This is a genomic window from Immundisolibacter sp., from assembly GCF_050250495.1.
Classification (GTDB): domain Bacteria; phylum Pseudomonadota; class Gammaproteobacteria; order Immundisolibacterales; family Immundisolibacteraceae; genus Immundisolibacter.
The window spans coordinates 57,672-98,266 of the sequence record NZ_JBFWOM010000010.1 but is presented as its reverse complement, the minus strand read 5'-3'; the positions used below and the strand labels follow the sequence as shown (position 1 = coordinate 98,266).

The window sequence follows — 40,595 nt, the reverse complement described above, 5'->3', positions numbered from 1 at the left end:
AAAGTGCCCGACGCCGACCGCGGCGGCCTCCTGCAGCAGCGCGTCGACGCGCTCCAGGCTCGGGTCGATCAGGTCAAGATGGCAGTGCGAGTCGACCAGCATGCTCACATGGTGTGCGTGTGGCGCTCGCTGTTCAACGTGCCGGCGAGATAGGTCTCGATCTTGTTGCGAGCCACGCGGCTGCTGTCGTCGTCCACGAACTGCACGCCGACGCCCGCCACCTTGCCGTTCTGCGACCCGCGCGGGGTGATCCACACCACCTTGCCGGCAACCGGCAGCTTTTCCGTCTCGTCCATCAGCGTGAGCAGCAGGATCAGTTCGTCGCCGAGGTGCACCTGACGGCTGGTGGGGATGAACAGCCCGCCGCCGGCCACGAACGACATGTACGACGCATACAGCGCGTTCTTGTCGCGTATGGACACGGCGAGCACGCCGGTCGGGACTTCTGGCGCGGAGTTGTCGGCCATGGCGGACTCCTTCGACAGTCGGCCGGCGCGTCAGGCGCCGGTCCAAAGGGGGTACAGCAGGCGTTGCAGGGCGAGATCCTTGACCAGCGGATGCTCGCGCAGGCGCGTGAAATCCTCCAGCTCGGCCGCGAACGCCTGCAGGCGTTTGAGCGGCGCGGTATCCGCGACGCGGGCCTGCACATCACCGCCGGCGCGCCGCAGCGCATGGCGTAACCAGCCGTACAGCGCGGCATCCAGCGCCTCTTGCGGCAGCTTCAGCCAGTCGCGCGCCAACCGCAGCGGGTCGGCACTGCCGGCCAGCAGCCCGGCGAGTCCGCCGGTGACCTCGCGCCACACACTCGCGATGTCCATACCGAGCAAGTCCCGTGCCCGCAGCGGCGCCCCGCCGGCGAGATCAAGCGCAAGCTCCGCGTCGCCGCCGGTCGCGGACATCACCGCGCGGGCCTGCGCCGGCGACGGCGCATGCAAGCGCAGCGCCTGACAGCGACTGCGCACCGTCGCCGGCAAGCGCGCCGCACGCTGCGACAGCAGCAGGAACAGCGTGTTATCGGGTGGCTCTTCCAGCAGCTTGAGCAGCGCATTGGCAGCGGCGGTGTTCAGCGCATCCGCCGGCAGCAGCACGGCCAGCTTGTAACCGCCGTAGTGCGCGCTGGCGTGCAGGCGATCGTGCAGCTCGCGCACCTGCGCGACGTTGATGACGGTCGATGCCGTCTTGCGCGAGCTGTCGTACTGGCTGCGCTGGCCGGGGTAACGCGCCAGCGCCGGGCGCTGCTCATGATCGGGGCTCAGCACCACGCAGTCGGGGTGGCTGCCGGCGGCGTGCTGCTGGCAGCCGCGGCACTCGCCACACACGGCGTCACCACGCGGCTGTTCGCACAGCAGCCAGCCGGCCAGCGCCTCGATGAAAACGGCCTTGCCGATCCCGGGCGGCCCCGCCACCAGCAGCGCATGGTGCAAACGCCCGGCGGCGCGCGCCGCGCACACCGTCTGCCAGGGTTCCGCCAGCCACGGGAAGGGCGCGCTCACAGCAGCGCCCCCGCGGCGCGCTCGATGTCGGCCTGCACGGCGGCGGGATCGGCCGCGGCATCGACCACGCAGTAGCGCTGCGGCGCCTGCTGGGCGCGGTCGAGGTAAGCCGCGCGCACGCGCGCGTGGAACTCGACCGTCTCCCGCTCGAAGCGGTCTGCCGCGCCGCGCTTGCTGGCTCGGGCAAGGCCGGTCTCGACCGGCAGATCGAGCAGCACTGTCAGGTCCGGGCGGGCGCGGGGCGGCAGCAGCGCTTCGAGCGCCGCCACCGGCGCGGCCCCGAGCCCGCGCCCGCCGCCCTGATAGGCGTAGCTCGCGTCGACGTACCGATCACACACGACCCACTGACCGGCGTCGAGCGCCGGCAGGATGACGCGCGTCACGTGCTCGCTGCGGGCGGCGAACATCAGCAGCAGCTCGGTCAGGGGCGCCATCGGGGTGTCCGCTGGGGTCAGCAGCAACTCACGCAGGCGCTCGCCCAGCGGCGTGCCGCCCGGCTCGCGCGTCAACAGCACGGGCTTGCCGTGCCGCTCCAGAAAGGCCTTGAGTTCGACCGCCCGGCTGCTCTTGCCGGCGCCTTCGAGGCCCTCCAGCGTGATGAAGCGCCCGCCGTTCACGACCGGCACCGCGCGGCTTGCTGGCGCTGATAGCAGTCCACCGCCCGGTTGTGCTCGGCGAGCGTGCGCGAGAACACGTGGCTGCCGTCGCCGCGGGCGACGAAGTACAGATAGTCGACCGGCGCCGGGTGCAGCACGGACACCAGCGAGGCCTCGCTCGGCAGCGCGATCGGCGTCGCCGGCAGGCCGCGCCGGGTATAGGTGTTGTGCGGCGTGGCGGTTTGCAGATGGCGCCGCGTCAGATTGCCGTCAAAACTGCCGCCGAGGCCATAGATGACGGTCGAGTCGATCTGTAACGGCATGCCCTGGCGCAGGCGGTTCAGCAACACGGCCGCGACCAGTGCGCGCTCGTCGGCACGACCGGTTTCCTTCTCCACCAGCGAGGCCAGCGTCACGGCATCCTCGGCACTGGAGGGCGCATTCGCGCCGCGCGCCGCCCACAGCGCGTCAAGTCGCGCCCGCATGGCGGCGTGACTGCGCCGCAGCAGCGCAAGATCGGTCTCGCCGCGGGTCACGAAATAGGTGTCCGGCAGGAACCAGCCTTCGGCCGGAAGGGCCGGCGAGCCCAGCGCCGACATGATGTCGGCATCGCTTCGCCCACGCAGCGTGGCCGTCACCGCGGGCGCAGCCCAGATGGCGCCGAGCGCGGCGCGAAAGGTCGCGCCCTCCGGCAGGCGCACGGCGTGCCGCAACACGCGACCGGCGGCAAAGTCAGCGAGCAGACGGGCGGGCGTGGTGCCGGGCCTGATCGCATACTCGCCAGCGATGATGCGATCGCCCCGCCCGGTCAGGCGCGCCCAGGCGCGCAGCGCCCGTGGATGGTCAAGCTGGCCCGCGCCGGCCAACGCGTCCAGCACCGCGGCCAGGGTCTGCCCGGGCGCCACAACGACAGTGCCGCCGGTCGATATCGGCGACCCGGCGAGGTGGCCGAGCCACGCCAGGGTTGCCGCCACGAGGCACAGCAGCAGCGCCGCCGCGGTCGCAGCGCCGCGCCAGGAAAGTCGAGCGTGGCGAAGGTCAACGCGCGCCATGGGCGCCGGGGTGCGGCACGGGCTCAGAGTTTGCGAAGAAATGCACGTCCTGTGCATTTCTTGCGTCGCAAGTCCGGTACAGGCCCGGACTTGCTCCCCCGAATCAAGCCCTTGCGTGCTTGATTCTGGTCCGGCCATCCCTGACCGGCCTGAGAGCTTGAAAAATTCACAAGCTCTCAGCCCAGCCGGCCGAACACCAGCGAGGCGTTGGTGCCGCCGAAGCCGAACGAGTTGCTGATCACGTGCTCAAGTCGCATCGGCCGCGCGGTGTGCGGCACGTAATCGAGGTCGCAGCCCTCGCCCGGGCGGTCGAGGTTGATGGTCGGCGGCGCGACCTGATCGCGCAGCGCGAGCACGCTGAAAATCGCCTCGACGCCACCGGCCGCGCCAAGCAGGTGCCCCGTCATCGACTTGGTGGAGCTGACCGCGAGCCGGTCCGCATGGGCGGCGAAGGCGCGCCGGATGGCCACCGTCTCCGCCACATCGCCGGCCGGCGTGGAGGTGCCGTGCGCATTCACGTACTGCACGTCCTGCGGGTCGAGGCGCGCGTTGTGCAACGCCTGGCGCATGCAGCGGTACGCGCCGTCGCCGCTGCTGTCCGGCTGGGTCATGTGGTGGGCGTCACCGCTCATGCCGTAGCCGAGCACTTCCGCGTAAATCGTGGCGCCGCGCTGACGGGCGTGCTCGAGCTCTTCCAGCACCAGGATGCCGGCGCCATCGGCCAGCACGAAGCCATCGCGGTCGGCATCCCAGGGCCGGCTGGCGCGTTCGGGATCGTCGTTGCGGGTGGACAGCGCCCGTGCGGCCGCAAAGCCACCCAAGCCCATGGGCGAGGTGGCCATCTCGGCGCCGCCCGCCAGCATCACGTCGGCGTCGCCGTATTCGATCAGCCGCGCCGAGTCGCCGATGCTGTGCGTCGCGGACGCGCAGGCGGTGACCACCGACAGGTTCGGCCCCTTGAGACCGAACTGAATCGACACGTTGCCGGCCACCATGTTGATGATGTTGCCCGGCACGTAGAACGGCGAAATCCGCCGCGGCCCGCCATTGATGTAATCAAGGTGCCCGGCCTCGATGCCGGGCAGGCCGCCGATGCCGGAGCCGATGGCAACACCAATACGCTCGGCGTTGGCGTCGGTCACCTCAAGCCCGGCGTCGCGCAGGGCTTCCTGCGCGGCCGCGATGCCGTAATGGATGAAGGTGTCCATCTTGCGGGCTTCTTTCGGGGCGAGGTAATTCCCCACCTCGAAGCCCTTGACCGCCCCACCGATGCGCACGCTGAAGGCGCTCGTATCGAAGCCGGTAATCAGCCCGATCCCGCTGCGCCCGGCGAGGATGCCGGCCCACGAAGTTGGCACATCGAGGCCAAGCGGACTGACCATCCCCAGCCCGGTAATGACGACGCGTCGCTTACTCAAGTGGCAGCGGTCCCTCGTGGCGGCGGCCGGACGGCCTTACTTGCGGGAGGCCAGTTCCTTCTCGACGTAGTCGATGGCTTCCTGCACGGTGGTGATCTTCTCGGCGGCCTCGTCGGCGATCTCGCACTCGAACTCCTCTTCGAGCGCCATCACCAGTTCGACCGTGTCCAGCGAATCGGCGCCGAGGTCATCCACGAACGAGGAGTCATTGCTGACCTCGTCCTCTTTGACGCCGAGCTGTTCGACGACGATTTTCTTGACACGCTCTTCAATGCTGCTCATGGCTCACCAACCTCCCAGGGAAACAAAAAGGATTGCTGCGGGCTCGCAGCCGACGGCCCGGTCATCTCAGGCCAGGTACATGCCGCCGTTGATATGCAGTGTCTGGCCGGTGATGTAGCCGGCCAGCGGCGAGGCGAGATACGCGACCAGCGCCGCCACTTCACCCGCGTCGCCGAAGCGTCCGAGCGGTACCGATTGCAGCAGCGCCGTGCGCTGGTCGTCGGTCAGGGCGGCGGTCATGTCGGTGTCGATAAAACCCGGTGCTACCGTGTTCACGGTGATGCTGCGGCTGGCGAGCTCGCGTGCCAGGGCGCGCGTGAAACCGGCCAGACCCGCTTTCGCGGCGGCGTAGTTTACCTGTCCTGCGTTGCCCATGGCACCGACCACCGAGCCGATGTTGATGATGCGGCCGCGGCGGGCACGCGTCATGCCGCGCGCACAGGCCCGCGCCAGGCGAAACGCGGCGCCAAGGTTGGTGTCGAGCACCGTATCCCAATCGTCGTCCTTGAGCAGCAGCAGCAGATTGTCGCGGGTGATGCCGGCGTTGTTGACCAGGATCGAGACCGCGCCGTGCGCGCTCTTGACGGCCTCGACCAAGGCCACGGTGCCTTCGCGGTCGGCGGCGTTGAACACCATGCCGGCGCCCTTCAGCCCGGCGGCGGCAAGTTCGTCACCGATGCGCTGCGCGCCGGCCTCGCTGGTGGCGGTGCCGATCACGGTGGCGCCGGCCCTGGCCAGTTCAAGCGCGATTGCCTGACCGATGCCGCGGCTGGCGCCGGTCACGAGCGCGATTTCACCGTCGAGACGAATATCCATGCGGATCCTGTGTAGGTGCGGTCAGGTCAGCGCGGCGAGTGCCTGGCGCAGGCTGGCCGGGTCCTGCACGGCGAGGCTGTCGAGCTCGCCGCAGATGCGTTTGGTGAGGCCCGCCAGCACCTTGCCGGGACCGCATTCGACCACGTGCGTGACGCCGCGTGCGGCCATGGCCTCGATCACCTCCACCCAGCGCACTGGCGAATAAATCTGCCGGATCAGCGCGTCGCGGATGGCCGCGGGCTCGCTCACCTTGGCCACGTCGACGTTGTTGATCACCGGAACGGCGGGCGCCACGATCCTCGCCGCTTCGAGTGGCGGGGTCAGCGCCGCCGCCGCCGGGCGCATCAGCGCGCAGTGGAAGGGCGCGCTCACCGGCAGCGGCACCACGCGCTTGGCGCCGGCCGCCTGGGCCGCCGCCGACGCGCGCTGCACGGCCGCCGTGTGGCCGGCGATCACACTTTGCGGCGGCGCGTTGTAGTTGGCGACGGCGACGATCTCGTCGGCCGTCGCGGCGCTCGCACAGGCGGCCTCGACCGCCGAACGATCGAGCCCCAGCACCGCCGCCATGGCACCGGCGCCGACCGGCACCGCCTGCTGCATGAACTCGCCACGCTGCCGGACCAACTGCACCGCCTGCGCGAAGGGCAGCGCCCCCGCGCACACCAGCGCGCTGTACTCGCCGAGGCTGTGCCCCGCCATCACGGCCGGTGCAGGGCCGCCGGCGGCGAGCCACGCGCGCCACACGGCGACGCCCGCGGTCAGCATGGCCGGCTGCGTGACGGCGGTGAGTTGCAGTTCGCTTTCCGGGCCGTTCTGCACCCGGTGCCACAGGTCATAGCCGAGTGCGGTGCTCGCCTCGGCGAAAGTCTGCTCGACCTGCGGGAACTCGCCCGCCAGATCGGCCAGCATGCCGACCGACTGCGAGCCCTGACCCGGGAAAACCAATGCCAGTGTCATGCGGGAAATCCGGACGAAATGTCGAGGCAGGCCGCGGACTCAGAAGCGCAGCAGCGCCGAGCCCCAGGCGAAGCCGCCACCGAACGCCTCCAGCAGCAGCGTCTGGCCGGGCTTGACGCGCCCGTCGCGCACGGCGACGTCGAGCGCCAGCGGCACCGATGCGGCAGACGTGTTGCCGTGCTCGGCGATGGTGAGCACCACCTGCTCCATCGGCAGACGAAGGCGCTTGGCAATGGCGGCGATGATGCGAAGGTTGGCCTGGTGCGGGATCAGCCAGTCGATGGCGCCCTTGTCGAGGCCGTTGGCGGCGAGCGCCTCTTCCACCGACTCGCCGAGCTTCTCGACCGCGACGCGGAACACGTCGGAGCCCTCCATCACCATGTGCGGCGGGTTGTCGGCGAGCGTCGCATAGTCGTCCGACACCCAGCCCGGCACCCACAGCAGGTCCTTGTACTTGCCGTCAGCATGCAGGTGCGTCGAGAGAATGCCGGGCGTCGGCTCGCGCCGCAGCACCAGCGCGCCCGCACCGTCGGCAAACAGGATGCAGGTGCGCCGATCCTGCCAGTCGATGATGCGCGACATGGTCTCGGTGCCGATCACGAGCGCCGTGTCGGCGGCGCCGCTGCGCAGCAGGCTGTCGGCGACCGACAGCGCGTAGATGAAGCCGGCGCAGGCGGCCACCACGTCGAAGGCCGGGCCGCCGCCGATGCCGAGGCGGTTCTGCAGCAGGCAGGCGGTGCTCGGGAACACCTTCTCGGGCGTACAGGTGGCGACCACCACAAGACCGATCTCGGACGGCGCGATACCGGCCATGGCGAGCGCCTCGCGGGCAGCCTTCTCGCCCAGGTCGGTCGTGGTCTCGCCCGGCGCGGCGATACGCCGCTCGCGGATGCCGGTGCGCTCGAAGATCCACTTGTCGCTGGTCTCGACCACGCTTTCGAGATCGGCGTTGGTGACCACGCGCTCCGGCAGCGCGCTGCCGGTGCCGATGATGCGCGAGTACATCACGCCGTCAGCGCCTGCGGCTGGAAGTCGGCGAGACGCTCGCCGATGCGCCGCGGCACGTCGGCGCTGGCCTGCGCCGCGGCCTCGGCGATGGCCTGGGCGAAGCCGACCGCGTCTGCGCCGCCGTGGCTCTTGATCACGGGCGCCGGCAGGCCGAGCAGGCTCGCGCCGTTGTAGGCGCGCGGGTCGAGGCGCTTGCGCAGCGCGCGCAGCGCCGGCAGCGAGGCGAGCGCGCCGAGGCGCCGCCACGGCGAGCGCGTGAATTCCTCGCGCAGGAACTCGTTGATCATGCGCGCCAGTCCCTCGCTGGTCTTGAGCGCCACGTTGCCGACGAAGCCGTCGCACACCACCACGTCGGTGGTGCCGGCGTAGATGTCGTCACCTTCGACGTAGCCGTGGAAATTGAGGCCGCTGTCGCGGATCAGTTCGGCGGCGCGCTGCACGGTGTCGGTGCCCTTGGTCGCCTCGCTGCCGATGTTGAGCAGGCCGACGCTCGGATTGCGCCGCTTGCCAAGCGCCTCGACCAGCACCGCGCCCATCACGGCGAACTCGCACAACTGCTCGGCGCTGCACTCGGTGTTGGCGCCAAGGTCCAGCACGTAGGTTTCGCCGCGCAGCGTCGGCAGTGCGCGCACGATGGCCGGCCGCTCGATGCCCGGCAGCATGTGCAGCACGAAACGCGCCGTGGCCATGAGCGCCCCGGTGTTGCCCGCGCTGACGCAGGCCTGCGCCCGCCCGGCGGCGACCAGATCGATTGCCACGCGCATGGACGAATCTTTCTTGTTGCGCAGCGCCTTGGCCGGCGCCTCGTCCATGTCGACCACCTGGCTGGCGTGCTGGACGTCCAGCGGCAGCCTGGCCGCATCGGCCGGCAGCAGCGCGCGCACGGTTGCCTCGTCGCCGACCAGCACCAGACGCACGTCCGGGTGCCCGCGCACGAAGTCGATTGCCGCGGGAATCACCACGGTGGGGCCGTGATCGCCCCCCATGGCATCCACCGCAACCACCAGACCCAATGCTTACTCGCCCTTGCCGGTGTCGATGACCTTGCGGCCGCGGTAGTAGCCGCTCGGGCTCACGTGGTGGCGGCGGTGGATTTCGCCCGTGGTCGGTTCGACCGACAGCGTGGGCGGCTTCAGCGCGTCGTGCGAGCGACGCATGCCGCGCTTGGAGCGGCTCTTGTGGTCTTGTGCAACGGCCATGGTGGGTCCTGTCAGTCGTGATGCCCGCCGGGCGGGTCGTTTTTACGGAGGGAGGCGAGCGCCGCGAACGGCTGCCGCTTCCCCGCCTGCTGTGCCGGCACTGCCGAGGGTCCGCACGCGCCGTCGGCGTGGTGCGGATGGTCGGGCAGGGCCAACAACAATTCGTCTTCTACTAATTGAGTAAGGGATAGTTCCTGGTCTACGGGGCAGATCAGCGGTTCGTAGCCGTCCGGCAGGCGGGCAAGCTCGGCGTCGTCCCGCAACACACCTAACCGGATCGGCGCCTCAAGGCGCAAGGTGAACGGTTCAAGACAGCGCCGGCAGCGCACCGCCACCTCACAGCTCGCGCTGCCGGTCAGCACCGGCCGACCACCGGCCAACACCTGCCCGGCAAGCGTAACCTCTACCTCGCCCGCGCCGCTTTCAAGGAGTTCGCGAAGGCGCTCCATGCCTGCCAGCGGCAGCGTGCCGTGGGTCTGTCGGCCAGTCCTGGCCCACTCGTGCGGGTCGATCGCGTCCAAGGTGAGCCCCGTCATGAGGGCGCGAAGTGTAGTGGCGGCCTGACTTGGGTGTCAAAAATCCGGCCAGCCGGGGAGGCTGGCGCGCCTGGCTAGAATGATCACCCCGACTTCACTGGTTTATGGAGCCGCATGTCCGCCCCGCACTTGCCGCTGGTGCTCGCCTCCACCTCGCCCACCCGACGCGAGCTGCTCACTCGCCTGGGCCTGCCGTTCGAGTGCCGCGCGCCGCACGTGGACGAGACTGCCCTGCCGAACGAAACACCGGCCGCCTTGGCGCAGCGCCTTGCCCGCGCCAAGGCGGCCGCGGTCGCACGGGACTGCCCGCGCCACCTCATCATCGGCTCCGACCAGGTGGCGGTGGTTGGCGATCGGGTACTCGGCAAGCCCGGCGACCGCGCCCGTGCCGCCGCGCAGCTGGCGCTGGCGGCCGGCCGGGTGATGGTGTTCCAGACCGCGCTTTGCCTGCTCGACAGCGCAACCGGTCGGGCAGCGACGCGTCTGGTGCCGTTCGAGGTGGCGCTGCGGCCGCTCACCGCGGCCGACATCGACCGCTATCTCGACCGTGAGCAGCCGTTTGGCTGCGCCGGGTCGCTGCGCTCGGAAGGGCTTGGCGTCACGCTGTGTGAACGCATGAGCGGGGACGATCCGACCGCGCTGCTCGGCCTGCCGATGATTGCGCTCTGCGAGCTGCTGCGCGCCCAGGGCGTGCCGTTGCCGTAGCGATCCTCAGCGCCAGCGCAGCGTCGTCGAGAGCGACTTCACGAGCGCGCTCGCCGCCTCGCCGCCGGCGCTGCGGATCAGTTTTTCGAAATACGCCGGCTGCACCGTGTAGTCGACCAGCTTGTCGGCCTTGAATACCTCGCGCGCCACCGAATCGGCGTCGCCAAGCGCGTCCACGAGACCCAGCTCGATGCCCTGCGCGCCGGTCCAAACGAGGCCGCTGAACAGACGCGGATCGTCCTTCAGGCGCTCGCCGCGGCCCTGTTTGACCACCTCGATGAACTGGCCGTGGATGCTGGCGAGCAGCGCCCGGGCGTGGGCGACGTCCTCGGGATGTTGTGGCGAGAACGGATCGAGAAAGCCCTTGTGCGCGCCGGCGGTCAGCAGGCGCCGCTCGACGCCGAGTTTGTCGAGCGCCTCGACGAAGCCGAAGCCGTTCATCAGCACGCCGATCGAACCCACCACGCTCGCCTTGTCGGCATAGATGCGCTCGGCCGCGACCGCCACGTAGTAGCCGCCGGACGCGCAGATGTCGTCGATGACCGCGTGCAGCGGCACGTTCGGGTGCAGCTTGCGCAGGCGCTGGATTTCGTCGTTGATGCGCCCGGCCTGCACCGGGCTGCCACCGGGGCTGTCGATGCGCAGCACCACGCCGGCCACGTGCGTGTTGTCGTAAGCCGCGCGCAGGGACTCGATCACCAGGTCCGCGTCGGCGTCGGTGCCGGGCGCGATGATGCCGTTCAGTTGCACCAGCGCCGTGTGGCGGCTGGTGACCTGCGGCACGGTGACGTCGGTGCTCAGCAGGCCAAGCACCGCCAGTACCAGAATCACCGTCAACAGACGCGAAAAAATCCGCCAGCGGCGGGCGCGCCGCTGTTCGATGAGCGTGTCGCGCAGCAGGCGTTCGAGCACGCCGCGTTCCCAGGCGGTCGGGTGGCCGTCGTCGTTCATGCAGTCCTCGCAGGGGTGGGGATGTCTCGCAGGCGTTGCAGCACGGCGTCAAGCGCCGCCGGCAATGGCGCCTCGAAGCGGCGCGGCGTGTCGTCGTCGAGCGGGCCGATGTCGAGCCGCGCCGCGTGCAGGAACAGCCGCCTGAGGCCAAGTTCCCGCAGCGCCGCGTCGGCGACCGGATCGCCGTACTTCGGATCGCCCGCCACCGGGTGGCCGATGTGCTGCGCGTGCACGCGAATCTGGTGCGTGCGCCCGGACAGCAGTTCCGCCTCCACCAGCGTTGCCGTGGCGAAACGCTCGCGGACGTGAAACACGGTGACGGACGGCTTGCCGTCGTCGCTCACCCGCACCAGGCGCTCGCCGCCGCGCTCGTAGCGGTGGAGCGCCGCATCCACGCGCAGGCGCCGCCCGGCCACCGTGCCGATCAGCAACGCCGTGTAGCGTTTGTCAATGGCACCGGTGCGCAGTTGCTCGTGCAGCGCACGCAGCGCGCTGCGCTTCTTGGCGATCAGGAGGCACCCCGACGTGTCGCGATCGAGCCGGTGCACCAGCTCCAGAGACGGCTGATTCGGGCGAAGTTGCCGCAGCGCCTCGATGACGCCGAAGTCGACCCCGCTGCCGCCGTGGCAGGCAAGGCCGGCCGGCTTGTCGAGCACGAGCAGGCGGTCGTTCTCGAACAGGATGGCGCCTTCGAGCTGGCGCAGGCGAAAGTCGGGCGCCGCCGCAGCCGGGCGTGGCGGCGGCAAATCGACCGGCGGCAGGCGTACGCGATCACCGGCCTGCAGGCGGTGCTCGGGGCCGATGCGACCGCCGTTCACGCGCACCTCGCCGCGGCGCAGCAGCCGGTACACGCGCGTACGCGGCAGGCCGCGAAAGCGCGCCATGATGAAGTTGTCGACCCGCTGGCCGGCCTGGTCGGCGGCCACGTCCACGTACGCCACGGCGCGCGTCCCGGCCGCCCGGTTATCGGTATTAAGCCCATTCATCGCGTGGTAATGTTGCCGGCGCAGTGGACATCATGACGACCCAAAACCTCACGGCAACCCTCCGGCGCCTCGGGCCAACCGCCCCGGGCCTGCTGGCGTTGACCGCGCTTTTCGTGCTGACGCGTCGCGTCGGCGCCGCTGCCACCGATTTTGTGCGCGCCATTCTATTCCTCCTGCGCCCGTCCCCGCGGACGGCACGCGCCGGAGGCCCTGTATCTGCTCCCCACGTCGCGCCACGCCGCGCCGCACCGGCTTACCTGCCCCCACCCATCGGGGCATTGCCGTCCGGCCTGCGCAGCGTCGCCCGGCGATTGTTACGAGAACCCCCTGATGAAACGCATCCTGTTCAACGCCCGCCAGTCGGAAGAGCTGCGCGTGGCGATCGTCGACGGCCAATACCTGTTTGACCTCGACATCGAGTCGCCGAACCGCAACCAGAAGAAAGGCAACATCTACCGCGGCATCGTCCGCCGCGTCGAACCGAGCCTCGAAGCCGCCTTTGTCGATTACGGCGGTGCCCGCCACGGCTTCCTGCCGCTGAAGGAAGTCGCCGCCGCCTCTCTTGGTGAGTCCGGCCGCGCCCTGCGCGAGGGCCAGGAAGTCACCATCCAGGTCGAGAAGGAAGAGCGCGGCACCAAGGGCGCGGCGCTGACCACGCACGTGAGCCTCGCCGGCCGGTATCTGGTGCTCATGCCATGCAGCCCGGACGCGGGCGGCGTGTCGCGCAAGATCGAGGGCGAGGACCGGGCGGAGCTGAAGGACCTGATCGGCCAGTTGCAGCTGCCGGCCAACATGGGCGTCATCGTGCGCACCGTGGCCGCCGAGCGCTCGCTCGCCGAGTTGCAATGGGACCTTGACCACCTGGTCGAGCTGTGGAACGCCATCGATGCCGCCAGCACCGGCCGCGCGGCGCCGTTTCTGATCTACCAGGAAAACAACGTCGTGGCGCGGGTGATCCGCGACTACTTCCGCGACGACATCAGCGAGATCCTGATCGACGACGAGGCCACCTTCGAGGAAGCCCGCTCGCTGATGCAGCAGCTGATGCCGCAGAGCCTGCCGCGTCTGAAGCTGTACCAGGACAAGGTGCCGCTGTTCACGCGCTACCAGATCGAAAACCAGATCGAGACCGCGCACCGGCGCGAGGTGCCGCTGCGTTCCGGCGGGGCGCTCGTTATCGACCACACCGAGGCGCTGACCGCCATCGACATCAACTCGGCGCGCGCCACGCATGGCAGCGACATCGAGGAGACGGCCACCCACACCAACCTTGAAGCCTGCGACGAGATCGGCCGCCAGCTGCGCCTGCGCGATCTCGGCGGCCTGATCGTGATCGACTTCATCGACATGATGAAGGCCGGCAACCAGCGCGCGGTGGAAGACCGCCTGCGCGACGCCGTCAAGCACGACCGGGCGCGCATCCAGCTCGGCAAGCTGTCGCGCTTTGGCCTGCTGGAGATGTCGCGCCAGCGCCTTCGCCCGTCGCTGAAGGAGACGAGCCACATCACCTGCCCCCGCTGCGAGGGCCAGGGCACCATCCGCAGCGTGGAATCGACCGCGCTGCACGTGCTGCGGCTGCTGGAGGACGAGGCGCTCAAGGAGCGCACCGGCCGACTCGAGGTTCAGGTTCCGGTCGCCGTGGCGACGTACCTGTTCAACGAAAAGCGCGATGCCGTGGCGGCCCTCGGCCAGCGTCTTGGCGTGAACCCCATCATCCTGCCGAACCCGGCGCTCGAAACCCCGCACTACGAGCTCGAACGCACGCGCGTGCAGGATCTCAACAAGCGCCTGCTCGACACGCCGAGTCACGAACTGGCCCTGACGGTGCCACCGCCCGAGGCCGCCGCCGCGCCGGCAGCGCCGGCAGCGCCGGCCGCCGCCGTGCAGCGCATGGTGCGCACCGCGCCGCCGCCGGGCGCGCCCGAGCCGGCGGCGCCCGCGCCCGTGGCAGCCCCGCAGGCCGGCCTGTTCACACGCCTGTGGCGCGCCCTGGTGGGTGAGCCGCAGCCGGTACCCACTGCGGAACCGGAGCGGCCACGCCACCGCCCGCCGCGCAGCCCGAGCGCGCCAGCGCCGCGGCAGGAACCGCGCACCGAGCGCGGACGACCGAACGCGCCGCAGCGCCCCCAGGGCCAGGCAGCGGGCCGCCAGCCGCAACCCGGCACGCGCGACTCCGCCGCCGCGCCGCGCGGACCCAGTCAGGCGCGCGATGGCGCTGGGCGCGAGACCCCCGGCGAGGGACAACCGCGCGAGGGGCAACCGCGAGAAGGCCAACGAGAAGGCCAGCGCGAGGGCCGCTCCCGACGCGGCCGGCGCGGTGGTCGCGGTGGCGCCGGCGGTGAGCGTAATACGGCCGGCGCCGCGAGCCCGCCGCAGGCCGGCGCCAACCCGACGCCGACCGAAGCCACCCGCAGCGAGGCCCTCCCCGACGAGGTGGCGGTGACGGCGCTCGCTGGCGCGGCGCTGACGGCAACGGCGCTGCCGGAGCCGAGCCAGGCCGCACCCGCACAGCCCATCGAGCCGCTGCAGGCGCCCGTCTGGGCCGCTGCGCGCGAGGAGCCCGTCCCTGCGCCGGCCGAGACTGCGGTTGCGGCAAGCGCACCGCCGCTGCCGGTGGCAATCGAGGCCCCCCCCGACGTCGCGCCGTACCCCAGCGCGCCGATCGAGCCCACCGTCGAACCGTGGCTCGTAGCTCCCGCCGCGCCGTTGGACCCCGTCCCGGAGCAGGTTGCCGAAACCCCGGCTCCGCCCCCCGCCTGGACCGCGGCGCCCGTAGCGAACCCGTGGGTGCAAGTGGAAACCGTCCCCGACGAGCCGGACGAGGCGACCCCCGACAAGGACACCCAGACCGGATAGCCTTGTCCCGACCGGCGGTTCGCGCCGCCGGTCGCGCGCCGCCCCAGCGAGGACTGCCATGCCTTCATTCGACGTCGTCTCCAAGGCCGACCTGCACGAGGTGGCCAACGCGGTGGACCAAACCAACCGCGAGCTTGGCACGCGCTTCGATTTCAAGGACACCGGCGCCAAGGTCGAGCTGAAGGAAGCGGTGATGACCGCCGAGGCGCCAAGCCGCTTCCAGATCGAGCAACTGCTGGACGTGCTGCGCACGCGGCTTGCCAAACGCGGCATCGACATGAAGGCGCTCGACTACGGCAAGGTGGTGGAGGCCGGCCAGCGCGCCACGCAGACCATCACGGTGCGCCAGGGCATCGACTCGGACCACGCCCGCAAGCTCGTCAAGCACATCAAGGACAGCAAGCTGAAGGTGCAGGCCGCCATCCAGGGCGACGAGCTGCGCGTGTCCGGCAAGAACCGGGATGATCTGCAGGCGGCCATCGCGCTGCTGCGCAAGCTGGAAGACTTCGACCTGCCGCTGCAGTACGTGAACTTCCGCGACTGACACGCCAGCGGCCCGGTTCTTGCTGACGTGCCGCTGATGGCTTGCCGACCTTTCGCCGGCGGTGCCGCGTCGATCGCCTGCGGTGAGCGTGCATGACCCCATCCAGTCCGCCCCGCGTGTGGCCCGGCGCGCCGTATCCGCTCGGCGCCCACTGGGACGGCAGCGGTGTCAACTTCGCGCTGTTCTCGGTGCACGCCGAGCGGGTCGAGCTGTGCCTGTTCGATGCGAGCGGCCGGCGCGAGACGGCGCGTGTGCCGTTGCCCGAGTACACGGACGAGGTCTGGCACGGCTACCTGCCGGACCTGCGCCCAGGCCAGCTGTACGGCTACCGCGTCTACGGGCCCTATGAACCCGAGCGCGGCCACCGGTTCAACCATCACAAGCTGCTGATCGACCCGTACGCGCGGCTGCTGCAGGGCAGCGTGCACTGGCACGACGCGCTTTACGGCTACCGCGTCGGAGACGCGCGCGGCGATCTGTCGTTCGACAGCCGCGACAGCGCCCGCTACATGCCCAAATCCGTGGTGGTGGAAGACGCCCCGGGCGCCGACCTGCCGCCGCCACGCCAGCCGTGGCGGCGCAGCGTGATCTGCGAGCTGCACGCCGGCGGCTACACACGCCGGCACCCGGCGGTGCCCGAGCCGCTGCGCGGCAGTTTTCGCGGTCTCGCCGAGCCCGCCGTGGTGGCGTATCTGGCCGATCTTGGCGTGACCGCGATAGAACTGCTGCCGGTGCACGCGCACGTCGACGAGCGGCGTCTGGCGGACGCGGGTCTGGTCAACTACTGGGGTTACAACTCGATCGGCTTCTTCGCGCCGGACAACCGCTTCCTCACCGCTGCGGATGCCGGCGAGTTCCGCCTGCTGACGCGCGCGTTTCGCGAGGCCGGCATCGAGGTGCTGCTGGACGTGGTCTACAACCACACCGCCGAGGGCGGCGAGAGCGGCCCCACACTCAGCTTTCGGGGCATCGACAACGCCGTCTACTACCACCTTGACCCGGCCGACCGGCGCCGCACGCGCGATTTCACCGGCTGCGGCAACAGCCTGAACCTCGCCCAGCCGCGCGTGCTGCAACTGGTGCTGGACTCCCTGCGCTACTGGGTGCAGCAGATGGGCGTCGACGGGTTCCGGTTCGACCTGGCCTCCACGCTCGCGCGCGACGGCGCGGAGGCCGGCTTCGACCCCGGCAGCGGCTTTTTCGACGCCGTGCGGCAGGACCCGGTGCTGGCCGGCGTGAAGCTGATCGCCGAACCGTGGGATGTAGGGGCCGGCGGCTACCGTCTGGGCGGCTTCCCACCCGGCTGGGGCGAGTGGAATGACCAGTACCGCGACACGGTGCGCCGCTTCTGGCGGGGCGATGCGGGCCAGGTGGCGCTGCTGGCGTCGCGCCTGACCGGTTCCAGCGACATCTTCCCCAACCACGGCCGCCGGCCGACGGCGAGCGTCAACTTCATCACCGCCCACGACGGCTTCACGCTGCGCGACCTCGTGTCCTACGAGCACAAGCACAACGCCGCCAACGGCGAGGACAACCGCGACGGCACCGACAGCAACCTCGGCTGGAACGGCGGCGTGGAAGGGCCGACCGAGGACCCCGACATCACCGCCACGCGCCTGCGGCAGATGCGCAACCTGCTGGCCACGCTGCTGCTGTCGCAAGGCACGCCGATGCTGCTGGCCGGCGACGAGTTCGGCCACACCCAGCTCGGCAACAACAACGCGTACTGTCAGGACAACCCAATCGGCTGGCCGGACTGGGCGCGGCTTGAGGCCCAGGACGGCGCCGCCCTGCACCGTTACTTGCGCCGCCTGCTGCGGCTGCGCAAGCGCCACGGCGTGTTCCGGCGTGACCGCTTCTTCACGGGGCGGGCGAGCACGCCCACCGGCCGACCGGACATCGTGTGGCTCAACGCCGACGGCAGCGACAAGCAGGGTGCCGACTGGCAGGCCGAGCCGCACCTGCTCGCCTTCGTGCTCGACGGCGCGGCCGGCGCCGAACACCTCGGCCCACAGGGGCAGTCGCGACAGGACGACAGCTACCTGGTCGTGTTGCACGCCGGGGCGACCGAAACGTCGCTGTGCGCCCCACGCGCCGCACTCGGCCTGGCCTGGAAGCGGGTGTTCGATACCCGCGCCAGCGATGGCCACGGCGACGGCCTGATCCTGCCGGCCGGATCCGTGTGCAGCCTGCCGGCCCGCTGCGTGCAGGTGTTCCAGCGCCTGGATGCGCTGCCGTGAACGCGCCGGACGCGCAGTTGCACTTCAATGTCGACGGCCGCTCGATGACCTGTCGGGTTCTGCGCGCGGCGCGACGCACCTACGCGCTGCGCCTGGCGCCGGACGGCGTGCTCGAACTGCGCGTACCCAGGCGCCTGCCGGCACGCCTGTGGCCGGACATCCTGCACCGCCACCGGCGCTGGATTGCCGGCCAACTCGGCCGCAGCGCCGCGCACGGCCCGAGCATTGCGGACTTCGGCCACGGCAGCGCGCAGCGCTACCTCGGCGAGACCTATCCGCTGCAAGTCGCGGCCGGGCGCACGCACGCGCAGCTGCACGATGGCCGGCTGCACGTCGCGGTGCCGGCACCGGACGACGCGGTGCAGGTCAGTCAGGCGCTCGACAGCTGGTACGGTCGCCAGGCACAGGCCCTGTTGCCGGCCCGCCTGACGATCCTCGCAGCCGACCTGCACTGGCTGGCCGGCCGCACGCTGCCGCCGCCGCGCGTGGTGCGCCTGCGCAGCCGCTGGGGCAGCTGCGCGGCGAGCGGCCGCATCACGCTGAATGTCGGATTGGTGCTGCTGGCGCCGGCGCTGATCGACTACGTGCTGCTGCACGAGCTGTGCCACCTGCGCGAGTTGAACCACGGCCCCCGGTTCTACGCCGTACTGGCGGCGGCGCTGCCGGACCACCGACAGCGGCAGCAGGCACTGCGCGGCGAGCGGCCGTGGCGTCCGCTATTGCCCTGACCATCACTAACCGTTCGGTCAGTGATGGTCGGGGGCTGTGCTATAAAACACGCCGCCAGCGCGCCCCCCGGCCACCGACGGTGCGGACGATCGTTGCAGCGTCACCCCCGGCAGGATGCCGACGCGAAGGGGATCCCACCCAAGCCGGCGTGCGCCCGCGAGCGCAGCAGGTGACGGCGCGGGATGTCGACCGCCTTGCCGCGCGTCCCCCGGGCGGGCGGCGCTCTTCACAGCCCCAAGCCAGTCGAGACTCCATGTCAGCCTTGCGCCCGTTGCTTCGGTCCGTGTCCGTCGTCCTTGTGCTTGTCGGCGCTGTGGCCTGTGGCCAGCAGGAACAAGCCGCCGTCAGGCCGCCCGGGATTCTGATCACCACCGCCGAGGTCGCCACCGCCTCGGTCGAGACGATCGAATCCAGCGTCGGCCAGATCGAGAGCCTGGTCGAGCCGGAAGTGGCCGCCGAGGTGGCCGGGCGCGTGCTGAGCCTGCCGGTCGAAGTGGGCGATACGGTGCGCAAGGGGCAGCTGCTGGCTGAAATCGACGCCGAGGATTACCGCCTGCGCCAGGGCCGGACGCAGGCCGAGATTTCCCGCCTGGCGGCGCTGATCAGTCAGCAGGAGCGCCTGGTCGAGCGCTACGAGACCCTGGCAAAAAGCGACTTCTTCGCCAGGAACGCGCTCGACGATGCCCAGGCGCAGCTGAAGGCGCTGCGCAGCCAGCTCACGGCCGCCGATGCCCAGTCGGCCGAAGCCTCGCGCAACCTGGCGCGCGCCGGCGTGCTGGCGCCGGTCGACGGCAAGGTGTCGGCGCGCATGGCCAACGTCGGCGATTACCTCGGCGTCGGGGCACCCATCGTGCGCCTGAGCACCGATCGCCTGTTGCGGGTGACCCTGCCGTATCCCGAGGCGCTGGCCGAGGTGCTGAAGGTGGGGCTGCCGGTGCGCCTGCGCTCGCCGGCGGCGCCCGAGACCGTGATCGAGGCCACCATCACCGAAATTCGGCCGACCGTGGGCGAGCAGAACCGCGCCCTGCTGACGCTGATCGACCTGCCGAACCCGGGCGGCTGGAAGGCCGGGGCCAGCGTCGACGGCGAGGTGATTCTCGGCCGCCGCGAGCAGGCGCTGTCGGTACCGGAAACCGCCGTCGTGCTGCGCCCGGCCGGCCCGACCGTGTACGTGATAGACGGCGACAAGGCGCGCGCCGCCGTTGTCGAGCCCGGCGTGTACCGCGATGGCAAGGTCGAAATCCGCTCCGGTCTTGTCGCCGGTGCGCGGGTGGCCGTGGATGGCGCCGGGTTCCTCAGCGACGGCGCCGCGGTGCGCGTACAGGAGGGTGGTGCATGAGCCTGCCTGAGCTTTCCATCAACCGGCATGTGCTCGCGTACATGCTCAGCGCCGTGATCGTGCTGTTCGGTCTGGTCGGCTTTCGTACGATGGGCGTCGACCGCTTCCCGCACGTCGACTTCCCGATCGTGTCGGTCACCACCAACCAGCGCGGCGCAAACCCCGAGGTGATCGACGCCAGCATCACCAACCTCATCGAGCGCAAGGTCAACAGCGTGCCCGGCATCGACTACATCCAGTCGAGTTCCACGCCCGGCGTGTCGCAGGTGATCATCACCTTCAAGCTGCAAAAGAATATCGACGTCGCCTTCCAGGAAGTGCAGTCGAAAATCAGCCAGGTGGTCGCCGAGTTGCCGGACGATGCCGACCCGCCGGTGGTGGCCAAGGTTGAGGCGGACGCGACGCCGATCCTGTGGCTGCACATCCTGGGTGACCGCACCCTGCAGCAGCTCAACACTTACGTGACCAACACGCTGCGCCGGCAGCTTGAGACCATCGACGGCGTCGGCGACATCCGCATCGGCGGCCTGCGCAACCGCAACATCCGCATCGAGGTGCACCCGGAGCGCCTGAGCGCCCACGGCTTCACGGTGCAGGACCTGCTGCGCGCGCTCAGCAACGAGCATGTCCTGCTGCCCGGTGGCTTCGTCACCTCGCGCACGCAGGAGCGGCTGCTGAAACTCGACATCGAGTACCACAACCCGCGCGCGCTACAGAACATGGTGATCGGCTACAAGGACGGCGCCGAGATTCGCCTGTCGCAGGTCGCCGACGTCGTCGACGGCATGGCCGATTACCGCAGCCTGGCCCGGCGCGATGGCAAGTCGGTGGTCGGCATGGGCATCGTCAAGGTGACCGGCGCCAACACGGTGGCCATCGTCGACGAGGTCAAGCACCGCCTGGAGACGGAGATCAAGCCGGCGGCGCCGGCCGGCATCGAGATCAGACAGGGCACCGACAACTCCCTGTTCATCGTCGAGATGGTCGAGGCGTTGCAGGAACACCTCATCGCCGGCACGCTGCTGGCAGGCGCCGTGGTGCTGCTGTTCCTGCGCAGCTTCCGCGCCACGCTGATCATCGCCGCGGCCATTCCGGTGTCGCTGCTCGGCGCCATCGCGGTGATGTATTTCTTCGACTACACGTTCAATTCGATGACGCTGCTGGCGCTGCTGCTGCTGATCGGCGTGGTGGTGGACGACGCCATCGTGGTACTGGAGAACATCCACCGCCACCGCGAGCACATCGACCCCGACCCGCGCAGCGCCGCCATCGAAGGCACCAAGCAGGTCATGTTCGCGGTGCTCGCCGCCACGCTGTCGCTGGTCGCCATCTTCGTGCCGGTGGTGTTCATGAGCGGCATGATGGGGCGCTTTTTCAGCGCCTTCTCGGTGGTGGTGGTGTTCGGCGTGCTGGTGTCGTGGTTCGTGTCGCTCACGCTGACGCCGGCGCTGTGCTCGCGGTATCTGGACGTCAGTGCCCGGCACGGCCGCCTGTACACAGCCTTCGGGCGTTTTTTCGATGGCATGGATCGCCTCTACCGGCGCACTCTGAATGGCGGCCTGCGTTACCGCTGGGCGGTGGTGGCGATTACCGTGCTGGTGGTCGCCAGCAGCGCGTTCTTCTCTAGCGCCATCGGCAAGGAATTCGTGCCCGACGAGGACGAGAGTCGCTTCATGGTGCTCTTCAAGACCCCGCTCGGGTCGAGCGTCGAGTACACCAACTCGCGCATGAAGCTGATCGAGGACGTGCTGCAACGGGATTCAACCGTGCTGTACACGTTCGGTGCCATCGGTCTTTTCGCCACCGCGCAGGCCAACGAGGGCATGGTGTTCGTCACCATCAAGCCGCAACACGAGCGCGACGTGAGTCAGCACGACGTCATCGCGCGCCTGCGCCCGCAGCTCGGCGCGCTGCCGGGCGTACGCGCGTTCGCGGTGCCGACGCCGGCCATCGGCGGTCAGCGCGGCGAGAAGCTCCAGTACGCCGTGCGCGGCCCGAACCTGCAGAAAGTCGGCCAGTACGCGGTGCAGATACGCGAACGGCTGATGCAGACGCCCGGCATCGGCTTCATCGATCTTGACCTGCTGCTCGACATGCCGCAGCTGCGCCTGGAGGTGGACCGCACGCGCGCCGCGGCGCTCGGCCTGTCGAGCCGCGACGTCGCGATGGCCGCCAACGTGCTGGCGGGCGGCATGGACGTCGCCAAGTGGAACGACGACCCCGGCGACGGCGAGCGCTACGACGTGCGTCTGAAGGCTGCGGACGGCAGCTTCGAGACGCCGGATGACCTGCGCAAGATCTTCCTGCGCGCCGGCAACGGCGAGCTGGTGCGTCTGGACACCGTGGCCCGCTTCATCGAGAAACCCGGCCCGGCGCGCATCGACCGGTTCGACCTGCAATACGCCGCGCGGTCCTACAACAACCCGGAACTGCCGCTCAGCGTGGCGGTCGACAAGGTGCAGGCGGTCGCCGCCGAGGTGCTGCCGCCGGGGTACTCCATCAAGCTGCTGGGGTCCGCGCGGGAGTTCTCGAACACCATGGGCTACATCGTCACCGCCTTCGTGCTGGCGATCGTGATGCTGTACATGGTGCTGGCGAGCCAGTTCGACTCGTTCCTGCAGCCGCTCATCATCATGGTGGCGCAGCCGCTGGCCATGGTCGGCGGCCTTGCCGGGTTGTGGCTGGCGGGCGACACGCTGAACATCTACTCGATGATTGGCCTGATCCTGCTGGTGGGTCTGGTCGCCAAGAACTCAATCCTGCTGGTGGACCTCACCAACCAGCTGCGCGCCGAGGGCAAGAGCATCGAGGTGGCGCTGCGCGAGGCCTGCCCGGTGCGCCTGCGCCCGGTGCTGATGACCTCGCTCACGGTCATTCTCGCCATGCTGCCGGCGGCCTTCGGCGTCGGCGCCGGGTCCGACACCAACGGCCCGCTCGCGGTGACGGTGATCGGCGGCATGATCAGCTCCACGCTGCTCACGCTGGTGGTGGTACCGGCCGTCTACTCGCTGGTCGAGAACGGCCTGCTGTGGCTGCGTGCCCGCCGCGCGAGGCGGCATCCGGCGGTGGCGTGAGCGGCGATCAACGCGTACCGCCACCCCCGCCGGGTGAGCGGGAACGGCCACTGCCCGAACAGCAGCCGAAGTCCGCCACCGAGGATCCGGACGCCCCGCGGCGCGTGCTCGAGATTCTGGACAGCCCAAGCTACCGCGTGGCCGATCAGGACCCGGAGTTTCTCGGTCTGGACAACACGCGCGGCCTGCGCCTGCACGTCGACTACCTCAAGCCCGAACTGCTGCTGCGCGAGCACGGCATCCGGCACGCCATCGTCGTGTTCGGCGGCACGCGCATACACGAGCCGGTGGCCGCGGCGCGCGATGTCGAGGCCTGCCGGGCAGCGCTGGCGGCGGATCCCGCCAACACGGACCTTGCACGGCAGCTCGCGATCGCCGAGCGGCGCGCCGCCAAGGCGCACTACTACGACGTGGCGCGCGAGTTCGGTGCGCTGGTCGGGCGGTCGGGCGACGGCCCGCAGGACTGCCGCGTGGTGGTGATGACCGGCGGCGGCCCCGGCATCATGGAGGCCGCCAACCGCGGCGCGTTCGACGTCGGCGCCAAGTCGGTCGGGCTCAACATCACGCTCCCGCGCGAGCAGTTCCCGAACCCGTACATCACGCCGCAGCTGTGTTTCCGGTTCCACTACTTCGCACTGCGCAAGCTGCATTTCCTGCAGCGCGCGCGGGCGCTGGTCGCGTTTCCGGGCGGCTACGGCACGCTCGACGAACTGTTCGAGACGCTCACGCTGGTGCAGACGCGCAAGATTCGCCCGGTGCCGGTGGTGCTGGTCGGCGAGAGCTACTGGCGCCGCGCCATCGATTTCGATTTTCTGGTCGACGAGGGCGTCATCGACCCCGAGGACCGGGAGCTGTTCTGGTACGCCGAGACCGCCGACGACATCTGGACCGGCATCCAGCGCTGGCACGCGGAAAACGGCGGCAGCCTGTTTCCGTGCGACTGAGCGTCTCGCCGATTAGCCGGTCCAGCCGCCGCCGAGCGCCTTGAACAGCGTCGCGGCGCCCAGGCGCGCGTCGCGCATCGCGGCGGTGTGATCGATCTGCGCCGCGAACAGGCTGCGCTGCGCCACCAGCACGTCCAGATACAGCCCGCGCCCGCCACGGTATTGCAGCTGCGCCAACGCGAGCGTGCGTTCGAGTGCCCGCACCGCGTCGGCCTGGGCCTGGGCGCGCGCCTGTGACTCGCGCAGCGCCGTGAGCGCATCGCGCACCTCGGCAAACGCCGTCTGCACCGTCTGCCGATACAGAATTTCGGCCTGATCGCGTCGCGCCAGGGCGCCTGCCACCTGCGCCTCGGCACGTCCGAAGTCGAGCAGCGGCGCCACCAGCGCGCTGCCTAGCGACCAGCCCTGCGCCGGCCCCGAGAACAGGTCACCCACACGCAGCGCATCGCTGCCGACGAGCGCCGTCAGGCTGATGCGCGGGAACCACTGCGCGCGCGCCGTGCCGATGTCGGCGTTGCTCGCGCGCAGCGCCGCCTCGGCAGCGCGCACGTCCGGTCGGCGCGCGAGCAGTTCGCTCGGCAGCACGCGCGGCAGCGCGGCCGGCAGGGCCAGTCCGTCGATCGCGCCAGGGGGCGTGCTCGTGTCGATGATCTGTCGCGGCGTGGCGCCGGTGAGCAGCGCCAGCGCCGTTTCGCTGCGCCGCGCCGTGTCGCGCAGGGTCGCCGCCACGGCGCGTGTGCTGGCCAGTTCCGCCTCGGCCTGACGCAGCGTGAGCTCGGTGCCGGCGCCCAGGCGCAGGCGCGCTTGCTCCAGGCGCAGCGCCGCTTGACGCGCACCGATCGTGTCCTCGGTGATGGCGAGCTGGCGCTCGGCGGTGCGCAGGTCGAGGTACGCGGCAATCACGTCCGTGATGACCGTCAGGCGCAGCGCCTCGGTGGAATACACCGACTCGGACAGCCGCGCGCGGTCGGCCTCGCTCGCGCTGCGCAGGCGCCCGAACAGGTCGAGCTCGTAGCCGAGCACGGCCGCCACGCTGTACAGGTTGCGCACCTGCCCGGTGCCAGCGGCAGCGGCGCCGTGCTGGCGCGAGGCATTGACCTGCGCGTCGAGCGTCGGCCAAAGCTCGGCGCGGCTGCCGGCCAGCAGCGCCCGGGCCTCTTCGACGCGCGCCGCGGCGAACGCGAGGTCGAGATTTTCGCCGAGCGCCTGGTCGATCAACTGGTCGAGCGCCGGGTCGCCGAACTGGCGCCACCAGTCCGCTGCCGGCTCACCGGTCGCCGTGTCGAGGGCGGCGTCGTTCCAGCCGGCCGGCAGTTCCGGGACAGGGGGATCGTGCCGGGGCGCGAGCGAACAGGCCCCCAACGTGAGCGCCAGCAAGCCCGCAGCGGCGCCGGCCCACACTCGCGACAACACCCGCCGCCGGCTCAGGCCTGAGCCAGCACGCTGTGGCGGCGCGCGTAAACGAAATAGAGCGCGATGCCGATCACCATCCAGATCACGAAACGCCACAGGGTGATGGCCTCCAGGCTCGCGATCAGGTAACCGCAGGACAGGATGGCGAGGATCGGCGTCCACGGCACGAACGGCGTGCGGAATGGCCGGTGCAGGTTCGGCTGCGCGCGGCGCAGGTACAGCACCGCGATGGACACCATCACGAACGCCGCGAGCGTGCCGACGTTGACCAGCGACGCCACCTCGTGGATGGGCAGCACGCCGGCGGCGATGGCGATCAGCAGGCCGGTCAGGAGCGTGGTGCGCGCCGGCGTGCGAAAGCGCGGGTGCACCTCGCTGAACACCGCCGGCAGCAGGCCGTCGCGGGACATGGCGTAGAACACGCGCGTCTGGCCGTACATCATGACCAGCAGCACCGAGGTCAGGCCCGCCACGGCGCCGATGGCGGTGGCGCCGGCTGCGAAATGCTCGCCGATCTGCGCCAGCGCAAAGGCGATCGGATCCGCCACGTTCAGCGTCAGATACGGTGCGATGCCAGTCAGCACCACGGTGACGGCGATGTAGATCAGCGTGCACAGCACGAGCGAGACGATGATGCCGATCGGCATGTCCCGCTGCGGATTCTTCGCTTCCTCGGCGGCGGTGGAAACGGCATCGAAGCCGATGTACGCAAAGAAGATCAGCCCGGCGCCCGCCATCACGCCGGACCAGCCGAACGGCATGAACGGCTCCCAGTTGGCGGGCTGCACGTGCGGCACGGCGGCCAGCAGAAAAATGCCGATCACGGCGAGCTTCAGGATCACGATGACGGCGTTGGCGACGCTCGTCTGCCGCACACCGATGGCCAGCACCACGCTGATCAGCAGCATCACCGAAAACGCCGGCAGGTTGATCAGGCCGCCATCGCCCGGCGCGTGCGTCAGCGCCGGTGGCAGGTCGATGCCGAGCCCCGCCAGCAGGCGAATGAAATAGCCCGACCAGCCGATCGCCACCGTGGCGCAGGCAAGCGCGTATTCGAGAATCAGATCCCAGCCGATGATCCACGCCGGCAGCTCGCCGAGCGTGACGTAGGTGTAGGTGTAGGCGCTGCCGGACAGCGGCACCGCGGAGGCGAACTCGGCGTACACCAGCGCCGCGAAGCCGCAGGCGAACGCGCCCACGACGAACGACAGTGACAGCGCCGGCCCGGCCTTGGTGGCCGCCGCCACGCCCGTCAGCACGAAGATGCCGGCGCCGATGATGGCGCCGATGCCGAGCAGCGTCAGATCCATAGCCGACAGGCTGCGCGCGAGGCCACGGTCCGCACCGTCGACGGCCTGCGCGATCGATTTCTTCTTGAACAAGCTCTGCTGCATGGATGCTGTTCCTTGTGGCTGACGGCATGGGCGAAACCTAGGGAAACGCCGATTTATTCAGCGTTTCCCGTCCCGGGCAGGATGCCCGGGCCTGAATCGATGACGCAGATCATTGATTCAGGGAGCGCGGCGCGGGCGTGTACCGCGCCGCAGCGAGCTGAAAAATTCCTGGGACGGAATTTTTCAGCATTTCCCAGAGCGGCGGGAAGTATGGCGGTGCCCCGCCATATCCCCAACTGCACGCAAAGCAACTGACATGCCCGGAGCCGCCCGGGCTCGCCGGCGCGGGCCGCTCAGTCCACCAGCCGGGCGAACACCTCGCCGACCCCGCCGAGGTGCTCCAGCGCCAGCACCTCCATCCCCGGGATGGGCTTGCGCGGTGCGTTCAGTTTGCCGACCACGGCGTGCCTGAAGCCGAGCTTGGCGGCCTCGTGCAGGCGCTCCTGCCCGCCGCGCACCGGGCGCACCTCGCCGGCAAGGCCGACTTCACCGAACGCCAGCACATCGGCCGGCAGCGGCCGGTCGCGCAGGCTGGACAGCGCCGCGAGCAGCACCGGCAGGTCCGTGGCGGTCTCGGTCACCTTGAGCCCACCGACCAGGTTCACGTACACGTCCTGGTCGAACAGCGCCACGCCCGCGTGCCGGTGCAGCACGGCGAGCAGCATGGCCAGCCGCGAGCCGTCCATGCCGAGCGCGAGCCGGCGCGGGTTGCCGAGCGGGCTCGATTCCACCAGCGCCTGCACTTCGAGCAGCAGCGGGCGTGTGCCTTCCAGCGTCGCCATGGTGATGCTGCCGGCCACCGGGCGCGCGTGGCGGGTGAGGAAAATCGCCGACGGGTTGCTGACTTCCTTCAGGCCCGCCTCGGTCATGGCGAACACGCCAAGCTCGTTCACCGAGCCGAAGCGGTTCTTGAAGGCGCGCACTACGCGATAGGTGCTCGCGCTGTCGCCCTCGAAGTACAGCACCGTGTCGACGATGTGCTCCAGCACGCGCGGACCGGCGAGCGCGCCTTCCTTGGTGACGTGGCCGGCGATCAGCACGCTCGTTCCCGACGTTTTGGCAAGCCGCGTCAGGCGCGCCGCGCACTCGCGCACCTGCGCCACCGAGCCGGCGGCCGAGGCGACGGATTCCGCGACCAGTGTCTGGATGGAATCGACCACCAGCACCTCGCAGCCGGCGGCCGCATCCAGGATCGCTTCGAGCCGCGCGTCGATCAGCAGCGGCAGGTCGGCGTCGCCCAGTTGCAGGCGTTGCGCGCGGGCAGCGATCTGCGCGGCGGATTCCTCGCCGCTGGCGTACAGCACGCGCGTCGACTGCGCGAGGCGGGCGAGCGTTTGCAGCAGCAGCGTCGACTTGCCGATGCCGGGGTCGCCGCCCAGCAGCACCACCGAGCCCGGTACGAGGCCGCCGCCGAGCACGCGGTCGAGTTCCGCGGAACCGGTGGCCAGGCGCGGCGGCGCGCTCGCCGTGGCCTCGCGCAGGTGCGTGACAGCACGCTCGCCGGTCCAGCCGGCGCTCGCCGGGCGTTCGGCGCGCGGCGGTGGCGCGGCATGTTCGGCGAGGCTGTTCCAGGCGCCGCAGGTGGTGCACTGGCCAGCCCACTGCGAGAACACCGCGCCGCACTCGGCGCAGCGGTACTGGGCGCGGTCGCGGGCCACGGATCAGGCGCCTGGCGCGGCCGGGCGCGGCGGCTCAATCACCATAACCGCCGTAGTCCTGCGCCAGATCCTCGAAGCGCGTGTAGGCGCCGAGGAAGGCGAGATACAGGTGACCGATCGGACCGTTGCGCTGCTTGGCGATGATGATCTCGGCCTTGCCCTTGTCCGGGCTGTCCTCGTTGTAGACCTCGTCGCGGTAGATGAACAGGATCACGTCGGCGTCCTGCTCGATGGCGCCCGACTCGCGCAGGTCCGACATCACCGGGCGCTTGTTGGGGCGGCTTTCGAGCGAGCGGTTCAGCTGCGACAGCGCGATCACCGGCACCGACAGTTCCTTCGCGAGCGCCTTCAGCGAGCGCGAAATCTCGGAAATTTCGAGCGCGCGGTTCTCCCTGGCGCCGGGCGACTGCATGAGCTGCAGGTAATCGACCACGACCAGGCCGAGGCCATGCTGGCGCTTCAGGCGCCGGGCACGCGCCCGCACTTCGAGCGGCGACAGCGCCGGCGTGTCGTCGATGAAGATGCTCGATTCCTGCAACAGATGCATGGCCGACGTGATGCGCGGCCAGTCCTCGTCGTGCAGTTGACCGGTGCGCACGCGGTGCGCGTCCACGCGGCCGAGCGAGGACAGCATGCGCAGCGCGAGCTGCTCGGCCGGCATTTCCATGCTGAAGACGGCCACTGGCTGGCGGGCGCGGATGGCGACGCTCTCGACCATGTTCATGGCGAACGAGGTTTTGCCCATCGACGGCCGGCCGGCGACGATGATCATCTCGGCCGCGTGCAGGCCGGCGGTCATGCGGTCGAGGTCGGAAAAGCCCGACGACACGCCGGTCAGCGCCGTGCCGGAGCGGTACAGCGCATCGAGCCGTTCCAGCACCTTCGGCATCAGCTCGCGGATGCCGGCGAAGCCCGAGCGGGCCCGCGCGCCGCGCTCGGCGATCTCGAACACCTGGCTCTCGGCGGCGTCGAGCAGCTCCGCGACGCTTCGGCCGGCCGGGTGAAAGCCGCTGTCGGCGATGTTGCTGCCGACGCCGATCAGGTGCCGGGCGATGGCCCGTTCGCGCACGATGTCGGCGTACGCGCCGACGTTGGTGGCGCTCACCACGCCGCTCGCGATGAGGCCGAGGTACGCCATGCCGCCGGCGCGGTCGAGCTCGCCGGTCTGCTCCAGATCCTCGGCGACCGTGATCAGGTCGCACGGCCGGCCCTGCTCGTACACACGCCGGATCGCCTGGTAGATCAGGCGGTGGTCCTGGCGGTAGAAGTCGTCCTCGATCAGCCGGTCCGAGACCAGATCCCAGGCCGTGCTCTCCAGCAGCAGCCCACCCAGGACCGACTGCTCGGCCTCGATGGAATGCGGTGGCAGCTTGAGCGCGGCCGGGTCGGCCATGGGCGGGTTCCGGGAGCGCTTACTCCGCGGTGACCTCGACCGTCACCTGCACGGTGAGGTCGGCGTGCAGGTTCACGTCGAGCGGGAAGCTGCCGAGCGTGCGGATGGCGCCCTCCGGCAGGTTCAGCTCGTGGCGATCCACGGCGTGGCCGGCGGCGGTCAGCGCCTGCGCGATCTCGCGCGTGGTGACCGAGCCGAACAGGCGCCCGCCTTCGCCGGCCTTGTGGGCCAGGCTCACTGTCACGCCTTCGAGCGCCGTGGCGCGCGCCTGTGCCTTGGCCAGCGCGTCAGCGGCGGTCTTTTCGATGTCCGCGCGCTGCTGCTCGAAGCGGGCGATGTTGTCCGGGGACGCGAATACCGCCTTGCCGGTTGGCAGCAGGTAGTTGCGGCCATAGCCGCCCTTGACCTCGACCCGGTCACCCACGTTGCCGAGGTACCGAATCTTTTCCATCAGAATCACTTGCATGACCGCAGCTCCACGCTGTTGTTAGAACTTGTTGCCGGCCCCACCGGTTTGGCGGGCGCCGTGCCGACCCGCGCTCAGCGCAGCGGACGGCTCCTGAAATCGACCCAATTATCCATCAGGCCCAGCAGCACCAGCGCCGAGCCGAGCTGCGGCGTCGCCACCACCAGCAGGGCATAGACCACCCACGGCAGGCGTGGCCACCAGCCGCGCCGCGCCGTCTCGCCGTGCACCAGCGCCAGGCCCTGCAGCAAGGCCGGCACCGCCAGCACCAGCGCCAGCTCCACCGCAAGACCATCCGCGGCGAGCCGCCACGCAAACGCTGCCACCAGCACGGGCAGCAGCAGCACCGCGTACACCCGCCCGAAGCGCAGCGCCCGGAATTCCTGCGCAAACGCGCCGGGGCGGTGCAGCCGCGCCTGCAGGCTGCGCGCCAGACACAGGCCGCCGCTCCACGCCGACAGCAGCACCAGCGCCAGCAGGCCGCCGGCGAGCTGCAACATCACGCCGAGTGCGGCGTCGAGCTCGGCGGCCGGCAACTGCGGGTTGAAGCGGCGCAGGTTCTCGACCAGCGCGGCGCGAACGTCCGGCTGGCCCGCGGGCAGGCCGGTCCGCTGCACCATCACCACGACCAGCGCCGCAAGCGCCGTCAGCGTGAGCAACGCCAGCGGCAGGCTGCGCGACGCCCGCAGCGCCGCGCCGGCCGCGAGCCCCGGCAGCCAGGCGAACAACAACGCCGGCCCCAGCAGCCCCACGCCCACCAGCAGCAGCGGCGCCAGCAGCACAGCGCCCATCAACAGGCTGCGCAGCGTTGCCGCCAGGCCCGACTCGACCGCGAGAAACCCGGCCGTGGCGAGGTTGCACACCAGCGCCAGCGGCAACAGCAACACCGCGCCCGGCAGCAGCAGCGACGCCAGCAAGCCGACCGCCGCCACCGCCAGCACACCCGCCGCCGGCCAACCACCGCCGGCCAGCCAGGCCGCCAGCGTCGCCAGGCGATCGCCGGCCGCGGGCGCGCCGGTCACCGGCTCAGTGCGCGTCGCTGTACGGCAGCAGCGACAGGAAGCGGGCGCGCTTGATGGCGCGCGTCAGCTGACGCTGGTAGCGCGCGCTGGTGCCGGTGATGCGGGTCGGGATGATCTTGCCGGTCTCGGAGACGTACTGCTTCAGCGTGTCGAGATCCTTGTAGTCGATCTCGACCACCTTCTCGGCGGTGAAGCGGCAGAACTTCTTGCGGCGCAGGTAACGGGCCATGGTGCGTGTCTCGGGTGTCGGGTTCAGGCGTCGGTATCGGCAGCGGCTTCTTCGCCGTCCGCATCACCGTCGGCGGCAACGGCCTCCTCGCGCTCGTCGCGGCGCGGACGCCGGTCACGACGCTCCTCGCTCTCGCGGGCAAGCGCGATGGCGGACGGCTCGGTCACCGCCGCGTCGCGCTTGATCACCAGATTGCGCAGCACCGCGTCGCTGAAGCGGAATGCCGAGGCCAGCTCGCGCATCGCCTCGTCGTTGGCTTCAAGATTGAACAGCAGGTAGTGCGCCTTGTGGACCTTGGCGATCGGGTAGGCGAGCTGACGGCGACCCCAGTCTTCCTGGCGGTGGATGGCGCCGCCGCGCGTCTCGACGATGTTGCGATAACGCTCGATCATCGCCGGCACTTGCTCGCTCTGATCCGGGTGGATCAGCAGCACGATTTCGTAATGACGCATGAACACTCCTTGTGGCTATAAGCCCGAATTTGCCAATCCGGGCAAGGAGACCGCTGTGTGGTTGTTATCGCGGCCGAAAAAGGGCGGGCATTCTACTCAGGCGGGCGGGGCCGGACAAGCGCCGCGCTGGCGCACGGCCTCGAACAGGCACACGGCCGCCGCCACCGACACGTTGAGGCTGCCGACGGCGCCGGTCATCGGGATGCTGACGAGCTGGTCGCACAACTCGCGCGTGAGCCGCCGCAGGCCCTGGCCCTCGCCGCCGAGCAGCAGCGCGCACGGGCCAGTGAGGTCGGTTTGATAGATCGGCGCCGTGGCACTGGCATCGGCCCCGAACAGCGTGATGCCGGCACCGTGCAGAAAACGCAGCATGCGCGCGAGGTTGCCCACCTGCACGAACGGCACCGTGCTGGCGGCGCCGGCGGCGGTCTTGATGGCGGCCGGCGTGAGGCCCGCCGCGTTTCGGCGCGGGGCGATCACGGCGTGCGCGCCGGCGGCGTCGGCGCTGCGCAGGCACGCGCCCAGATTGCGCGGGTCCTGCACCTCGTCCAACACCAGCAGCAACGGGCGCGTGGCCTGGGCGAGGATACCTTCGAGCGCGTTCTCGTCGAGCGCGGTGGGCGCGGCGGTCAGCAGCGCGATCGCGCCCTGGTGCGTGGCCCCGCCGCACAGGCGATCGAGCGCGGCGGCGGGGCGCTGGTCGACGGCGATGCCGGTTTGCGCGGCGAGCGTGGCGAGTTCCGCGAGCGCCGGCCGCTCGCGTTCGGCGAGCAGCAGCCGGGCGACGGTGCCGGGCTCGCGTTGCAACAGGGTCCGCACCGGGTGCAGGCCATAGGCAATCGGGCGCGCGCTCATCGTTTTTTCTTTCGCTTGTCAGTCCTGGCGGACTTCGGCTTGTCCGGCGTGCCGGCGGCCGGCGTGTGCTCGCCGTCGCGGCCCGCGTAGTCGAGGTCGATCTTGCGGTCGTCGAGGTTTACCCGCACTACGCGCACGCTGAGCCTGTCACCCAGGCGAAAGCTGCGCCGCCGCCGCTCGCCGACCAGGCGGTGGTGAATCGGGTCGAAGTGGTAGTAGTCCTCCGGCAGCGCCGTGATGTGCACCAGACCCTCGGTGTAGGCGCCATCGAGCGTCACAAACAGGCCGAATGCCGCGACGCCGCTGACCTGCCCGCCCATCACCTCGCCGACGCGGTCCTGCAGGAACTCGCACTTCAGCCACGCCACCACCTCGCGCGTTGCCTCGTCGGCGCGCCGCTCGGTCAGCGAGCAGTGCGCGCCGAGCGCCGTCATCTGCTCGCCGGTGTACAGATACGACTCCGCCTTGCGCTTGCGCAGTGCGTGCCCGATGGCGCGGTGCACCAGCAGATCCGGGTAGCGGCGGATGGGCGAGGTGAAGTGCGCGTAGGCGTCGAGCGCGAGGCCGAAGTGGCCGCGGCACTCGGCGTCGTACACCGCCTGCTTGAAGCTGCGCAGGATCGGCGTCTGCAGCAGCTGCCGGTCGTCGCGCTGCGCGACCACCTCGGTGAGCGCGCGGTAGTCGCCCGGCGCGGGTTCCTCACCGCCGCCGAGCAGCAGCCCGAATTCGGCCAGAAAACTGCGCAGCGCCGTCACCTTCTCGGCCGCCGGGCGGTCGTGCACGCGGTACAGCGCCGGCAGGGCACGCTCGCTCAGGTACTCCGCCGCGCAGCGGTTGGCGGCGATCATGCACTCCTCGATGATGCAGTGCGCCACCGTGCGCGTCACCGGCTCGATGCGGTCGATCTTGCGATCCTCGCCGTAGATGATGCGCGCCTCGGCGGACTCGAACTCCACCGCGCCGCGGCGCTGGCGCTCGCCGTCGAGCGCCCGGTACAGGCGGTGCAGCGTGTCGATGTGCGGCAGGAGCTTTTCGTAGCGGGCGCGCTCGGCGGCATCGCCGGCGATCACGGCGGCGATCTGCGTGTACGTGGTGCGCGCGTGCGAGCGGATCACGCCGCGCGCGAAGCGGTATTTCCTGATCGCCCCGCGCGGGCCGATCGACATCTCGCACACCAGCGCCAGGCGCTTGACCTCGGGCTTGAGCGAGCACAGCTCGTTCGACAGCACCTCCGGCAGCATCGGGATCACGCGCTGTGGGAAGTACACCGACGTGCCGCGCTCGTGTGCCTCGACGTCGATGGCGCTGCCGGGGCGCACGTAATGGCTCACGTCCGCAATCGCCACCAGCAGGCGCCAGCCGCGGCCGTCGGGTTCGGCGTACACGGCATCGTCGAAATCGCGCGCGTCCTCGCCGTCGATGGTGATCAGCGGCAGGTGCGTGAAGTCCTCGCGCCCGCGCGCGTCGGCCGCCGTCACCTCGGCCTTGTAGCCCACCGCCTCGGCCTCGACCTCGGCCGGCCACTGCCAGGGCAGGTCGTGCTTGCGCAGCGCAATGTCGATCTCCATGCCGGGCGCGAGGTGCTCGCCCAGCACCTCCACCAGCAGGCCGCGCGCCGGCTGCTGGCGGTCGGCGTAGTGGGCGATCTCGACCACCGCGATCTGCCCGTCGCGCACCTTGGCGCGCACCACGTAACCTGTGATGACGATCTCACTGCCCAGGCGCCGGTCGTCCGGCACCAGCCAGGCGAACTTGCCGTCGCGCCGGAAGCGGCCGACCACGCGCCGGTGGCGGCGCTCCAGCACCTCGACGATGCTGCCCTCGTGCCGACCGCGGCTGTCGACGCCGGTCACGCTCGCCACCGCCCGATCGCCATCCATCACCGCGCGCATCTCGCGCGGCGAAAGGTACAGGTCCGGGTGCTCGCCGTCCGGGATGAAAAAGCCGTAACCGTCGCGGTGCGCGCTCACCCGCCCGCGCAGCAGGTCCATCTGCTGCACCGGCCCGTAGCGGCCGCGCCGGTCGAGCAGCAACTGGCCGTCGCGCACCATGGCGGCCAGGCGCTTGGCCAGCGCCTCGCGCGCCCAGTCGGCGCGTAGCGCAAGGTGTTCGGCGATGGCGTCCGCGGCCAGCGGCTGGCCGGCCTTGGCGAGCACATCGAGGATAAGTTCGCGGCTCGCGATCGGGCGCTCGTAGCGGGCGGCCTCGCGGCGGCGGTGGGGGTCTTTCTGTGGACGGCGAGAATTCATGATGTTTCGTTGACAGTCAGGCGGCGGCCAGTACAATGCCGCGCTCGCTTCGGCGCCCAGCCGCCGAACGAGCCGAGATGGCGAAATTGGTAGACGCGCTAGCTTCAGGTGCTAGTGGGGGAAACCCCGTGGAGGTTCAAGTCCTCTTCTCGGCACCATCACCCCTTCCGCAAAGGTCCGCACTTACGTTCTAAGTGCGCGATTTTGCGAGCATAACACGGGGGCGATGGATCGCACTTCGCCGCCACTTCACGCACGCACGTCGTCCTCGCAGCCGCGTCGGCGGGCGGCATGACGCTGCGCTGAACTGACGCGCGGCGATTTCCTTAAGAGCACCCGGGCAGGCCCAAGCCCCGCTTGCCACCCGCCGCCGCGAGCGCTAAATAGACGACCGTTTGGCTGATCGTCGGGGAAGCGCACCATGGACAACACGCCCTTCGAGCCGCGCCTGATCGACGCGCTGGTGCGCGAGGACCGCGTGCACCGCCGCCTATTCACGGACCCGGCGATCTTCGAGCTTGAAATCGACAAGGTGTTCCACAGCACCTGGGTGTACGTGGGCCACGAGGCGGAAATCCCGAACGCGGGCGACTTCCGCCTGTCGCGCATCGGCCGCCAGCCGGTGATCGTGGTGCGCGACCAGACCGGCGCGGTGCAGGTGCACTTCAACGCCTGCCGGCACCGCGGCGTCACCGTGTGCCAGGACGAGCGCGGCCATGCCCGGCATTTTCTGTGCGCCTACCACGGCTGGACGTATGGTCTCGATGGCCAGCTCGTCGCCGTGCCGTACGCGGAGGGCCATCCGGCATCCTTCAAGCGCGAGGACTACGGGCTGCACCCGGTGTCGCGGGTGGCGACGCACGCCGGCTTCATCTTCGCGAGCGTGAATGCGGACGTGCCGCCACTCGCCGAGCATCTCGGCGCCGCGGCGCAGTTCCTCACCGACTTCGTCGACCTGTCGCCGACCGGCCGGCTTGCCATGCACAGCGGCGTGCACAAGTTTCGCTACACCGGCAACTGGAAGTCGCAGATCGAGAACTCGGTCGACGGCTATCACGCCATGGCGGCGCACGGCTCCTTCCTCGGCTACGTGCTGCGCGAGCGGCTGGGGCGCGACGTGAGCGGCATGGTGGACGGCAACTCGCCGACGCGCTCGGTGGCGCTCGACGGCGACCACGGCCTGCTCGACTTCCGCATGGTGAACCGCACCGAGATTCTGGGCGTGAAGGAGGCCGACCTGCCGCAGCACCTGCAAACCTACCGCCGCCAGCTGCGCGAGCGCCTGGGCGAGGAACGCGCCGCCGAGGTGCTGCGCCGCAACGGCGGCGACGGCTACAACCTGCTGGTGTATCCGAACCTGTTCCTGATCGGCGTGCAGATTCGCACCATCCAGCCGATCAGCGTCGACACCACCGAGGTGTACTGCGCGCCGACGCTGCTCGACGGCGCGCCGGAGCAGATCAACGAGGCGCGCATCCGCTCGCACGAGGATTTCTACGGCCCGGCGAGCTTCGGCCAGCCGGACGACATGGAGATGTTCGTGCGCCAGTGGGATGGCCTCAAGTGCGAGGCGCTGGAGTGGCTGATGTACGACCGCGGCCTCGAACGCGAGTCGCCGACGCCGGACGGCCCGGCCTCGCAGCTCACGGACGAATCCGCCCACCGCGCGCTGTGGCGCCACTACCGCCGCCTGATGCTGGCCTGAGGCAAGCGCGATGACGACGACCATCGACCTTGATCTGCGCGCCCGCGTGGAGGCCTTCCTGATCCACGAGACGGCGCTGCTCGACGAGCGCCGCTACCCGGAGTGGATCGATCTGTTCACGCCGGACGGCGTGTACTGGGTGCCGGCCAACCGCGACGACACGGATCCGAAGACCCACGTGTCGCTGATCTACGACAACGTGGCGCGCCTGAAGGAGCGCCTGGTGCGCGCCGACAGCGGCATGTTCTGGGCGCAGGATCCGCCTACGCGGGCGACGCGCGTGATCGGCAATCTCGGCGTGGCGCCGGACGGCGCTGACCTCCTCGCCACCTGCAAGCTGGTGCTCGTCACGCAGCGGCGCGGGCAGTCGCAGACGCTGTCCGGTACCTGCGCCTACCAGCTCGCGCCGACTGGCGATGATTTCCGCATTCGCCGCAAGACCGTGCTGCTGATCCAGAACGACGAGCCGCAGCTGAACCTCACGTTCCTGCCCTGAGGCCGCGTCACGGGACGGCCGCCCCCCGCTGCTAGAATGGCCGCCCCTCGAAGGTCTCAACGGAACTGTCGCAAGTCATGGCCGACGTCAAACGCGTGGTGCTCGCCTACTCGGGCGGCCTGGACACCTCGATCATCCTCAAGTGGTTGCAGGAGAACTACCACTGCGAGGTGGTGACGTTCACCGCCGACATCGGCCAGGGCGACGCGGAGCTCGAACCGGCCCGGCGCAAGGCCGAGACCATGGGCGCCACCGCCATGTACGTGGACGACCTGACCGAGGAGTTCGCGCGCGACTTCGTGTTCCCCATGTTCCGGGCCAATGCGCTCTACGAAGGCGAGTACCTGCTCGGCACGTCCATCGCCCGGCCGCTGATTGCCAAGCGGCTGATCGAGATCGCCCGCGAGACCGGGGCGGACGCCATCGCCCACGGCGCCACCGGCAAGGGCAACGACCAGGTGCGCTTCGAGCTCGGCGCCTACGCGCTGATGCCGGAGGTGCGCGTGATTGCGCCGTGGCGCGAGTGGGACCTGACCTCCCGCGAGAAGCTGCTGGCGTACGCCGAGCAGCACCGGATTCCGGTCGAGTTCAAGCGCGCCGGGCAGGCCGCGCCCTACTCCATGGACGCCAACCTGCTGCATATCTCCTACGAAGGCGGCGTGCTGGAAGACCCTTGGGAAGAACCGGAAGCATCCATGTGGCGCTGGACGGTGAGCCCGGAACAGGCGCCGGCCGCCCCGCAGTACGTGGAGCTCGAATACCGCCACGGCGACATCGTGGCCGTGGACGGCGAGCAGCTCACCCCGGCCGGCGTGATGCGTCGGCTGAATGAAATCGGCGGCCGCCACGGCGTGGGCCGCGTCGACATCGTCGAGAACCGCTACGTGGGCATGAAGTCCCGCGGCTGCTACGAGACCCCGGCCGGCACCATCATGCTGCGCGCGCACCGCGCCATCGAGTCGCTCACGCTGGACCGCGAGGCGGCGCACCTGAAAGATGACCTCATGCCGCGCTACGCGAGCCTGGTCTACAACGGCTACTGGTGGAGCCCGGAGCGGCAGTTGCTGCAAGGGCTGATCGACGACAGCCAGCGGCGCGTCAACGGCACCGTGCGCGTGAAGCTTTACAAGGGCAACGTGCTGATCGCCGGCCGCCGGAGCCCCGATTCGCTGTTCGACCCGGCCATCGCCACCTTCGAGGACGACGCCGGCGCCTACAACCAAGCCGATGCCACGGGCTTCATCCGCCTGAACGCGCTGCGCCTGCGCAGCGCCGCGCGCCTTCGCGGCGGCGGCTGACGACGCTTGGCCGTGCCAACCGCCCCCACCGCGCCGGACTCGGTGGGGCTGGTCGAGCCGCGCAGCTTCCGCTGCGAGACGCCGCTGGCGCTCGACTGCGGGCGCGAGCTGCCGGGCTTCGAGCTGAAGTACGAGACCTACGGCACGCTGAACGCCGCGCGCAGCAACGCCATCCTCGTCTGCCACGCGCTGTCCGGCGACCACCACGCGGCCGGCTGGCACAGCCCGGACGACAAGCGCCCCGGCTGGTGGGACCACTGCATCGGCCCCGGCAAGCCGATCGACACCGACCGGTTTTTCGTGGTCGCCTGCAACAACCTCGGTGGCTGCGCGGGCTCGACCGGCCCGACCACCATCAACCCGGCGACGGGCCGCCTGTGGGGCCCGGACTTCCCGATCGTGACCGTACGCGACTGGGTGCGCAGTCAGGCGTTGCTGGCGGACCACCTCGGTATCGAGCGCTTCGCCGCCGTCGCCGGCGGCAGCCTTGGCGGCATGCAGGCGCTGCAGTGGGCCATCGAGTACCCGGGCCGGGTGCGCAGCGCGCTGCTGATCGCCGCCGCGCCCAGGCTGTCCGCGCAGAACATCGCCTTCAACGAGGTGGCGCGCAAGGCCATCATGTCCGACCCGGACTTTCACGAGGGTCGCTATGCCGAGCAGGGCGTGCTGCCGCGCCGCGGCCTGATGCTGGCGCGCATGCTCGGCCACATCACCTATTTGTCCGATGGCCTCATGCGACAGAAATTCGGCCGCGAGCTGCGCGAGGGCAAGATCAGCTTCGGCTTCGACGTCGAGTTCCAGATCGAGTCCTACCTGCGCCACCAGGGGGAGACCTTCGTCGACCGCTTCGACGCCAACACCTACCTGCTGATGACCAAGGCGCTCGACTACTTCGACCCGGCCGCCGAGCACGACGGCGACCTTGCCCGCGCGCTGGCCCGGGCGCAGGCGCGGTTTCTGGTGGTGGCGTTCTCGAGCGACTGGCGCTTCGCGCCCGAGCGCTCGCGCGAGATCGTGAAGGCGCTGCACACCGGCGGCAGCGCGGTCAGCTACGCGGCCATCGAATCGCCGGACGGCCACGACGCGTTCCTGCTGCCGAACGACCACTACTTTGGCGTGCTGCGGGCGTTCCTGAACCGCATCCACGCCGAGCTGGAGGTGCCCGCGTGAGCACCTTCACCGATCGTCGCCGCGACGCGATTGGCGAGCCGCACCTCGGTCGCCGTACCGCCGACCGCCACCACGCCGTGAACCACCTGCGCGGCGATCACGCGCTGATCGCGCAATGGATACGCCCCGGCAGCCGGGTGCTGGATCTCGGCTGCGGCGACGGCGCGCTGCTGGATCACCTGCGGCGCGAGCGGGCCGTGACCGGCTACGGCGTCGAGATCGAAATCGACAAGGTGGTGCGCTGCATCGAGCGCGGCGTGAGCGTCATCCAGGGCGACCTCGACGCGGGTCTGGCCGACTTCGACAACGGCTCGTTCGATTACGTGATCATGAGCCTGACGCTGCAGGCGGTGTATTTTCCGGCGCGCGTGCTGGACGAAATGCTGCGCGTCGGGCGCGAGGCCATCGTGGCGTTTCCGAACTTCGGCCACCTCAGCTGCCGCCTGCAGCTGGGTCTTGGCGGCCACATGCCGGTGTCGGCGGCGCTGCCGGAGACCTGGTACGAGACCGACAACATCCACCTGTGCACCATCCGCGACTTCGAGTCCCTGTGCCGGCAGCGCGGCATCCGCGTGCTTCAGCGCACGGTGGTGAACCACCAGCATCGCCGCTCGCTCGGCGCGCGACTGCTGCCGAACCTGCTGGGCGAAGTTGCGCTGTATCGTTTCGAGCGCCGTCCCAACCCCCACCCCACGGAGCGCCGCCATGAAGTTCGCCCTGCGTAATCTCGGCCTCGCGCTGCTGCTGGCGCCGCTGCCGCTGTTGGCGCGCAGCCCGGCGCCGGAAGGCACAGAGCTGTATTTCATCTCACCCAGGGACGGCGAGACCGTGGCAAGCCCGGTGACGGTGCGCTTTGGCCTCAAGGGCATGGGCGTGGCGCCGGCCGGCTTCCAGAAGGACGCCACCGGTCACCACCACCTGCTGATCGACACCGCCGCCCCGCCGCTCGACCAGCCGGTGCCGACAGACGAGCACCACAAACACTTCGGCGCCGGCCAGACAGAGACCGTCATCACGCTGCCGCCCGGCAAGCACACCCTGCAACTGCTGCTCGGCGATTTCGCGCACAT

At 70.1% G+C, this 40,595-nt stretch carries 38 protein-coding genes, 1 tRNA gene and 1 pseudogene (1 of these 40 only partly in view); 15 read left to right on the top strand and 25 right to left on the bottom strand.

The annotated features are described in order from the left end of the window. The 13 genes and pseudogenes from AB7F93_RS08900 to AB7F93_RS08840 all read right to left on the bottom strand — a co-directional run. A pseudogene (locus AB7F93_RS08900) lies at positions 1–102 on the bottom strand (hydrolase TatD); the annotation flags it as partial. 2 nt (positions 103–104) lie between these two features. Further along, entirely contained in the window at positions 105–467 is a 363-nt protein-coding gene (locus tag AB7F93_RS08895; RefSeq protein ID WP_428302544.1) for a PilZ domain-containing protein, read from the bottom strand. A 30-nt stretch (positions 468–497) separates the two neighbouring features. Then, on the bottom strand, positions 498–1,493 hold the full coding sequence (gene holB, locus AB7F93_RS08890; protein ID WP_428302543.1) for a DNA polymerase III subunit delta': 996 nt from the start codon (positions 1,491–1,493) through the stop codon (positions 498–500). Beyond that, complete coding sequence (gene tmk / locus AB7F93_RS08885) at positions 1,490–2,110, bottom strand: dTMP kinase (RefSeq protein ID WP_428302542.1); 621 nt, start codon at positions 2,108–2,110, stop codon at positions 1,490–1,492. The genes holB and tmk overlap by 4 nt, the downstream gene beginning before the upstream one ends. Next, positions 2,107–3,141 carry an endolytic transglycosylase MltG gene (mltG, locus tag AB7F93_RS08880; protein ID WP_428302541.1) on the bottom strand — a complete coding sequence of 345 codons (1,035 nt, stop codon included), beginning with the start codon at positions 3,139–3,141 and terminating at the stop codon, positions 2,107–2,109. The genes tmk and mltG overlap by 4 nt, the downstream gene beginning before the upstream one ends. Before the next feature lie 176 nt (positions 3,142–3,317). Then, a complete protein-coding gene (gene fabF, locus AB7F93_RS08875) occupies positions 3,318–4,559 on the bottom strand; it encodes a beta-ketoacyl-ACP synthase II (RefSeq protein WP_428302540.1) in 1,242 nt (413 codons plus the stop codon). A gap of 36 nt (positions 4,560–4,595) precedes the next feature. Continuing rightward, positions 4,596–4,841, bottom strand: a complete 246-nt coding sequence (gene acpP / locus AB7F93_RS08870) for an acyl carrier protein (RefSeq protein WP_068803058.1) — start codon at positions 4,839–4,841, stop codon at positions 4,596–4,598. Positions 4,842–4,907: 66 nt separating this feature from the next. Then, entirely contained in the window at positions 4,908–5,657 is a 750-nt protein-coding gene (gene fabG, locus AB7F93_RS08865; protein ID WP_428302539.1) for a 3-oxoacyl-ACP reductase FabG, read from the bottom strand. 21 nt (positions 5,658–5,678) lie between these two features. Continuing rightward, positions 5,679–6,614 (bottom strand): ACP S-malonyltransferase, encoded by a 936-nt coding sequence (gene fabD, locus AB7F93_RS08860; protein ID WP_428302538.1) that lies wholly within the window; start codon positions 6,612–6,614, stop codon positions 5,679–5,681. A gap of 39 nt (positions 6,615–6,653) precedes the next feature. Then, positions 6,654–7,622, bottom strand: a complete 969-nt coding sequence (locus tag AB7F93_RS08855; RefSeq protein WP_428302537.1) for a beta-ketoacyl-ACP synthase III — start codon at positions 7,620–7,622, stop codon at positions 6,654–6,656. Next, on the bottom strand, positions 7,619–8,635 hold the full coding sequence (plsX, locus tag AB7F93_RS08850; protein WP_428302536.1) for a phosphate acyltransferase PlsX: 1,017 nt from the start codon (positions 8,633–8,635) through the stop codon (positions 7,619–7,621). Before plsX ends, AB7F93_RS08855 begins: the two co-directional genes overlap by 4 nt. A gap of 3 nt (positions 8,636–8,638) precedes the next feature. Continuing rightward, the gene (rpmF, locus tag AB7F93_RS08845) at positions 8,639–8,821 is read right to left on the bottom strand and encodes a 50S ribosomal protein L32 (protein WP_428302535.1); all 183 of its coding nucleotides are present in this window, start codon (positions 8,819–8,821) and stop codon (positions 8,639–8,641) included. An 11-nt stretch (positions 8,822–8,832) separates the two neighbouring features. Next, on the bottom strand, positions 8,833–9,342 hold the full coding sequence (locus AB7F93_RS08840) for a YceD family protein (protein ID WP_428302534.1): 510 nt from the start codon (positions 9,340–9,342) through the stop codon (positions 8,833–8,835). A gap of 129 nt (positions 9,343–9,471) precedes the next feature. Here AB7F93_RS08840 and AB7F93_RS08835 point away from each other — a divergent pair, with 129 nt between their 5' ends. Continuing rightward, entirely contained in the window at positions 9,472–10,062 is a 591-nt protein-coding gene (locus AB7F93_RS08835; RefSeq protein WP_428302533.1) for a Maf family protein, read from the top strand. A 6-nt stretch (positions 10,063–10,068) separates the two neighbouring features. On the opposite strand, the gene AB7F93_RS08830 is transcribed toward AB7F93_RS08835, so the two are convergent. Together AB7F93_RS08830 and AB7F93_RS08825 are read right to left on the bottom strand one after the other, a co-directional pair. Next, positions 10,069–11,013 (bottom strand): S49 family peptidase, encoded by a 945-nt coding sequence (locus AB7F93_RS08830; protein ID WP_428302532.1) that lies wholly within the window; start codon positions 11,011–11,013, stop codon positions 10,069–10,071. Further along, positions 11,010–11,999 carry an RluA family pseudouridine synthase gene (locus AB7F93_RS08825; RefSeq protein ID WP_428302531.1) on the bottom strand — a complete coding sequence of 330 codons (990 nt, stop codon included), beginning with the start codon at positions 11,997–11,999 and terminating at the stop codon, positions 11,010–11,012. Before AB7F93_RS08825 ends, AB7F93_RS08830 begins: the two co-directional genes overlap by 4 nt. A 330-nt stretch (positions 12,000–12,329) precedes the next feature. Between AB7F93_RS08825 and AB7F93_RS08820 the strand changes: the two genes are divergently transcribed. The 7 genes from AB7F93_RS08820 (at position 12,330) to AB7F93_RS08790 (ending at position 23,725) form a co-directional block, all read left to right on the top strand. Further along, entirely contained in the window at positions 12,330–14,855 is a 2,526-nt protein-coding gene (locus AB7F93_RS08820; protein ID WP_428302530.1) for an Rne/Rng family ribonuclease, read from the top strand. A 58-nt stretch (positions 14,856–14,913) separates the two neighbouring features. Then, positions 14,914–15,399, top strand: coding sequence for a YajQ family cyclic di-GMP-binding protein (locus AB7F93_RS08815; RefSeq protein ID WP_428302529.1), 486 nt, complete (start codon positions 14,914–14,916; stop codon positions 15,397–15,399). Between the two features lie 92 nt (positions 15,400–15,491). Continuing rightward, positions 15,492–17,639, top strand: a complete 2,148-nt coding sequence (gene glgX, locus AB7F93_RS08810; RefSeq protein WP_428302528.1) for a glycogen debranching protein GlgX — start codon at positions 15,492–15,494, stop codon at positions 17,637–17,639. Continuing rightward, entirely contained in the window at positions 17,636–18,367 is a 732-nt protein-coding gene (locus tag AB7F93_RS08805; RefSeq protein ID WP_428302527.1) for a M48 family metallopeptidase, read from the top strand. The genes glgX and AB7F93_RS08805 overlap by 4 nt, the downstream gene beginning before the upstream one ends. A gap of 284 nt (positions 18,368–18,651) precedes the next feature. Then, positions 18,652–19,707: an efflux RND transporter periplasmic adaptor subunit gene (locus AB7F93_RS08800; RefSeq protein WP_428302526.1), complete on the top strand. Its 1,056-nt coding sequence runs from the start codon at positions 18,652–18,654 to the stop codon at positions 19,705–19,707. Next, on the top strand, positions 19,704–22,781 hold the full coding sequence (locus tag AB7F93_RS08795; protein ID WP_428302525.1) for an efflux RND transporter permease subunit: 3,078 nt from the start codon (positions 19,704–19,706) through the stop codon (positions 22,779–22,781). The genes AB7F93_RS08800 and AB7F93_RS08795 overlap by 4 nt, the downstream gene beginning before the upstream one ends. Then, positions 22,778–23,725, top strand: a complete 948-nt coding sequence (locus AB7F93_RS08790) for a TIGR00730 family Rossman fold protein (RefSeq protein WP_428302524.1) — start codon at positions 22,778–22,780, stop codon at positions 23,723–23,725. Before AB7F93_RS08795 ends, AB7F93_RS08790 begins: the two co-directional genes overlap by 4 nt. 12 nt (positions 23,726–23,737) lie before the next feature. On the opposite strand, the gene AB7F93_RS08785 is transcribed toward AB7F93_RS08790, so the two are convergent. The 10 genes from AB7F93_RS08785 to rnr all read right to left on the bottom strand — a co-directional run bounded on the left by AB7F93_RS08785 (position 23,738) and on the right by rnr (position 34,856). Further along, positions 23,738–25,126: an efflux transporter outer membrane subunit gene (locus AB7F93_RS08785; protein WP_428302546.1), complete on the bottom strand. Its 1,389-nt coding sequence runs from the start codon at positions 25,124–25,126 to the stop codon at positions 23,738–23,740. A 23-nt stretch (positions 25,127–25,149) separates the two neighbouring features. Further along, positions 25,150–26,532, bottom strand: a complete 1,383-nt coding sequence (locus tag AB7F93_RS08780; RefSeq protein ID WP_428302523.1) for an amino acid permease — start codon at positions 26,530–26,532, stop codon at positions 25,150–25,152. Positions 26,533–26,825: 293 nt separating this feature from the next. Continuing rightward, on the bottom strand, positions 26,826–28,190 hold the full coding sequence (radA, locus tag AB7F93_RS08775) for a DNA repair protein RadA (RefSeq protein ID WP_428302522.1): 1,365 nt from the start codon (positions 28,188–28,190) through the stop codon (positions 26,826–26,828). 34 nt (positions 28,191–28,224) lie between these two features. Beyond that, positions 28,225–29,583, bottom strand: a complete 1,359-nt coding sequence (dnaB, locus tag AB7F93_RS08770) for a replicative DNA helicase (protein WP_428302521.1) — start codon at positions 29,581–29,583, stop codon at positions 28,225–28,227. Positions 29,584–29,602: 19 nt separating this feature from the next. Continuing rightward, positions 29,603–30,049, bottom strand: coding sequence for a 50S ribosomal protein L9 (rplI, locus tag AB7F93_RS08765; protein WP_428302520.1), 447 nt, complete (start codon positions 30,047–30,049; stop codon positions 29,603–29,605). A 74-nt stretch (positions 30,050–30,123) separates the two neighbouring features. Continuing rightward, positions 30,124–31,071, bottom strand: coding sequence for a hypothetical protein (locus tag AB7F93_RS08760; protein WP_428302519.1), 948 nt, complete (start codon positions 31,069–31,071; stop codon positions 30,124–30,126). 4 nt (positions 31,072–31,075) lie between these two features. After that, positions 31,076–31,300, bottom strand: a complete 225-nt coding sequence (gene rpsR / locus AB7F93_RS08755) for a 30S ribosomal protein S18 (RefSeq protein WP_428302518.1) — start codon at positions 31,298–31,300, stop codon at positions 31,076–31,078. Positions 31,301–31,323: 23 nt separating this feature from the next. Further along, on the bottom strand, positions 31,324–31,752 hold the full coding sequence (gene rpsF, locus AB7F93_RS08750; RefSeq protein ID WP_428302517.1) for a 30S ribosomal protein S6: 429 nt from the start codon (positions 31,750–31,752) through the stop codon (positions 31,324–31,326). A gap of 96 nt (positions 31,753–31,848) precedes the next feature. Continuing rightward, positions 31,849–32,607 carry a 23S rRNA (guanosine(2251)-2'-O)-methyltransferase RlmB gene (rlmB, locus tag AB7F93_RS08745; RefSeq protein WP_428302516.1) on the bottom strand — a complete coding sequence of 253 codons (759 nt, stop codon included), beginning with the start codon at positions 32,605–32,607 and terminating at the stop codon, positions 31,849–31,851. Continuing rightward, complete coding sequence (gene rnr / locus AB7F93_RS08740) at positions 32,604–34,856, bottom strand: ribonuclease R (protein WP_428302515.1); 2,253 nt, start codon at positions 34,854–34,856, stop codon at positions 32,604–32,606. Before rnr ends, rlmB begins: the two co-directional genes overlap by 4 nt. A 71-nt stretch (positions 34,857–34,927) precedes the next feature. On the opposite strand from rnr, the gene AB7F93_RS08735 reads away from it, so the two are divergent. The 7 genes from AB7F93_RS08735 to AB7F93_RS08705 form a co-directional block, all read left to right on the top strand. Then, positions 34,928–35,014, top strand: a tRNA-Leu gene (locus AB7F93_RS08735). 263 nt (positions 35,015–35,277) lie between these two features. Further along, positions 35,278–36,561, top strand: coding sequence for an aromatic ring-hydroxylating oxygenase subunit alpha (locus AB7F93_RS08730; RefSeq protein ID WP_428302514.1), 1,284 nt, complete (start codon positions 35,278–35,280; stop codon positions 36,559–36,561). Positions 36,562–36,571: 10 nt separating this feature from the next. Then, entirely contained in the window at positions 36,572–37,057 is a 486-nt protein-coding gene (locus AB7F93_RS08725; protein ID WP_428302513.1) for an aromatic-ring-hydroxylating dioxygenase subunit beta, read from the top strand. Positions 37,058–37,134: 77 nt separating this feature from the next. Then, on the top strand, positions 37,135–38,355 hold the full coding sequence (locus tag AB7F93_RS08720; RefSeq protein ID WP_428302512.1) for an argininosuccinate synthase: 1,221 nt from the start codon (positions 37,135–37,137) through the stop codon (positions 38,353–38,355). Positions 38,356–38,367: 12 nt separating this feature from the next. Continuing rightward, positions 38,368–39,525, top strand: a complete 1,158-nt coding sequence (gene metX / locus AB7F93_RS08715) for a homoserine O-succinyltransferase MetX (RefSeq protein WP_428302511.1) — start codon at positions 38,368–38,370, stop codon at positions 39,523–39,525. Positions 39,526–39,602: 77 nt separating this feature from the next. Continuing rightward, positions 39,603–40,250 carry a methionine biosynthesis protein MetW gene (gene metW / locus AB7F93_RS08710; protein ID WP_428302545.1) on the top strand — a complete coding sequence of 216 codons (648 nt, stop codon included), beginning with the start codon at positions 39,603–39,605 and terminating at the stop codon, positions 40,248–40,250. Beyond that, a protein-coding gene (locus AB7F93_RS08705) for a DUF4399 domain-containing protein (protein WP_428302510.1) crosses the window boundary here: on the top strand, positions 40,231–40,595 show its 5' portion. The gene runs 52 nt beyond the window's last position; 365 of the gene's 417 nt are visible here — the first part of the coding sequence; its start codon is at positions 40,231–40,233; the stop codon falls past the right edge of the window. The genes metW and AB7F93_RS08705 overlap by 20 nt, the downstream gene beginning before the upstream one ends.

Bases quoted from the DNA above. Each gene is read 5' to 3' on its own strand.
- AB7F93_RS08730 (WP_428302514.1), top strand. From the start codon at position 35,278: ATGGACAACACGCCCTTCGAGCCGCGCCTGATCGACGCGCTGGTGCGC.
- AB7F93_RS08815 (WP_428302529.1), top strand. From the start codon at position 14,914: ATGCCTTCATTCGACGTCGTCTCCAAGGCCGACCTGCACGAGGTGGCC.
- AB7F93_RS08725 (WP_428302513.1), top strand. From the start codon at position 36,572: ATGACGACGACCATCGACCTTGATCTGCGCGCCCGCGTGGAGGCCTTC.
- rpmF (WP_428302535.1), bottom strand. From the start codon at position 8,821: ATGGCCGTTGCACAAGACCACAAGAGCCGCTCCAAGCGCGGCATGCGT.
- fabG (WP_428302539.1), bottom strand. From the start codon at position 5,657: ATGGATATTCGTCTCGACGGTGAAATCGCGCTCGTGACCGGCGCCAGC.
- AB7F93_RS08720 (WP_428302512.1), top strand. From the start codon at position 37,135: ATGGCCGACGTCAAACGCGTGGTGCTCGCCTACTCGGGCGGCCTGGAC.
- glgX (WP_428302528.1), top strand. From the start codon at position 15,492: ATGACCCCATCCAGTCCGCCCCGCGTGTGGCCCGGCGCGCCGTATCCG.
- AB7F93_RS08895 (WP_428302544.1), bottom strand. From the start codon at position 467: ATGGCCGACAACTCCGCGCCAGAAGTCCCGACCGGCGTGCTCGCCGTG.
- AB7F93_RS08780 (WP_428302523.1), bottom strand. From the start codon at position 26,532: ATGCAGCAGAGCTTGTTCAAGAAGAAATCGATCGCGCAGGCCGTCGAC.
- AB7F93_RS08830 (WP_428302532.1), bottom strand. From the start codon at position 11,013: ATGAACGACGACGGCCACCCGACCGCCTGGGAACGCGGCGTGCTCGAA.
- fabD (WP_428302538.1), bottom strand. From the start codon at position 6,614: ATGACACTGGCATTGGTTTTCCCGGGTCAGGGCTCGCAGTCGGTCGGC.
- AB7F93_RS08835 (WP_428302533.1), top strand. From the start codon at position 9,472: ATGTCCGCCCCGCACTTGCCGCTGGTGCTCGCCTCCACCTCGCCCACC.
- rnr (WP_428302515.1), bottom strand. From the start codon at position 34,856: ATGAATTCTCGCCGTCCACAGAAAGACCCCCACCGCCGCCGCGAGGCC.
- AB7F93_RS08825 (WP_428302531.1), bottom strand. From the start codon at position 11,999: ATGAATGGGCTTAATACCGATAACCGGGCGGCCGGGACGCGCGCCGTG.
- AB7F93_RS08820 (WP_428302530.1), top strand. From the start codon at position 12,330: ATGAAACGCATCCTGTTCAACGCCCGCCAGTCGGAAGAGCTGCGCGTG.
- rplI (WP_428302520.1), bottom strand. From the start codon at position 30,049: ATGCAAGTGATTCTGATGGAAAAGATTCGGTACCTCGGCAACGTGGGT.
- rlmB (WP_428302516.1), bottom strand. From the start codon at position 32,607: ATGAGCGCGCGCCCGATTGCCTATGGCCTGCACCCGGTGCGGACCCTG.
- rpsR (WP_428302518.1), bottom strand. From the start codon at position 31,300: ATGGCCCGTTACCTGCGCCGCAAGAAGTTCTGCCGCTTCACCGCCGAG.
- mltG (WP_428302541.1), bottom strand. From the start codon at position 3,141: ATGGCGCGCGTTGACCTTCGCCACGCTCGACTTTCCTGGCGCGGCGCT.
- acpP (WP_068803058.1), bottom strand. From the start codon at position 4,841: ATGAGCAGCATTGAAGAGCGTGTCAAGAAAATCGTCGTCGAACAGCTC.
- AB7F93_RS08795 (WP_428302525.1), top strand. From the start codon at position 19,704: ATGAGCCTGCCTGAGCTTTCCATCAACCGGCATGTGCTCGCGTACATG.
- dnaB (WP_428302521.1), bottom strand. From the start codon at position 29,583: ATGGCCGACCCGGCCGCGCTCAAGCTGCCACCGCATTCCATCGAGGCC.
- rpsF (WP_428302517.1), bottom strand. From the start codon at position 31,752: ATGCGTCATTACGAAATCGTGCTGCTGATCCACCCGGATCAGAGCGAG.